Origin of the sequence: Streptomyces pyxinicus (assembly GCF_024753135.1) — a bacterium.
GTDB lineage: Bacteria > Actinomycetota > Actinomycetes > Streptomycetales > Streptomycetaceae > Streptomyces > Streptomyces pyxinicus.
Genome location: NZ_JANUGP010000011.1, coordinates 167,548 through 215,656, shown reverse-complemented (window position 1 = coordinate 215,656; position 48,109 = coordinate 167,548). Strand labels below are relative to the sequence as shown.

At 68.6% G+C, this 48,109-nt stretch carries 66 protein-coding genes (1 of these 66 cut by a window edge); 22 read left to right on the top strand and 44 right to left on the bottom strand.

All coding sequences use genetic code 11. From position 1 onward, the window contains the following. Window positions 1-304: 304 nt before the first annotated feature. From NX794_RS17595 to NX794_RS17580, 4 genes are all read left to right on the top strand, one after another. Window positions 305-745: an amino acid ABC transporter permease gene (locus NX794_RS17595; RefSeq protein WP_258779490.1), complete on the top strand. Its 441-nt coding sequence runs from the start codon at window positions 305-307 to the stop codon at window positions 743-745. 7 nt (window positions 746-752) lie between these two features. Next, complete coding sequence (locus tag NX794_RS17590; protein WP_258779489.1) at window positions 753-2,546, top strand: alpha/beta hydrolase family protein; 1,794 nt, start codon at window positions 753-755, stop codon at window positions 2,544-2,546. Beyond that, window positions 2,543-3,142 carry a hypothetical protein gene (locus NX794_RS17585; protein ID WP_258779488.1) on the top strand — a complete coding sequence of 200 codons (600 nt, stop codon included), beginning with the start codon at window positions 2,543-2,545 and terminating at the stop codon, window positions 3,140-3,142. Before NX794_RS17590 ends, NX794_RS17585 begins: the two co-directional genes overlap by 4 nt. Before the next feature lie 165 nt (window positions 3,143-3,307). Further along, the gene (locus NX794_RS17580) at window positions 3,308-3,763 is read left to right on the top strand and encodes a hypothetical protein (protein ID WP_258779487.1); all 456 of its coding nucleotides are present in this window, start codon (window positions 3,308-3,310) and stop codon (window positions 3,761-3,763) included. Between the two features lie 7 nt (window positions 3,764-3,770). Here NX794_RS17580 and glmS read toward each other — a convergent pair whose 3' ends face one another. Further along, complete coding sequence (gene glmS / locus NX794_RS17575) at window positions 3,771-5,618, bottom strand: glutamine--fructose-6-phosphate transaminase (isomerizing) (protein WP_258779486.1); 1,848 nt, start codon at window positions 5,616-5,618, stop codon at window positions 3,771-3,773. 175 nt (window positions 5,619-5,793) lie between these two features. On the opposite strand from glmS, the gene NX794_RS17570 reads away from it, so the two are divergent. The 3 genes from NX794_RS17570 to NX794_RS17560 all read left to right on the top strand — a co-directional run bounded on the left by NX794_RS17570 (window position 5,794) and on the right by NX794_RS17560 (window position 8,086). Next, window positions 5,794-6,033: a hypothetical protein gene (locus NX794_RS17570; protein ID WP_258779485.1), complete on the top strand. Its 240-nt coding sequence runs from the start codon at window positions 5,794-5,796 to the stop codon at window positions 6,031-6,033. 120 nt (window positions 6,034-6,153) lie between these two features. Continuing rightward, on the top strand, window positions 6,154-7,122 hold the full coding sequence (gene coaA / locus NX794_RS17565) for a type I pantothenate kinase (RefSeq protein ID WP_258779498.1): 969 nt from the start codon (window positions 6,154-6,156) through the stop codon (window positions 7,120-7,122). Window positions 7,123-7,162: 40 nt separating this feature from the next. Continuing rightward, the gene (locus tag NX794_RS17560) at window positions 7,163-8,086 is read left to right on the top strand and encodes a DUF389 domain-containing protein (protein ID WP_258779484.1); all 924 of its coding nucleotides are present in this window, start codon (window positions 7,163-7,165) and stop codon (window positions 8,084-8,086) included. A gap of 4 nt (window positions 8,087-8,090) precedes the next feature. Here NX794_RS17560 and glmM read toward each other — a convergent pair whose 3' ends face one another. From glmM to rplM, 3 genes are all read right to left on the bottom strand, one after another. Continuing rightward, entirely contained in the window at window positions 8,091-9,449 is a 1,359-nt protein-coding gene (gene glmM / locus NX794_RS17555) for a phosphoglucosamine mutase (RefSeq protein ID WP_258779483.1), read from the bottom strand. 179 nt (window positions 9,450-9,628) lie between these two features. Beyond that, on the bottom strand, window positions 9,629-10,141 hold the full coding sequence (gene rpsI, locus NX794_RS17550; RefSeq protein WP_020276276.1) for a 30S ribosomal protein S9: 513 nt from the start codon (window positions 10,139-10,141) through the stop codon (window positions 9,629-9,631). Window positions 10,142-10,183: 42 nt separating this feature from the next. Next, complete coding sequence (gene rplM / locus NX794_RS17545; RefSeq protein WP_258779482.1) at window positions 10,184-10,627, bottom strand: 50S ribosomal protein L13; 444 nt, start codon at window positions 10,625-10,627, stop codon at window positions 10,184-10,186. Window positions 10,628-10,892: 265 nt separating this feature from the next. Here rplM and NX794_RS17540 point away from each other — a divergent pair, with 265 nt between their 5' ends. Continuing rightward, window positions 10,893-11,771: a hypothetical protein gene (locus NX794_RS17540; protein WP_258779481.1), complete on the top strand. Its 879-nt coding sequence runs from the start codon at window positions 10,893-10,895 to the stop codon at window positions 11,769-11,771. Between the two features lies 1 nt (window position 11,772). Here the strand turns inward: NX794_RS17540 and truA are convergent, their stop codons facing one another. From truA to NX794_RS17365, 35 genes are all read right to left on the bottom strand, one after another. Continuing rightward, window positions 11,773-12,627: a tRNA pseudouridine(38-40) synthase TruA gene (truA, locus tag NX794_RS17535; protein ID WP_258779480.1), complete on the bottom strand. Its 855-nt coding sequence runs from the start codon at window positions 12,625-12,627 to the stop codon at window positions 11,773-11,775. A gap of 78 nt (window positions 12,628-12,705) precedes the next feature. Then, complete coding sequence (gene rplQ / locus NX794_RS17530; RefSeq protein WP_258779479.1) at window positions 12,706-13,200, bottom strand: 50S ribosomal protein L17; 495 nt, start codon at window positions 13,198-13,200, stop codon at window positions 12,706-12,708. 119 nt (window positions 13,201-13,319) lie between these two features. Next, window positions 13,320-14,342: a DNA-directed RNA polymerase subunit alpha gene (locus NX794_RS17525; RefSeq protein ID WP_067018978.1), complete on the bottom strand. Its 1,023-nt coding sequence runs from the start codon at window positions 14,340-14,342 to the stop codon at window positions 13,320-13,322. A 131-nt stretch (window positions 14,343-14,473) separates the two neighbouring features. After that, window positions 14,474-14,878, bottom strand: coding sequence for a 30S ribosomal protein S11 (gene rpsK, locus NX794_RS17520; RefSeq protein ID WP_003956432.1), 405 nt, complete (start codon window positions 14,876-14,878; stop codon window positions 14,474-14,476). Between the two features lie 65 nt (window positions 14,879-14,943). Further along, entirely contained in the window at window positions 14,944-15,324 is a 381-nt protein-coding gene (gene rpsM / locus NX794_RS17515; RefSeq protein WP_030811707.1) for a 30S ribosomal protein S13, read from the bottom strand. A gap of 189 nt (window positions 15,325-15,513) precedes the next feature. Next, on the bottom strand, window positions 15,514-15,627 hold the full coding sequence (gene rpmJ, locus NX794_RS17510; RefSeq protein ID WP_003998809.1) for a 50S ribosomal protein L36: 114 nt from the start codon (window positions 15,625-15,627) through the stop codon (window positions 15,514-15,516). A gap of 60 nt (window positions 15,628-15,687) precedes the next feature. Continuing rightward, entirely contained in the window at window positions 15,688-15,909 is a 222-nt protein-coding gene (gene infA, locus NX794_RS17505; RefSeq protein WP_003948620.1) for a translation initiation factor IF-1, read from the bottom strand. 162 nt (window positions 15,910-16,071) lie between these two features. After that, a complete protein-coding gene (gene map, locus NX794_RS17500) occupies window positions 16,072-16,908 on the bottom strand; it encodes a type I methionyl aminopeptidase (protein WP_258779478.1) in 837 nt (278 codons plus the stop codon). A gap of 98 nt (window positions 16,909-17,006) precedes the next feature. Next, window positions 17,007-17,672 (bottom strand): adenylate kinase, encoded by a 666-nt coding sequence (locus tag NX794_RS17495; protein ID WP_258779477.1) that lies wholly within the window; start codon window positions 17,670-17,672, stop codon window positions 17,007-17,009. After that, complete coding sequence (gene secY, locus NX794_RS17490) at window positions 17,672-18,985, bottom strand: preprotein translocase subunit SecY (RefSeq protein ID WP_258779476.1); 1,314 nt, start codon at window positions 18,983-18,985, stop codon at window positions 17,672-17,674. Before secY ends, NX794_RS17495 begins: the two co-directional genes overlap by 1 nt. A gap of 189 nt (window positions 18,986-19,174) precedes the next feature. Next, window positions 19,175-19,630, bottom strand: a complete 456-nt coding sequence (rplO, locus tag NX794_RS17485) for a 50S ribosomal protein L15 (protein ID WP_023547373.1) — start codon at window positions 19,628-19,630, stop codon at window positions 19,175-19,177. 2 nt (window positions 19,631-19,632) lie between these two features. Beyond that, window positions 19,633-19,815 (bottom strand): 50S ribosomal protein L30, encoded by a 183-nt coding sequence (gene rpmD, locus NX794_RS17480; RefSeq protein ID WP_003974250.1) that lies wholly within the window; start codon window positions 19,813-19,815, stop codon window positions 19,633-19,635. Window positions 19,816-19,817: 2 nt separating this feature from the next. Further along, the gene (rpsE, locus tag NX794_RS17475) at window positions 19,818-20,423 is read right to left on the bottom strand and encodes a 30S ribosomal protein S5 (protein WP_007494753.1); all 606 of its coding nucleotides are present in this window, start codon (window positions 20,421-20,423) and stop codon (window positions 19,818-19,820) included. 37 nt (window positions 20,424-20,460) lie between these two features. After that, window positions 20,461-20,844: a 50S ribosomal protein L18 gene (rplR, locus tag NX794_RS17470; RefSeq protein ID WP_258779475.1), complete on the bottom strand. Its 384-nt coding sequence runs from the start codon at window positions 20,842-20,844 to the stop codon at window positions 20,461-20,463. Between the two features lie 3 nt (window positions 20,845-20,847). Continuing rightward, window positions 20,848-21,387: a 50S ribosomal protein L6 gene (rplF, locus tag NX794_RS17465; protein WP_258779474.1), complete on the bottom strand. Its 540-nt coding sequence runs from the start codon at window positions 21,385-21,387 to the stop codon at window positions 20,848-20,850. 24 nt (window positions 21,388-21,411) lie between these two features. Then, window positions 21,412-21,810, bottom strand: a complete 399-nt coding sequence (rpsH, locus tag NX794_RS17460) for a 30S ribosomal protein S8 (RefSeq protein WP_007384075.1) — start codon at window positions 21,808-21,810, stop codon at window positions 21,412-21,414. 212 nt (window positions 21,811-22,022) lie between these two features. Next, entirely contained in the window at window positions 22,023-22,208 is a 186-nt protein-coding gene (locus NX794_RS17455) for a type Z 30S ribosomal protein S14 (protein WP_003948630.1), read from the bottom strand. A 5-nt stretch (window positions 22,209-22,213) separates the two neighbouring features. Continuing rightward, entirely contained in the window at window positions 22,214-22,771 is a 558-nt protein-coding gene (gene rplE / locus NX794_RS17450; RefSeq protein WP_258779473.1) for a 50S ribosomal protein L5, read from the bottom strand. Then, the gene (rplX, locus tag NX794_RS17445; protein WP_258779472.1) at window positions 22,771-23,094 is read right to left on the bottom strand and encodes a 50S ribosomal protein L24; all 324 of its coding nucleotides are present in this window, start codon (window positions 23,092-23,094) and stop codon (window positions 22,771-22,773) included. Before rplX ends, rplE begins: the two co-directional genes overlap by 1 nt. Window positions 23,095-23,096: 2 nt before the next feature. Then, window positions 23,097-23,465 carry a 50S ribosomal protein L14 gene (gene rplN, locus NX794_RS17440; protein WP_003998823.1) on the bottom strand — a complete coding sequence of 123 codons (369 nt, stop codon included), beginning with the start codon at window positions 23,463-23,465 and terminating at the stop codon, window positions 23,097-23,099. A 104-nt stretch (window positions 23,466-23,569) separates the two neighbouring features. Beyond that, a complete protein-coding gene (rpsQ, locus tag NX794_RS17435) occupies window positions 23,570-23,857 on the bottom strand; it encodes a 30S ribosomal protein S17 (protein ID WP_003992363.1) in 288 nt (95 codons plus the stop codon). Then, window positions 23,857-24,081, bottom strand: coding sequence for a 50S ribosomal protein L29 (rpmC, locus tag NX794_RS17430; RefSeq protein ID WP_003974259.1), 225 nt, complete (start codon window positions 24,079-24,081; stop codon window positions 23,857-23,859). The genes rpsQ and rpmC overlap by 1 nt, the downstream gene beginning before the upstream one ends. Further along, on the bottom strand, window positions 24,081-24,500 hold the full coding sequence (gene rplP, locus NX794_RS17425; RefSeq protein ID WP_258779471.1) for a 50S ribosomal protein L16: 420 nt from the start codon (window positions 24,498-24,500) through the stop codon (window positions 24,081-24,083). The genes rpmC and rplP overlap by 1 nt, the downstream gene beginning before the upstream one ends. A gap of 5 nt (window positions 24,501-24,505) precedes the next feature. Beyond that, on the bottom strand, window positions 24,506-25,327 hold the full coding sequence (gene rpsC, locus NX794_RS17420; protein ID WP_014674374.1) for a 30S ribosomal protein S3: 822 nt from the start codon (window positions 25,325-25,327) through the stop codon (window positions 24,506-24,508). Continuing rightward, a complete protein-coding gene (rplV, locus tag NX794_RS17415; protein ID WP_030619142.1) occupies window positions 25,327-25,674 on the bottom strand; it encodes a 50S ribosomal protein L22 in 348 nt (115 codons plus the stop codon). The genes rpsC and rplV overlap by 1 nt, the downstream gene beginning before the upstream one ends. Window positions 25,675-25,716: 42 nt before the next feature. Further along, the gene (gene rpsS, locus NX794_RS17410; RefSeq protein WP_003992359.1) at window positions 25,717-25,998 is read right to left on the bottom strand and encodes a 30S ribosomal protein S19; all 282 of its coding nucleotides are present in this window, start codon (window positions 25,996-25,998) and stop codon (window positions 25,717-25,719) included. Window positions 25,999-26,010: 12 nt separating this feature from the next. Next, window positions 26,011-26,847 carry a 50S ribosomal protein L2 gene (gene rplB / locus NX794_RS17405; RefSeq protein WP_258779470.1) on the bottom strand — a complete coding sequence of 279 codons (837 nt, stop codon included), beginning with the start codon at window positions 26,845-26,847 and terminating at the stop codon, window positions 26,011-26,013. 40 nt (window positions 26,848-26,887) lie between these two features. Then, on the bottom strand, window positions 26,888-27,307 hold the full coding sequence (gene rplW / locus NX794_RS17400; RefSeq protein ID WP_145886671.1) for a 50S ribosomal protein L23: 420 nt from the start codon (window positions 27,305-27,307) through the stop codon (window positions 26,888-26,890). After that, window positions 27,307-27,966, bottom strand: a complete 660-nt coding sequence (rplD, locus tag NX794_RS17395; RefSeq protein WP_258779469.1) for a 50S ribosomal protein L4 — start codon at window positions 27,964-27,966, stop codon at window positions 27,307-27,309. Before rplD ends, rplW begins: the two co-directional genes overlap by 1 nt. A gap of 8 nt (window positions 27,967-27,974) precedes the next feature. Beyond that, entirely contained in the window at window positions 27,975-28,619 is a 645-nt protein-coding gene (gene rplC, locus NX794_RS17390; RefSeq protein WP_005481233.1) for a 50S ribosomal protein L3, read from the bottom strand. Window positions 28,620-28,636: 17 nt separating this feature from the next. Further along, a complete protein-coding gene (rpsJ, locus tag NX794_RS17385; protein WP_003948644.1) occupies window positions 28,637-28,945 on the bottom strand; it encodes a 30S ribosomal protein S10 in 309 nt (102 codons plus the stop codon). A gap of 460 nt (window positions 28,946-29,405) precedes the next feature. Then, on the bottom strand, window positions 29,406-29,867 hold the full coding sequence (locus tag NX794_RS17380; protein WP_258779468.1) for a hypothetical protein: 462 nt from the start codon (window positions 29,865-29,867) through the stop codon (window positions 29,406-29,408). A 145-nt stretch (window positions 29,868-30,012) separates the two neighbouring features. Further along, a complete protein-coding gene (locus tag NX794_RS17375; protein ID WP_258779467.1) occupies window positions 30,013-30,633 on the bottom strand; it encodes a serine/arginine repetitive matrix protein 2 in 621 nt (206 codons plus the stop codon). After that, window positions 30,630-30,878 (bottom strand): DUF397 domain-containing protein, encoded by a 249-nt coding sequence (locus NX794_RS17370; RefSeq protein ID WP_258779466.1) that lies wholly within the window; start codon window positions 30,876-30,878, stop codon window positions 30,630-30,632. The genes NX794_RS17375 and NX794_RS17370 overlap by 4 nt, the downstream gene beginning before the upstream one ends. Then, window positions 30,875-31,720, bottom strand: a complete 846-nt coding sequence (locus tag NX794_RS17365; protein WP_258779465.1) for a helix-turn-helix domain-containing protein — start codon at window positions 31,718-31,720, stop codon at window positions 30,875-30,877. Before NX794_RS17365 ends, NX794_RS17370 begins: the two co-directional genes overlap by 4 nt. A 147-nt stretch (window positions 31,721-31,867) precedes the next feature. On the opposite strand from NX794_RS17365, the gene NX794_RS17360 reads away from it, so the two are divergent. From NX794_RS17360 to NX794_RS17340, 5 genes are all read left to right on the top strand, one after another. After that, entirely contained in the window at window positions 31,868-32,326 is a 459-nt protein-coding gene (locus tag NX794_RS17360; protein WP_258779464.1) for an ATP-binding protein, read from the top strand. A gap of 199 nt (window positions 32,327-32,525) precedes the next feature. Then, complete coding sequence (locus NX794_RS17355) at window positions 32,526-33,347, top strand: helix-turn-helix domain-containing protein (RefSeq protein ID WP_258779463.1); 822 nt, start codon at window positions 32,526-32,528, stop codon at window positions 33,345-33,347. 21 nt (window positions 33,348-33,368) lie between these two features. Beyond that, complete coding sequence (locus NX794_RS17350) at window positions 33,369-33,701, top strand: hypothetical protein (protein ID WP_258779462.1); 333 nt, start codon at window positions 33,369-33,371, stop codon at window positions 33,699-33,701. A gap of 84 nt (window positions 33,702-33,785) precedes the next feature. Next, window positions 33,786-34,376: a Uma2 family endonuclease gene (locus tag NX794_RS17345; RefSeq protein WP_258779461.1), complete on the top strand. Its 591-nt coding sequence runs from the start codon at window positions 33,786-33,788 to the stop codon at window positions 34,374-34,376. A 143-nt stretch (window positions 34,377-34,519) separates the two neighbouring features. Next, window positions 34,520-34,654, top strand: coding sequence for a hypothetical protein (locus tag NX794_RS17340; protein WP_258779460.1), 135 nt, complete (start codon window positions 34,520-34,522; stop codon window positions 34,652-34,654). Window positions 34,655-34,747: 93 nt separating this feature from the next. Here the strand turns inward: NX794_RS17340 and tuf are convergent, their stop codons facing one another. The 4 genes from tuf to rpsL form a co-directional block, all read right to left on the bottom strand. Next, complete coding sequence (tuf, locus tag NX794_RS17335; protein WP_258779459.1) at window positions 34,748-35,941, bottom strand: elongation factor Tu; 1,194 nt, start codon at window positions 35,939-35,941, stop codon at window positions 34,748-34,750. Between the two features lie 158 nt (window positions 35,942-36,099). Then, complete coding sequence (fusA, locus tag NX794_RS17330) at window positions 36,100-38,226, bottom strand: elongation factor G (RefSeq protein WP_258779458.1); 2,127 nt, start codon at window positions 38,224-38,226, stop codon at window positions 36,100-36,102. A 39-nt stretch (window positions 38,227-38,265) separates the two neighbouring features. Further along, window positions 38,266-38,736, bottom strand: a complete 471-nt coding sequence (gene rpsG / locus NX794_RS17325; RefSeq protein WP_005481264.1) for a 30S ribosomal protein S7 — start codon at window positions 38,734-38,736, stop codon at window positions 38,266-38,268. Between the two features lie 2 nt (window positions 38,737-38,738). After that, the gene (rpsL, locus tag NX794_RS17320) at window positions 38,739-39,110 is read right to left on the bottom strand and encodes a 30S ribosomal protein S12 (protein WP_003948652.1); all 372 of its coding nucleotides are present in this window, start codon (window positions 39,108-39,110) and stop codon (window positions 38,739-38,741) included. Window positions 39,111-39,572: 462 nt separating this feature from the next. Here rpsL and NX794_RS17315 point away from each other — a divergent pair, with 462 nt between their 5' ends. The 9 genes from NX794_RS17315 to NX794_RS17275 all read left to right on the top strand — a co-directional run bounded on the left by NX794_RS17315 (window position 39,573) and on the right by NX794_RS17275 (window position 47,693). Further along, window positions 39,573-40,073, top strand: a complete 501-nt coding sequence (locus tag NX794_RS17315; protein WP_258779457.1) for a flavin reductase family protein — start codon at window positions 39,573-39,575, stop codon at window positions 40,071-40,073. Continuing rightward, complete coding sequence (gene aroH, locus NX794_RS17310; RefSeq protein WP_258779456.1) at window positions 40,070-40,423, top strand: chorismate mutase; 354 nt, start codon at window positions 40,070-40,072, stop codon at window positions 40,421-40,423. The genes NX794_RS17315 and aroH overlap by 4 nt, the downstream gene beginning before the upstream one ends. A 127-nt stretch (window positions 40,424-40,550) precedes the next feature. Next, window positions 40,551-42,065 carry an FAD-binding oxidoreductase gene (locus NX794_RS17305; protein WP_258779455.1) on the top strand — a complete coding sequence of 505 codons (1,515 nt, stop codon included), beginning with the start codon at window positions 40,551-40,553 and terminating at the stop codon, window positions 42,063-42,065. A 26-nt stretch (window positions 42,066-42,091) separates the two neighbouring features. Next, window positions 42,092-43,321, top strand: a complete 1,230-nt coding sequence (locus NX794_RS17300) for an acyl-CoA dehydrogenase family protein (protein ID WP_258779454.1) — start codon at window positions 42,092-42,094, stop codon at window positions 43,319-43,321. 30 nt (window positions 43,322-43,351) lie between these two features. Beyond that, on the top strand, window positions 43,352-44,323 hold the full coding sequence (locus NX794_RS17295; protein ID WP_258779453.1) for a methionyl-tRNA formyltransferase: 972 nt from the start codon (window positions 43,352-43,354) through the stop codon (window positions 44,321-44,323). A gap of 49 nt (window positions 44,324-44,372) precedes the next feature. Further along, entirely contained in the window at window positions 44,373-44,876 is a 504-nt protein-coding gene (locus NX794_RS17290) for a quercetin 2,3-dioxygenase (protein WP_258779452.1), read from the top strand. 49 nt (window positions 44,877-44,925) lie between these two features. Next, window positions 44,926-45,678 carry an SDR family oxidoreductase gene (locus tag NX794_RS17285; protein ID WP_258779451.1) on the top strand — a complete coding sequence of 251 codons (753 nt, stop codon included), beginning with the start codon at window positions 44,926-44,928 and terminating at the stop codon, window positions 45,676-45,678. Window positions 45,679-45,779: 101 nt separating this feature from the next. Beyond that, complete coding sequence (locus tag NX794_RS17280) at window positions 45,780-46,388, top strand: TetR/AcrR family transcriptional regulator (RefSeq protein WP_258779450.1); 609 nt, start codon at window positions 45,780-45,782, stop codon at window positions 46,386-46,388. 120 nt (window positions 46,389-46,508) lie between these two features. Then, window positions 46,509-47,693, top strand: coding sequence for an MFS transporter (locus NX794_RS17275; RefSeq protein ID WP_258779449.1), 1,185 nt, complete (start codon window positions 46,509-46,511; stop codon window positions 47,691-47,693). Window positions 47,694-47,758: 65 nt separating this feature from the next. Here the strand turns inward: NX794_RS17275 and NX794_RS17270 are convergent, their stop codons facing one another. Then, a protein-coding gene (locus tag NX794_RS17270) for a DNA-directed RNA polymerase subunit beta' (protein WP_258779448.1) crosses the window boundary here: on the bottom strand, window positions 47,759-48,109 show its end. 3,549 nt of this gene lie beyond the right edge of the window; only the last 351 of its 3,900 coding nucleotides appear in the window; the start codon falls outside the window, past its right edge — the gene reads right to left on this strand; its stop codon occupies window positions 47,759-47,761.

The window sequence follows — 48,109 nt, the reverse complement described above, 5'->3', positions numbered from 1 at the left end:
TCACCCGAAGCCGCCCCGGAGCGAAGATCCCCCGGTTCGTTTCGGCACCGCGGATGTCAGGCCTTTCACCGTGCCCGCCCATCACTCCTGCGGTAAGGGCTCGCCGATCTTCGCCGCCGTGAGCATCAAGTCCGACAGAGCCATGAGATCGATCAGCCGGCGGCGAATGAGTACAGGTACTCAGCCACTCAGTCCCCGCACTCATGTGCTTGAGGGGCCGGTTAATTAGAGTGACGCACCGCGGCGACACAACACGTCACGACACACACCAGCGCCGCCGCGAGAAGGGGGAGGACCAGCACTGATGGCGTGGGACGAGTGGGAGCGGCTCAAGGCGAGTACGGCCCAGCGGATGCAGATCGACCACCTGGCCGATCCGGCGGACGGAGGATCGAGCAGTGCCCCAGGCGGGTCGGCTCCTGATCTGAAGGCGTCGAAGGGTCCGTGGACCAAGGCTTCCGGTGTGGCTCAGGACTTGCGGACGGTCACGAACGCGGGGCTGACGGAACTCAAGACGGCCCACGAGGGTGTCAAGGGCGGAACCGACGGCTTCACCTCCACCGCCGCGCTGAACGAGATCCTTCCCACCTGGGAGAAGCGGCTGACCTCGGTGCGCGACGAGTGCGACCGGCTGCACGGCGCGCTCGCCAAGTCCGGCCGGGACTTCGGCGAGATCGATCCCGCCGTCGCCGGCAAGGTCAGCGGCGTGCACGTCGGCGACAACAAGCCCGATTGGGCGCGGTGAGGCGAGCGTGCCCACATGGCAGCAGCTGCGCGACGCGAAGTTCACCGAGTACGAGCGAGCCGCCGACGGCTGGAGCACGGTCAGCAACCGGTCCGACGCCGCACGCACCCGGGCCGACCAGGAGATGGCCGGCCCGCTCCGCGCCACGCAGAAGGGTGAGGCGCAGACCTCGGCCGAGCGGGATCTGACACAGCTTGGCCGGAACTACCAGTACCTCCACAGCGAATGCGGTCTCGTCCGTACGGCCCTGAACGCTCTCGCCTCCGAACTGTCCGCGGCGCAGAAGAAGTTGAAGCAGGCCCTCGACGACGCGGCTGATCTCGAGTTCACGGTCAACGAGGACGGCTCGGTCGAGTATCCGAGGAGCGCCGACCTGCCTCTGGCTCCCCGTACCTCCTCCGGCACCGGAGTCGCCAAGTCGGGCGCCCCGGTGCCCTACCTGCCCGGCGCAGGCGAGGCGGACGGCGACCCCAACAAGGGCGAGGCCGAGGACATCGCCGAGCGCATCTCTCAGGCGGTGACCAGCGCCACGGAGACCGACAACCGGTACGCGAAGATACTGCGCGAACTGAAAGCGCCGGACGGCTTGGTCGTGACCGACGACATGCTCCTGGACGAGGCCCACGACATGGGCGATGTCCAGAAGACAGTAGGCACCTACCTCGGCAAGGACAGCATTCCGCATGGCAGGTCCCCAGTCGCCAACAGGACATGGTGGGACGGCCTCACGCAAGAGGAGCGCGAGGAGTACCAGACGCTGTATCCGGCAGAGATCGGTGCGCTCGACGGCATACCGAGCGTGGTCCGCGACTCGTCCAACCGGATCGTGCTGGACGAGTCGCGTGTCCAGGTGAAGAGCGAGCTCGACGCACTGGGTCCGGAGCCCTCCAAGACAGTCGTCACCGCAGGCGGAGTGATGCGTAATCCGGAGTGGACCGCTTGGCAGGCCATGGGGGGCGGGCGGCTCAAGGGACAGCTCGACGGTATGAAGGCCATCCAGGCCCGCTTGGACCAGACGGGCATCGACGGCTTGCCACCGGCTTACCTGCTGGGCTTCGACACCAAGGACAACGGTCACGCCATCGTGGCGAACGGCAACCCGGATACGGCGGACAACACGGCCGTCTATGTGCCGGGGACGAAGTCGAAGCTGGCGGGGGCCGAAGGGGACATCAGACGCATGACGCGGGTGTGGAAGGAGGCCAACAGCATGTCGGTCAGCCAGTCGACCTCAACGATCACGTGGATCGGATACGACGCCCCGCAGAGCATCACCCCCGAAGCCATGGAGAAGCACTGGGCCTATGAGGGCGCACCCAAGCTCAATAATTTCCTGGACGGTCTTCAGACAGTCCAGGGCGGCCCGGACGCCAGCCACACCACCGTCATCGGCCACAGTTACGGATCCACCACCGTGGGCGCCGCGTCCAAAGCCTCCGGGCACTTCGCCGCGGATGACATCGTCGTGGCGGGCAGCCCCGGCATGCTGGTCGGCGACGCGAGCGATCTGGACGTCGGCAAGAGCCATGTGTGGTCCGAGGCCGCGAGCGACGACTTGGTCCCGCTGGGCGGCAAAGTCGCGCACCTCGGTGGCTACAAGTGGGGCGTCCAGACTTTCCACGGGCTGCCGTACGATGCCGGTTACGTCCAGACGGTCCCCTCGGACGAGGCATTCGACGCCCACCGGATGCACGTCGACACCAGCGGTCACAGCGGTTACTGGGACGAAGACAAGGACAGCCTCAAGAACCAGGCAGCGGTAGTCGTCGGCCGCTATGACAAGGTCCAGGAGGACCATTGATTCCCTCCTCCCGTCGCCGCTCCTGGGGCAATCGGTTTGGCATCGCGGTCACCGTCACCATCCTCTCCCTCATCGGAACAGGTTGCTCGAACACCATGGATCACAAGGCAGACGCCGCGGCGGCGCACGAGACGACCCGCTCGAAGCCCACCGTCCTCGACGTGGACGAAGCTCGTGAGAAGGCGAAAGCCGTATCCAGCCAGATCTACGAGTTGATCAACATCCCCTCCGGCAAGGCCACTGAGCCGGGCCCGAGTATCTCCACCTGTGACCAGGACCCCGAGCACCTCTATCAGACCGTTCACCCGTGGTCGGTCTACGGCGTGCCCGAGAACGAGTTGAAGGCGGGCTTCCAGCGGCTGCGGAACGGTCTTCCCGGGAAAGGATGGAAGATCGTCCAGTACGGCCCGGACAAGAGCCGGGACAAGACCCTCCAACTCACCGCGGACTCCGAGACCGAGCCCTTCTCCGTGAACGCAGAACTCTGGGTATCGAGCCCGACAGCCGGTCACGAGAAGGAACCGAAGATCCTGATCAACATCGTCTCCGGCTGCTGGCGGGCTCCCAAGGGCACTGACCTCAAAAGCCAGTACTGATCACGGCCAGGGGCTCCGTCTGCCGGGCCGCGTTCACGCGATGCGGCGGCCTGCTCTCTTTGTTCCGATTCCGGCTCTCAGCCAGAACGCGGGGGCCCGCCCCGCCCCCGACAGGGGGGCTGTCCCCAGTGCGCGGGAGCCGGCGCGCTTCCTAGGGTGAGGGGCATGACCACACTGGACCCGCGGGACGCCGGCCTCGGACAGGACGCGGATCTCCGCAAGGACCTCGACGCCACCGTGCGGGCACGCCGGGAGCTGGGCGAGGAGTACGACTCCGCGCTCGTGGACTCCTTCCTGGAGAAGGTCGAGCAGCGGATCGACGGTGCGGTGGATCGGCGGGTGCGCCGGCAGCTCGCCGAGCAGCAGATGGCGGCGGCCCGCGACACCCGGCGGTCCAGGCCGGCCGACGCCGACACCTGGGCCGAGCGCCACGGCTTCGCCCTGATCACCCTGGTGCTGACGATCCCGCTGTCCGCGATCGCCGGCGCCTTCGCGGGGCTGCCCGGGGTCATCGCCGCCTGGGTCGGGATCGTCGGGGTCAACGCGGTCCAGGCGGCCCGCCTCGACCCCGGCCTGTTCACCGGCCGCCGCGCCGAGGGCCGTACGGAACAGGGCGACTGACCCGGCGTCACTCCACCGTGACGGACTTGGCGAGGTTGCGCGGCTGGTCCACCTCGTTGCCCCGGGCGGTGGCCAGCTCGCAGGCGAAGACCTGGAGCGGCACCGTGGCCACCAGCGGCTGGAGCAGCGTCGGCGTCGCCGGGATGCGGATGAGGTGGTCGGCGTACGGGACCACCGCCTCGTCGCCCTCCTCGGCGATGACGATGGTGCGGGCGCCCCGGGCCCGGATCTCCTGGATGTTGGAGACGATCTTGTCGTGCAGGACGGACCGGCCGCGCGGCGACGGCACGACCACGACGACCGGCAGGTCCTCCTCGATCAGCGCGATCGGCCCGTGCTTCAGCTCGCCCGCCGCGAAGCCCTCGGCGTGCATGTAGGCGAGTTCCTTGAGCTTCAGGGCGCCTTCGAGGGCGACCGGGTAGCCGACGTGCCGGCCCAGGAAGAGGACCGTGTCCTTGGCGGCGAGGGTGCGGGCGAGCGCACGTACCGGCTCCATGGTCTCCAGGACCCGGTCGACCTCCTCCGAGATCCGGGACAGGTCCCGGATGACGGCCTGGATCTCGTCCCCCCACTTGGTGCCGCGCACCTGGCCCAGATAGAGGGCGACGAGGTAGCAGGCCACCAGCTGGGTCAGGAACGCCTTGGTGGAGGCGACGGCGACCTCGGGCCCCGCGTGCGTGTAGAGCACCGCGTCCGACTCGCGCGGGATGGTGGAGCCGTTGGTGTTGCAGATCGCCAGCACCTTGGAGCCCTGCTCGCGGGCGTGCCGCAGCGCCATCAGGGTGTCCATGGTCTCGCCGGACTGGGAGATGGCGATGACCAGGGAGCGGCCGTCCAGGATCGGGTCCCGGTAGCGGAACTCGCTCGCCAGCTCCACCTCGCACGGCATCCGCGTCCAGTGCTCGATGGCGTACTTGGCGATCAGCCCCGCGTGGAAGGCCGTACCGCAGGCGACGATGACGACCTTGTCGACCTCGCGCAGCTCCTGCGGGCTGATGCGGACCTCGTCCAGCGTCAGCGAACCGGACGGGTCGATGCGTCCGAGGAGGGTGTCGGCGACCGCCTTGGGCTGCTCGGCGATCTCCTTGAGCATGAAGTAGTCGTAGCCGCCCTTCTCGGCGGCCGAGGCGTCCCAGTCCACGTGGTAGGAGCGGACCTCGGCGGGACGGCCGTCGAAGCCGGTCACCGTGACACCGTCCCGGCGCAGCTCCACCACCTGGTCCTGGCCCAGCTCGATCGCGGAGCGGGTGTGGGCGATGAACGCGGCGACGTCGGAGGCCAGGAACGCCTCGCCCTCGCCGACGCCGACCACCAGCGGCGAGTTCCGGCGGGCGCCGACGACCAGGTCCGGCGCGTCGGCGTGCACCGCGACCAGGGTGAACGCGCCCTCCAGCCGCCGACACACCAGCCGCATCGCCTCCGCCAGGTCACCGGTCGCCGAGAACTCCTCGGCCAGCAGATGCGCGACGACCTCGGTGTCCGTCTCGGAGGTCAGCTCGTGCCCCCGCTCGGCCAGCTCCGCCCGCAGCACCGCGAAGTTCTCGATGATGCCGTTGTGCACCACCGCGACCCGGCCCGCGTTGTCCAGGTGCGGATGGGCGTTGCCGTCCGTCGGACCGCCGTGCGTGGCCCAACGGGTGTGCCCGACCCCCGTCGAACCCGTCGGCAACGGCCCCTCGACCAGCGCCTTCTCCAGGTTGACCAGTTTCCCGGCCTTCTTCGCCGCGGCCAGCCCCCCGTCCGCGAGCACGGCGACCCCCGCCGAGTCGTACCCCCGGTACTCCAGCCGCTTCAGCCCGGCCATCACGACATCGAGCGCCGACTGCGACCCTACGTATCCCACGATTCCGCACATGAGCGGCAGCCTACGATCCGAACGCGACCGTAAACGGCCACAGCCTGCCCGAAACCGGAAATTCCCACCGGGGCACCAAGGGCAAGTCCGGCAAGGACATCGTTCGCGCGACAGACTGCAGCGTCACGAAGAGACAGAGCGTCGGGACGAAAGCACGATCCGAAAAGAGATCTCCGTGAAGATTGAGTTGACAGACGACCAGGCGCTCGTCCTGTCCGACTGGATGAGTCGTGTCATGCATCGGGCGGAATTCTCGGCGCTCGTCGATGACCGCGCCGTCTGGTCCGCCCTGTTCAAGATCAACGGAACGCTGGAAACACGAGTGTCATCGATCTTCGACTCCTCCTACTCCGACCAGTTGGCAGCAGCTCGCCAGCGGCTGATCAGTGAGCTTGGGGAATTCGGCGAACAGTGATGCGGCACGGTCAGCAGGCCACCGACCGGATGCCGGCGCCCGCCCACACGTGACGCACCCCACCCCACCGCCCCGTTCAAACTCCGTTAACAATGGACTGTGATCTCACCGGTCTCCTCGATGCCCCGGAGCGCCCACCGGCACAGGCCGGAGGCGACTCCCTTCGTCGACCTCACGCGTGCCGAGTGGAGTGCGCTGCGCGACAAGACGCCGCTGCCGCTCACCGCCGAGGAGGTGGAGAAGCTGCGCGGGCTCGGCGACGTCATCGACCTCGACGAGGTGCGGGACGTCTATCTCCCGCTGTCCCGGCTCCTCAACCTCTACGTCGGCGCCACGGACGGACTCAGAGGCGCGCTGAACACCTTCCTCGGCGAGCAGGGCTCCCAGTCCGGCACCCCCTTCGTCATAGGGGTCGCCGGGTCGGTGGCCGTCGGCAAGTCCACCGTCGCCCGGCTCCTGCGGGCCCTGCTGTCGCGCTGGCCCGAACACCCGCGCGTGGAGCTGGTCACCACGGACGGCTTCCTGCTGCCCACCCGGGAACTGGAGGCCCGCGGCCTGATGTCCCGCAAGGGCTTCCCCGAGTCCTACGACCGCCGCGCCCTCACCCGCTTCGTCGCCGACATCAAGGCCGGCAAGGCCGAGGTGACCGCGCCCGTCTACTCCCACCTGATCTACGACATCGTCCCCGACCAGCGGCTCACCGTCCGCCGCCCGGACATCCTGATCGTCGAGGGACTGAACGTCCTCCAGCCCGCCCTGCCCGGCGAGGACGGCCGCACCCGGGTCGGTCTCGCCGACTACTTCGACTTCAGCGTGTACGTCGACGCCGCCGGCGACGACATCGAGCGCTGGTACCTCAACCGCTTCCGCAAACTGCGCCGGACGGCCTTCCAGGACCCGGACTCGTACTTCCGCAAGTACACCCAGGTGTCCGAGGAGGAGGCCCTCGACTACGCCCGCACCCTGTGGCGGACCATCAACAGGCCCAACCTGGTCGAGAACATCGCCCCCACCCGGGGCCGCGCCACCCTGGTCGTCCGCAAGGGCCCAGACCACAAGGTGCAGCGGCTGCGGCTGCGCAAGCTGTGACGCGCACCGGGAAGAAGGGCTCATCTGTTAGACAGGCGCCATGCTGCATCTGCGCCTGATCACCCCGGCCGGGACGACGGACGAGGTGGTGCGCCTGATCGAGAGTACGGTCGGCACCGCCCACCTCGTCGTCCTTCCCGGCGCCGCCCGCGACCCCGCCGGGGACCTCGTCCTGTGCGACGTGGCGCGCGAGGCCGGCGACGGCCTGCTCACCGCGCTGCGCGCGTTGGGCCTGGACCGCACCGGCTCCATCGCGCTGGAGAACATCGACCTCTCCCTGTCCCGGCGCGCGGACCGGGCCGAGGAGGAGGCGCCCGGTGAGGGCGCGGACGCGGTGCTGTGGGAGGGGCTGACCGACGCGACCCACGAGGAGTCGACCCTGTCGGTCACCTACGTCGCCTTCATCACCCTGGCCACGATGATCGCGGCCTGCGGTGTCGTCCTGGACAACGCGATCCTGATCGTCGGCGCGATGGCGGTCGGCCCGGAGTTCGGTCCCTTGGCCGGTATCTGCACGGCCCTGGTGCGGCGGCACCCGCGGCTGGCGTGGCGGTCGGCGGTGGCGCTGCTGGTGGGCTTCGCGGTGGCGATGGCGCTGACCGCCGGCTTCAGCCTGTTCATGGACGCCGTAGGCCTGTTCAGCAAGGCCCGGCTGGAGGCCGACCGCCCCAACACCGGCTTCATCTACGCCCCGGACTGGTTCTCGTTCATCGTGGCGGTCCTCGCCGGCATCGCCGGCACCCTGTCCCTGACCTCCGCCAAGTCCGGTGCCCTGGTCGGCGTCGCGATCTCCGTGACGACGGTGCCGGCCGCCGCCAACGCGGCCGTGGCGCTCGTCTACGGCGACACCGACCAGACCGCGCGCTCCTCGGAGCAACTCCTGCTGAACCTGGCCGGCATCGTCATCGCCGGCACCCTCACGCTGCTCGCCCAGAAGTACTTCTGGCAGCGCCGGGCCGCATAGGGAACTAGCCCAGCGCCGACTTCACCGCGTCCGCCAGCCGGCCGGCCACGGAGCGGGCCTGCTCGATGTCGGCGGCCTCGACCATCACCCGCACAAGCGGCTCGGTGCCGGAGGGCCGCAGCAGCACCCGGCCGGTCTCGCCCAGCTCCCGCTCGGCCTCGCCGACCGCGGCGGCCAGGTCGGCGGAGGTGCGCACCCGGGACTTGTCGACGTCCGGCACGTTGATCAGCACCTGCGGCAACCGCTCCATCACGGAGGCCAGGTCCCGCAGCGTCCGGCCGGTCTCGGCGACCCGCGCCGCCAGCAGCAGCCCGGTCAGCGTGCCGTCACCGGTGGTCGCGTGGTCGAGGACGATGACGTGCCCGGACTGCTCGCCGCCCAGGGCGAAGCCGTGCTCCTTCATCTCCTCCAGCACGTACCGGTCGCCGACGGCGGTCTGCACGAGCCGGATGCCGGCCTTCTCCATCGCCAGTGTGAAGCCCAGGTTGGACATCACCGTGGCCACGACGGTGTCGGACCGCAGCGCTCCGTGCTCCCGCATCGCCAGCGCGAGCACCGAGAGGATCTGGTCGCCGTCGATCTCCTCGCCGGTGTGGTCCACGGCCAGGCAGCGGTCCGCGTCCCCGTCGTGCGCGATGCCGAAATGCGCGCCGTGCTCGACCACGGCGGCCGTCAGCTTCTCCAGGTGGGTCGAGCCGCACCCGTCGTTGATGTTGAGCCCGTCCGGCTCGGCGCCGATCGTGACGATCTCGGCGCCCGCCCGGGAGAACGCCTCCGGCGAGACCCCCGAGGCCGCGCCGTGCGCTTCGTCCAGGACGATCTTCAGCCCGTCCAGCCGGTTGGGCAGCACCGACAGCAGATGGCCGACGTACTGCTCGAAGCCCTCCTCGTACGACCGCACCCGGCCGACTCCGGCGCCCGTGGGCCGCTGCCAGGGCTCGCCGTGCCGGTGGGAGTCGTAGACGGCCTCGATCCGGTCCTCCAGCTCGTCGGCCAGTTTGTGGCCGCCCCGGGCGAAGAACTTGACGCCGTTGTCCGGCATGGCGTTGTGGCTGGCGGAGAGCATGACCCCCAGGTCGGCGCCGAGCGCGCCGGTGAGGTGGGCGACGGCGGGCGTCGGCAGCACCCCGACCCGCAGCACGTCCACGCCCGCGCTGGCGAGGCCCGCGACCACCGCGGCCTCCAGGAACTCCCCGGACGCCCGCGGGTCCCGCCCGACCACCGCGGTCGGCCGGTGGCCCGCGAAGGTGCCCGCCTCGGCCAGCACATGCGCCGCGGCCACGGAGAGGCCGAGGGCCAGCTCGGCCGTCAGATCCGCGTTGGCGACACCGCGCACGCCGTCCGTGCCGAAGAGTCGTCCCACTTGTCCTCCTGAGGAAGCGTCCTTGCTGCCCTGCATGGTGGCAGACGCCAGGTCATCCGATCACACCAGCCTTTGAGCGTCTTGTGTCGTTATACGCCCTTGGCCGGGATAAACGAACGCCCCGGTGGCACATGTGGCGTGCCGCCGGGGCGTTCGGAGTACGAGCAGGCAGCTGCTGTTTAGCGCTTGCTGTACTGCGGGGCCTTACGGGCCTTCTTCAGACCGGCCTTCTTGCGCTCGACCGCACGGTCGTCGCGCTTGAGGAAGCCGGCCTTCTTCAGCGGGCCGCGGTTGTTGTCGACGTCGGCCTCGTTCAGGGCGCGGGCGACACCGAGGCGCAGGGCACCGGCCTGGCCGGAGACACCGCCACCGGCGATGCGGGCGACCACGTCGTAACGGCCTTCCAGCTCAAGCACCTTGAAGGGCTCGTTGACTTCCTGCTGGTGCACCTTGTTCGGGAAGTAGTCCTCAAGGGTGCGGCCGTTGATCTTCCACTTGCCGGTGCCCGGGACGATCCGGACGCGGGCGATGGCGTTCTTGCGGCGGCCCAGGCCGGCGGCCGGCTGGGGCTCGCCGAAGCGGGAGGCCATGGACTCCGAGGTGTACTCACCCTCGACGGGGACCTCGGACTCGGTGGTGTAGCTGTCGATGTCAAGCTCTTCGAGCGGCTGCTCGGCAGTGGTCTCGGCCACGATTCTCCTCAGATTCTCTGCTGGTCTTGGGGGTGGCCGGAATTACTGCGCGACCTGGGTGATCTCGAACGGCACCGGCTGCTGGGCGCCGTGCGGGTGCTGGTCACCCTTGTAGACCTTCAGCTTCGAGAGCATCTGACGGCCCAGGGAGTTCTTGGGGAGCATGCCCTTGACGGCCTTTTCGACGGCCTTCTCGGGGTTCTTGTCCAGCAGCTCGTCGTAGCGGACGGAGCGCAGACCACCCGGGTAGCCGGAGTGGCGGTACGCCATCTTCTGGGTCCGCTTGTTGCCGGACAGGTGCACCTTGTCGGCGTTGATGATGATGACGAAGTCACCAGCGTCGACGTGCGGCGCGTAGATCGGCTTGTGCTTGCCGCGGAGAAGGGTCGCCGCGGTGGTGGCGAGACGGCCGAGGACAACGTCCTGGGCGTCGATGACGTGCCACTGGCGCGTCACATCGCCGGGCTTGGGGCTGTACGTACGCACGGTTCGTAGCCTTCGCTTCGAGTGAATGGTCCTGAACAGGTCACCGAAACGATCACGACAGCCTCGACCGCACCGCGGTGACGCAAACCGCGTGCTGATCGCTGGTCATCGGCCCGGTGGACCGGTGTAAGGGCCCGTCCCGTGAGAATGAGCAAGCCAATACACAACGAAGAAGCAGGTTACCTGGACGCCCCCGGAAGGGTCAAAACGAGGCAGGCCACCCGAGGGACCGCGCCCCCTTGCGCCCCCGTCTAAGATGCGCCCCATGAGTTACGGGCAGGGGGGACCCCAGTCTCAGTGGGATCCCTGGAAACCGAATTCCCAGCAGCCCTGGAACAGCGGCGACGACGGGACACCCGACTGGGCCGCGCTCGCGGAGGCCTCGGAGACGCGCACCAAGCGCCGCAAGGTGCTGTTCGTCGTCGGCGGCGCGCTGGCCGCGGTGGCGGTGGGCACCGCCGTCGCGCTCGCCGTCGTGTCCGCGAACGGCGACGACCAGGCCTCGGGCAGCCCCACCGGCGTGCCCGCCGGCGCCTCGCTGCCCGGCGGTTCGGGCAGTGCGGCGCCGTCCTTCGAACCCACCAGCGCCCCGCCGCCGCTGGACCCGAAGGACTTCATATCCAGTGCCGGGAAGGACACCGCGCCCCTCGGCGCCGGCACCCTCTTCCCCGGCACCCAGCTCACCGTGGGCGGCACGGTGTACAAGAAGGGGCCGACGGCCGACACCAAGAACTGCGCCACCGGCGCCGGCGGCACCCTGCCCAAGGCACTCACCGCCAACAACTGCACCCGTCTGATCCGCGCCACCTACATCAAGGGCGACATCGCTGTCACCGTCGGTGTGGCCCTGTTCGACACCGAGGCGCGGGCGACGAAGACCAAGGCCGGCACCGACGACCGCAGCATCGTCCGCTCGCTGTTCGGCAAGGGCGTCAAGCCGTTCTGCGACGGCGCCTTCTGCCGCTCGACCCGCAACGCCTACGGCCGCTACGCCTACTTCACGATCGCCGGCTTCACCGACGGCAAGAACGTCACCGACAAGGACACCAAGGTCTTCCGCGCCGGTGACGACCTGGCCGAGTTCACCTTCCGGCAGATCCACCGCCGCGGTGAGGCACAGGCCTCGGCGGCGGCGGACCGGTAGTTCAGCAGCACCCCGCCGACGGCAGCGAGCGCCGGTTGCGCGCCTCCTTGTTCCGCGCGGCCAGCAGCTCGTCGGCGGGGTACCCGACCTCCTCCAGCGTCAGCCCGTGCGGCCGTACGACGTGTACGGCGGAGTCGCGCACCCCGGCGGCCAGCACCTTCCCGGGCCACTCCGGGCCGCGGTGGCCGTCGCCGACGAACAGCAGCGCGCCGATCAGCGAGCGCACCATGTTGTGGCAGAACGCGTCGGCCCGCACCGTCGCCGTGACGACCCCGTCCGCGCCCCGCACCAGGCTCAGCTCCTGGAGCGTGCGGATGGTGGTCGCGCCCTCCCGCCTCTTGCAGTACGCGGCGAAGTCGTGCTCCCCCAGCAGCGCCCGCGCCGCCTCGTTCATGGCGTCCACGTCGAGCGGCCAGTCGTGCCAGAGCACATGGCCGCGCAGCAGCGGATCCACTCCCCCGGGGTTGTCGGTCACCCGGTACGCGTAGCGGCGCCAGATCGCCGAGAACCGGGCGTTGAAGCCCGCCGGCGCCTCGGCCAGCCGCCAGACGCGGACGTCCTTGGGCAGCCGCCCGGCGAGCCGCTTGAGCAGCTTCTCGCGGTGCTCGGCCCACAGCTCCCCCGGCAGGTCGACGTGCGCCACCTGACCGCGCGCGTGCACGCCGGCGTCGGTCCGTCCGGCCACGGTCAGTTCGGGGGTCTCCTTCGAGCGGGTCACCGTACGCAGCGCGTCCTCGATCTCGCCCTGCACGGTCCGCCGGCCGCCGGCCTGCTTGGCCCAGCCGTGGAAGTCGCTGCCGTCGTAGGAGAGGTCGAGGCGGATCCGCACGTGCCCGGGCTGTACTTCGTCACTCACACAGAAATCCTCTCAGCAACGGAGAAGCGGGCCCGCTCCCGAAAAGGAACGGACCCGCTTACCGCTTCAGGCAGAGCCTCAGGCGTCCTTCGACTCCTCGGCAGCGGCCTCCTCGGCCGGCGCCTCGGTGGTCTCGGCGGCCTTGGCCTCGTCGGCCTCCTTGACCGCGCGCTTGGTGGCGGCCTCGGCCTCACCCACGGCGTTCTGCTGCACGGTCAGCGCCTCGACCAGCTCGATGACGGCCATGGGCGCGTTGTCGCCACGGCGGTTACCGATCTTGGTGATGCGGGTGTAGCCACCGGGGCGGTTCTCGTAGCGCGGGCCGATCTCGGTGAAGAGCGTGTGGACGATGCTCTTGTCCGTGATCACCTGGAGCACCTGACGGCGGTTGTGAAGGTCGCCCTTCTTCGCCTTGGTGACCAGACGCTCGGCGTACGGGCGCAGGCGGCGGGCCTTCGCCTCGGTGGTGGTGATGCGGCCGTGCTCGAAGAGGCTCTTCGCCAGGTTGGCGAGGAGGAGCTTCTCGTGCGCGGCGCTGCCGCCCAGACGGGCACCCTTGGTGGGCTTCGGCATGATGATTCTCCTGTGTGTCTGCCCCGGCCGTGTCAGGTACCGGAGTCAGTATCCGAGCAGACGGTTGTCTGTCGAAGATCCGGGAGCCCTCGCGGACTCCCGGAGTGTGTGGCACCGAATCAGTACTGCTCGGTCTCCACGAAGCCCGCGTCCGCGTCGTCGTCGGCGCCGAAGGCGTCCGCGGCGGCGGTCGGGTCGAATCCGGGCGGGCTGTCCTTGAGGGCCAGGCCCATGCCGGCCAGCTTCGCCTTGACCTCATCGATGGACTTCGCACCGAAGTTGCGGATGTCCAGCAGGTCGGCCTCGGAGCGGGCGACCAGCTCACCCACGGAGTGGATGCCCTCGCGCTTGAGGCAGTTGTACGACCGAACGGTGAGCTCCAGCTCCTCGATCGGCAGCGCCAGGTCGGCGGCCAGGGCGGCGTCCGTCGGGGACGGGCCCATGTCGATGCCCTCGGCGTCGATGTTCAGCTCGCGGGCGAGACCGAACAGCTCGACCAGGGTCTTACCGGCGGAGGCCATGGCGTCGCGGGGACGCATCGCCTGCTTGGTCTCGACGTCGACGATCAGCTTGTCGAAGTCGGTGCGCTGCTCGACACGCGTGGCCTCGACCTTGTAGGTGACCTTGAGAACCGGCGAGTAGATGGAGTCGACCGGGATACGGCCGATCTCCTGGCCCACCTGCTTGTTCTGCACGGCGGAGACGTAGCCGCGACCGCGCTCGACGGTCAGCTCCATCTCCAGCTTGCCCTTGCCGTTCAGCGTGGCGAGGACCAGGTCGGGGTTGTGCACCTCGACACCGGCCGGGGGCGCGATGTCGGCGGCGGTGACCAGACCCGGGCCCTGCTTGCGCAGGTACATCACGACCGGCTCGTCGTGCTCCGAGGAGACGACCAGCTGCTTGATGTTGAGGATCAGGTCGGTGACGTCGTCCTTGACGCCCGGCACGGTGGTGAACTCGTGCAGGACGCCGTCGATGCGGATGCTGGTGACAGCGGCACCGGGGATCGACGACAGGAGGGTGCGGCGGAGGGAGTTGCCGAGGGTGTAACCGAAGCCCGGCTCCAGCGGCTCGATGACGAACCGGGAGCGGAACTCGTCGACGACCTCTTCGGTCAACGAGGGACGCTGAGCGATCAGCATGGTGATGTGATCCTTCAGTCAGGGGCGCCCGCTATTTGACGCCCGACTCTGTACTGCAAGGGTACGGGCGGTACGGCCTCAGCGAGGAAGCCGTACCGCCCGGAACCGCGAAACCGGCGGAGCGCTGCGCGTCAGACGCGGCGGCGCTTCGGCGGGCGGCAGCCGTTGTGCGGGGTCGGGGTGACGTCCTGGATGGAGCCGACCTCAAGACCCGTGGCCTGCAGGGAGCGGATCGCGGTCTCACGACCGGAGCCCGGGCCCTTGACGAACACGTCGACCTTGCGCATGCCGTGCTCCTGAGCGCGGCGAGCAGCCGACTCGGCGGCCATCTGCGCGGCGAACGGCGTGGACTTCCGGGAGCCCTTGAAGCCGACGTGGCCGGCGGAGGCCCAGGAGATCACGTTGCCCGACGGGTCCGTGATGGAGACGATCGTGTTGTTGAACGTGCTCTTGATGTGCGCGTGGCCGTGAGCGACGTTCTTCTTTTCCTTGCGGCGCACCTTCTTGGCAGCGCCCTGACGTCCCTTGGGGGGCATCTACTAACTCCTACGGGAGGTGGTCGGTCCTACAGCGAAGACCGTGGACAGGTGTCCGCTGCGGACTACTTCTTGCCCGGCTTCTTCTTGCCGGCGATGGCGCGACGCGGGCCCTTGCGGGTGCGGGCGTTGGTGCTGGTGCGCTGACCGCGGACGGGCAGACCGCGACGGTGACGGAGACCCTGGTAGCAGCCGATCTCGACCTTGCGGCGGATGTCGGCCTGGATCTCGCGACGGAGGTCACCCTCGGTCTTGATGTTGTTGTCGACGTACTCGCGGATCGCGACGAGCTGCTCTTCGCTCAGGTCGCGGACGCGGGTGTTCGGGTCGACGCCGGTCGCAGCCAGCGTCTCCTGCGAGAGGGTCCGGCCGATGCCGAACACGTAGGTGAGGGCGACCTCCACGCGCTTTTCGCGCGGGATGTCAACACCGGAAACGCGTGCCATTCAATGGCTCCAGTTGATCTTCGGAGGTCTTCCACAGGACCGGCTCCCGGCCGCCGTACCAGGTACGAACCGGGTCCCCGGCCTCCGAGCCGGGGGTGTCAAGCCGAGACGGCTTGGGTCCTGCGTATGAACATATTCAGCTTGCGTCGCGCGAATCTCTGCGATGGATGCAGAGGGATCGGTCGTGCGTCAGCCCTGGCGCTGCTTGTGGCGCGGGTTCTCGCAGATGACCATGACCCGACCGTGACGGCGGATCACCCTGCACTTGTCGCAGATCTTCTTGACGCTCGGCTTGACCTTCATGGGGTGAGGTTCTCCGGGTCAGTGCCATCGCACCGGGCGGGCCCGGGGCGCGGGCAAGATCTACTTGTATCGGTAGACGATCCGGCCACGCGTCAGGTCGTACGGAGACAGCTCCACCACGACCCGGTCGTCAGGGAGGATGCGGATGTAGTGCATACGCATCTTGCCGCTGATGTGTGCCAGAACCTGGTGGCCGTTCTGGAGCTCGACCTTGAACATCGCGTTCGGAAGAGACTCGACGACAGTGCCCTCGATCTCGATGGCACCTTGCTTCTTGGCCACGCTTCGCCCTTCGAATCGACTACCTTGATCGACTCACGGGCGTTCCCTGGATCCCCTTGCGGGGCGCATGCGGACATGCGGGTGCACGAGAGCCGACGAGTCAGTCTACGTCGCCACCCCAGGAAAGGCGAATCGAGAAAGTCTGCCCCACGAAGGTGATCCCTACGCCAGCGGATCGGGAGCGACCTGCACCCCGTACTCCGCCAGCTTCGCCCTGCCGCCGTCCACGGCCGTCAGGACCAGGGGGCCCTGCTCGGTCAGGGCGATGGAGTGCTCCCAGTGGGAGGACCAGGTGCCGTCGGTGGTGATGACGGTCCAGTCGTCCTGGAGGACCTTGGTGCGGGGGGTGCCGAGGGAGACCATCGGCTCGATCGCGAGGCAGAAGCCGGGGACCAGCTTGGGGCCCTTGCCGCGGCGCCGGTCGACGTAGTTCAGCAGGTGCGGGTCCATGTGCATCTCGGTGCCGATGCCGTGGCCGCCGTAGTCCTCGATGATCCCGTACTTGCCGCCGCCGGGCTTGGGCTGGCGGCGGATGTAGGTCTCGATGGCCCGGGAGATGTCGACGAGCCGGTTGCCCTGCTTCATCGCGGCGATGCCGGCCCACATGGACTCTTCCGTCACCCGGGACAGCTCGACCAGCTCGGGGGCGTGACCGGAGCCGACGAACGCGGTGTACGCGGCGTCGCCGTGCCAGCCCTCCACGATCGCGCCGCAGTCGATGGAGATGATGTCGCCGTCCTTGAGGACGACGTCGTCGGAGGGGATGCCGTGCACGACCACGTCGTTCACCGAGGTGCAGATCGTCGCCGGGAAGCCGCCGTAGCCGAGGAAGTTCGACTTGGCGCCGTGCTCGGCGAGCACCTTGCGGGCGACCTCGTCCAGGTCCTTCGTGGAGGCACCGGGCACGGCCGCCTCCCGGGTGGCCGCGTGGATGGCGGCTACGACCAGGCCCGCCGCACGCATCTTGGCGATCTGCTCGGGCGTCTTGATCTGCACCATGGGGGCCTGCGCTCTCCGTCACTCACGTCGGCTGGATTACCTACACAACAGTACGGCCGCGACGCCCGGGAGGACGCCGCGGCCGGAAGGACCGCGCTCTACTTGTTCTCGGCCTTCTCGCGCTGCAGCGCCTGGAGCGCCCGCTGCGTGATCTCGTCCACGGGACCCAGGGAGGAGATCGTCACGACCAGGCCCTGTGCCTTGTAGTAGTCGATGATCGGCTCGGTCTGCGTGTGGTAGACCTCCAGCCGGGTGCGCACGGTGTCCTCGGAGTCGTCGTCGCGCTGGTACAGCTCGCCGCCGCAGACGTCGCAGACACCCTCCGTCTTCGGCGGGCTGTACGTCACGTGGAAGACGTGGGAGGAGTCGTTACGGCAGATGCGCCGGCCGGCGATCCGCTTGACGACCTCGTCCTCGGGGACCTCCAGGTCCAGCACCGCGTCCAGGGTGATGCGCTCGGACTCCAGCAGCTGGTCCAGCGCCTCGGCCTGCGACACGTTGCGCGGGAAGCCGTCCAGCAGGAAGCCGTTCACCGCGTCGGGCTGCTCCATGCGGTCCTTGGCCATCGCGATGGTGACCTCGTCCGGCACCAGCTCGCCGCGGTCCATGTAGGACTTCGCCAGCTTGCCCAGCTCGGTCTGCTGGCTGATGTTGGCGCGGAACAGGTCTCCCGTGGAGATGTGCGGGACGGCCAGCTGCTCTGCCAGCCGGACAGCCTGCGTTCCCTTACCGGCACCCGGCGGCCCGACGAGGACGATACGCATCAGCGGAGGAACCCTTCGTAATTGCGCTGCTGGAGCTGGCTCTCGATCTGCTTCACCGTCTCAAGACCGACACCCACGATGATCAGGATGCTGGTACCACCGAACGGGAAGTTCTGGCTTGCCCCGAAGCCCACCAACGCCATTGTCGGTACGAGAGCGATCAGACCCAGATACAGCGAACCCGGCCAGGTGATCCGGTTGAGCACGTAGCTCAGGTACTCAGCGGTCGGTCGGCCAGCCCGGATGCCCGGGATGAAGCCACCATACTTCTTCATGTTGTCGGCGACTTCCTCGGGGTTGAAGGAGATCGCCACGTAGAAGAACGCGAAGAACACGATGAGCAAAAAGTACGCCGTGATGTAAATCGGGTGGTCGCCCTTGGTCAGGTTCTGCTCGACCCAGGTCTTCCAGCCCGAGTTGCCGCCCGCGAACTGCGCCACGAGTGCCGGGATGTAGAGCAGCGACGAGGCGAAGATGACCGGGATCACACCCGCCTGGTTCACCTTGAGCGGGATGTACGTGGACGTACCGCCGTAGGAGCGCCGGCCGATCATGCGCTTGGCGTACTGCACCGGGATGCGGCGCTGGGCCTGCTCGACGAAGACGACCAGCGCGACCATGACCAGACCGACCAGGATCACGGTGCCGAACTCGATCCAGCCGCCGGCCAGGCTGCCCTGCTTCTTGATGGCCCACAGCGAGGACGGGAAGGAGGCGGCGATCGAGATGAACATCAGGATCGACATGCCGTTGCCGATGCCGCGGTCGGTGATCAGCTCACCGAGCCACATCACGATGGCCGTACCGGCGGTCATGGTGATGACCATGGTGATGGTCGTGAAGATCGCCTGGTCCGGGACGATGCTCGACGCCGCCGAGCAGCTGCTGAACAGCGCGCCGCTGCGGGCGGTGGCCACCAGGCCAGTGCCCTGGAGGATGGCGAGCGCCACCGTGAGGTACCGGGTGTACTGCGTGATCTTCGCCGTGCCGGCCTGGCCCTCCTTCTTCAGGGCCTCCAGGCGCGGGATGACCACGGTCAGCAGCTGAAGGATGATGCTGGCCGTGATGTACGGCATGATGCCGAGCGCGAAGACCGTGATCTGCAGCAGCGCGCCGCCGCTGAACATGTTGACCAGCCCGAAGAGGCCCTGGTTACCGGAGGCCTCCTTGACGCACTGCTGGACGGCCTTGTAGTTGACCCCCGGGATCGGGACGTGGGTACCCACCCGGTACACCACGATGATGGCCAGCGTGAAGAGCAGCTTCTTGCGCAGGTCGGGCGTCCTGAACGCCCGGGCGAACGCGGTGAGCACGGTGCCTCCTGCGACCCCCGCGCAACTGCGTCAAGGGTGACGGTCTTGAGGTTCGACGAATACGAAAAAGAACAGTGCAGGCCACCTTACCGGCGACACTGCCTCCCTAGGAACGACCAACCGGGGATACCCCATTGTGAGGTATCCCCGGTGGGATCGTTTACGTCATCGACGCGTCGTCCGAAGGACTCAGACGAGCTCGGTGACCGTGCCGCCGGCGGCGGTGATCTTCTCCTTGGCGGAGCCGGAGACGGCGTCGACCGTCACCTGCAGCGCCACGGAGATCTCACCCTGGCCGAGGACCTTGACGAGGCTGTTCTTGCGAACGGCACCCTTGGCCACCAGACCCTCGACCGTGACCTCGCCACCCTCGGGGTAGAGCGCGGCCAGCTTGTCGAGGTTCACGACCTGGAACTCGGTCTTGAACGGGTTCTTGAAGCCCTTCAGCTTCGGGAGGCGCATGTGGAGGGGCATCTGCCCACCCTCGAAGCGCTCCGGAACCTGGTAACGAGCCTTGGTGCCCTTGGTACCACGACCGGCCGTCTTACCCTTCGACGCCTCACCACGACCCACACGGGTCTTGGCGGTCTTGGCGCCCGGGGCGGGACGGAGGTTGTGGATCTTGAGCGGGTTCTGCTCCGCCATGATCAGTCGACCTCCTCGACCGTCACGAGGTGGCGGACGGTGTGCACCATGCCGCGGAACTCGGGGCGGTCCTCCTTGACGACCTGCGTGTTGATGCCCTTGAGACCAAGGGAACGCAGGGTGTCACGGTGGTTCTGCTTGCTGCCGATGTAGGACTTCACCTGCGTGATCTTGAGCTGAGCCATGATCACGCACCCGCCCCGGCACGTGCGCGCAGCAGGGCCGCGGGAGCGACGTCCTCAAGCGGCAGACCGCGGCGGGCCGCGACCTCCTCGGGACGCTGCAGGCCCTTGAGGGCCGCCACGGTCGCGTGCACGATGTTGATCGCGTTGTCGGAGCCGAGCGACTTCGACAGGATGTCGTGGATACCGGCGCACTCGAGCACGGCGCGCACCGGACCACCGGCGATAACACCGGTACCCGGGGACGCGGGCTTGAGCAGCACGACGCCGGCAGCCTTCTCACCCTGGATCGGGTGCGGGATGGTGCCCTGGATACGGGGGACCTTGAAGAAGTGCTTCTTGGCCTCCTCCACACCCTTGGCGATGGCGGCCGGCACCTCCTTGGCCTTGCCGTAACCGACACCCACGGTGCCGTCACCGTCGCCCACCACGACCAGCGCGGTGAAGCTGAAGCGACGACCACCCTTCACAACCTTGGCGACTCGGTTGATCGCGACGACACGCTCGACGTACGCGGTCTTCTCGGCGGCAGCAGCGCCGCCGTCACGGCCCTTCCGGTCCCGCCGCTCGCCGCCACCGGCACCGCCACCGCGGCGCTGGGGTCCAGCCATTGGATTTACCTCTCTCTTTTCCGCTAGCTACGGCGGCTCAGAACCTGAGCCCGGCCTCGCGGGCGGCGTCCGCCAGGGCAGCGATGCGCCCGGCGTACTGGTTGCCACCACGGTCGAACACGACAGCCTCGACACCGGCGGCCTTGGCGCGCTCGGCGACCAGGGCGCCGACCTGCTTGGCCTGCGCGGACTTGTCGCCCTCGCCACCGCGGATCGAGCTGTCCAGCGTGGACGCCGAAGCCAGGGTGTGGCCCTTGAGGTCGTCGATCACCTGCGCCACGATGTGGCGGTTGGAGCGGGTCACGACCAGACGCGGACGCTCCGCCGTACCGGAGATGTTCTTGCGGATCCGGATGTGGCGGCGCTTGATCGCGGCGCGCTTGTAGGCGTCGCCCTTGAGGATCTTCTGTCCGTATGCCATGGCTTACTTACCCGCCTTTCCGACCTTGCGGCGGATGACTTCGCCCTCGTACTTGACGCCCTTGGCCTTGTACGGGTCGGGCTTGCGCAGCTTGCGGATGTTGGCCGCAACCTCGCCGACCTTCTGCTTGTCGATGCCCTCGACCGAGAACCGGGTGGGGGCCTCCACCTTGAAGGTGATGCCCTCGGGGGCCTCGACGGTGATCGGGTGGCTGTAGCCGAGCGCGAACTCAAGGTTCGAGCCCTTGGCGGTCACGCGGTAACCGACACCACTGATCTCGAGCTTCTTCACGTAACCCTGGGTCACGCCGGTGATCATGTTCGCCACCAGCGTGCGGGACAGGCCGTGGAGGGCCTTGTTCTGACGCTCGTCGTTGGGGCGCGTCACCTGCAGGGTGCCGTCCTCGCCCTTGACGACCTCGATCGGCGACGCGACGGTGTGGGTCAGCGAGCCCTTGGGGCCCTTGACCGCGACCGTGCGGCCGTCGATGGTGACGTCCACGCCGGCGGGAACCGCGATGGGGAGCTTGCCGATTCGCGACATAGCTGTTTCCTCCGTTCCCTTCTGCTACCAGACGTAGGCGAGGACTTCCCCACCCACGCCCTTCTTGCCGGCCTGCTTGTCGGTGAGGAGCCCGTGCGACGTGGAGATGATCGCCACGCCGAGGCCGCCCAGCACCTTCGGCAGGTTGGTGGACTTCGCGTACACCCGGAGACCGGGCTTGGAGATCCGCTTGATGCCCGCGATGGAGCGCTCACGGTTGGGGCCGAACTTCAGCTCCAGGACGAGGTTCTTGCCGACCTCGGCGTCCTCGACCTTCCAGCCCGTGATGAAGCCCTCCTGCTGGAGGATCTCCGCGATGTGAGACTTGATCTTCGATGCCGGCATCGTCACGGAGTCGTGGTACGCCGAGTTCGCGTTCCGCAGACGGGTCAGCATGTCTGCGATCGGATCAGTCATGGTCATGAATTGGCCTGTGGCCTTTCTCGCCGGGGTTTCCTATATGCGCCATCCCTCTCCCCGTACATGGACGGGACGGGTGCGGTGCGGGGACCTACGGCGTAGTAAGTCGATCCAGGGCGGCAGAGGCCCAACCCTCCTAGCCTAAGCCATGAGAGCGGGAGCCTCTGCCGACCCAGTTGCTTACCGAGAGGTCCAGTAATCCCTGAAAGGGGGGATTACCAGGAGCTCTTGGTCACGCCCGGCAGCTCGCCACGGTGAGCCATCTCACGAAGGCACACGCGGCACAGGCCGAACTTGCGGTAGACGGAGTGCGGACGGCCGCAGCGCTGGCAGCGGGTGTAGCCACGCACACCGAACTTGGGCTTGCGAGCAGCCTTAGCGATCAGAGCCTTCTTCGCCATCTCGCTCACGCCTCCTTGAACGGGAAGCCGAGGTGACGAAGGAGCGCGCGGCCCTCAGCGTCGTTGGTCGCCGTGGTGACCACGGTGATGTCCATACCCCGGACGCGGTCGATCTTGTCCTGGTCGATCTCGTGGAACATGACCTGCTCCGTGAGACCGAAGGTGTAGTTGCCACGGCCGTCGAACTGCTTGGGGGACAGGCCGCGGAAGTCGCGGATGCGCGGGAGCGCGAGCGACAGGGTGCGGTCCAGGAACTCCCACATGCGGTCGCCACGGAGCGTGACGTGGGCACCGATCGGCTGTCCCTCACGCAGCTTGAACTGCGCGATGGACTTGCGGGCCTTGGTGACGGCCGGCTTCTGACCGGTGATCGTGGTGAGGTCGCGGATGGCGCCCTCGATCAGCTTGGAGTCGCGGGCGGCGTCGCCCACACCCATGTTGACCACGATCTTGACGAGGCCGGGAACCTGCATGACGTTCGCGTACTTGAACTCGTCACGCAGCTTGCCCGCGATCTCCTCGCGGTACTTCTGCTTCAGACGCGGAGTGGTGGTGGTAGCCATCAGATGTCCTCACCCGTCCGCTTGGCAACGCGGATCTTGTTGCCCTCGTCGTCGAAGCGGTAACCGACGCGCGTGACGACCTTGTCGCCGTCCTTCTCCACGACCAGCTGGACGTTGGAGACGTGGATCGGGGCCTCGGTGGTCACGATGCCGCCGGCCTGGGAACCGCTGGCGGTCGGGCCGGCCTTGGTGTGCTTCTTGACCCGGTTGACACCCTCGACCAGGACGCGCTCCTCGCGCGGGTAAGCGGCAATGACCTTGCCCTGCTTGCCCTTGTCCTTGCCGGTGATGACCTGGACCAGGTCGCCCTTCTTGATCTTCATGCTTACAGCACCTCCGGCGCGAGCGAGATGATCTTCATGAACTTCTTCTCGCGCAGCTCACGGCCGACCGGGCCGAAGATACGGGTGCCGCGAGGGTCGCCGTCGTTCTTCAGAATGACGGCGGCGTTCTCGTCGAAGCGGATGTACGAGCCGTCCGGACGACGGCGCTCCTTGACGGTGCGAACGATGACCGCCTTGACGACGTCACCCTTCTTCACGTTGCCGCCGGGGATCGCGTCCTTGACGGTGGCGACGATGACGTCACCGATGCCCGCGTAGCGGCGACCGGAGCCACCGAGCACACGGATGCAAAGGATCTCCTTCGCACCAGTGTTGTCGGCGACACGCAGTCGCGACTCCTGCTGGATCACGTCTATCTCCTGTTTGTCTGCCGGTTCCCGGCAGGGGTCCTGTTACCGGACCCCTGCCGAGCCTGGCGGAACTGTCCTGCGAGGCAGCTGCCCCGCAGGAATTGCTACTTGGCCTTTTCGAGGATCTCGACGACGCGCCAGCGCTTCGTCGCGGACAGCGGCCGGGTCTCCATGAGGAGGACACGGTCGCCGACGCCCGCGGCGTTCTGCTCGTCGTGCGCCTTGAGCTTGTTGGTACGGCGGATGACCTTGCCGTACAGCGCGTGCTTGACGCGGTCCTCGACGGCGACGACGACGGTCTTGTCCATCTTGTCGCTGACGACGAGACCCTCACGGGTCTTGCGGAAGCCGCGGGCCTCTGCAGTCTGCTCAGTCACGTTGCTCTCACTCATCAGGCGCTCTCCACCGTCTCGATGCCCAGCTCGCGCTCACGCATCAGGGTGTAGATCCGCGCGATGTCCTTACGGACGGCCTTGAGCCGACCGTGGTTCTCGAGCTGGCCCGTCGCCGCCTGGAAGCGGAGGTTGAACAGCTCTTCCTTGGCCTCGCGGAGCTTCGCCAGAAGCTCCTCGTTGCCCAGCTCGCGCAGCTCGGACGCCTTGGTACCGGCCGACATCACGCTTCACCTGCCTCGCGCTTGACGATCCGGCACTTCATCGGCAGCTTGTGGGCCGCACGAGTCAGCGCCTCACGGGCGATCTTCTCGTTGGGGTACGACAGCTCGAACATGACGCGTCCGGGCTTGACGTTGGCGATCCACCACTCCGGCGAACCCTTACCGGAACCCATGCGGGTCTCGGCCGGCTTCTTGGTGAGGGGACGGTCCGGGTAGATGTTGATCCAGACCTTGCCGCCACGCTTGATGTGGCGGGTCATCGCGATACGGGCCGCCTCGATCTGGCGGTTCGTCACGTAGGCCGGGGTCAGCGCCTGGATACCGTACTCGCCGAACGCAACCTGCGTGCCACCCTTGGCCATGCCGTTGCGCTTCGGGTGGTGCTGCTTGCGGTGCTTGACCCTACGGGGGATCAGCATGACGGTCAGGCCTCCGTTCCGGTGCTCTCAGCCGGAGCGGCGGCGGGAGCCTCGGCCTTGGGGGCCTCGGCGCCGGCAGCCTGCTGCGGCTTGCGACCGCGCCGCTCGCCACCGCGGCCACCACGGGCCGGGCGGTCGGCACCGCCACGGGCCGGGCGGTTACCCGCACGGGCCGCAGCGTTCTCGGCGCGGACCTCGGCGATGTTCTTGACGTCGCCCTTGTAGATCCAGACCTTCACGCCGATGCGGCCGAAGGTCGTCTTGGCCTCGAAGAAGCCGTAGTCCACGTTCGCGCGGAGCGTGTGCAGGGGCACACGGCCCTCGCGGTAGAACTCCGAGCGGGACATCTCGGCGCCACCGAGGCGGCCGCCGCACTGGATCTTGATGCCCTTGGCGCCGGCCTTCATCGCCGACTGCATGCTCTTGCGCATGGCACGGCGGAAGGAGACGCGGGAGGAGAGCTGCTCGGCCACGGCCTGGGCAACCAGCTGAGCGTCGGTCTCGGGGTTCTTGACCTCGAGGATGTTCAGCTGGACCTGCTTGCCGGTGAGCTTCTCGAGGTCGCCGCGGATGCGGTCGGCCTCGGCGCCACGGCGGCCGATGACGATGCCCGGACGAGCGGTGTGGATGTCCACCCGCACGCGGTCACGGGTGCGCTCGATCTCCACCTTGGAGATGCCGGCGCGCTCCATGCCGGACGTCATCATCCGACGGATGGCGACGTCTTCCTTGACGTAGTCCTTGTACAGCTTGTCGGCGTACCAACGCGACTTGAAGTCGGTCGTGACACCGAGCCGGAACCCGTGCGGGTTTACCTTCTGGCCCATTACCGGGTTCCTTCCTTGCTGCTGACGACCACGGTGATGTGGCTGGTCCGCTTGCGGATCCGGTAGGCACGGCCCTGGGCGCGCGGACGGAACCGCTTCAGGGTCGGGCCCTCGTCGACGTAGGCCTCGGAGATGACGAGGCTGTCGGCGTCGGTGTGGTCGTAGTTGTGCGCGGCGTTGGCAATGGCGCTGTCGAGCACCTTGCCCACCGGCACGGAGGCGGCCTGCGGAGCGAATCGCAGGACGGCCTGGGCCTCCGTGGCGTCCATGCCACGGATGAGGTCCACCACGCGGCGGGCCTTCATGGGCGTGACGCGGATGTACCGCGCCTGGGCCCTGGCTTCCATGGTTGTCCTTCCAGTTACTTACGTGTCTGTTGCGATCCGCGCCTAGCGGCGCTTCGACTTCCGGTCGTCCTTGACGTGACCCCGGAAGGTACGCGTCGGCGAGAACTCGCCGAGCTTGTGACCGACCATCGACTCGGTGACGAACACCGGGATGTGGGTCTTGCCGTTGTGCACCGCGAGCGTGTGGCCCAGCATGGCCGGGACGATCATGGAGCGACGGGACCAGGTCTTGATGACGTTCTTGGTGCCGGCTTCGTTCTGGGCGTCCACCTTCTTGATCAGGTGGTCGTCGACGAAGGGCCCCTTCTTCAGGCTACGAGGCATCTCAACCCGTCCTTAGCGCTTCTTGTTCGTCTTGCGGCGGCGGACGATGTACTTGTTCGACGCCTTCTTGGGCGAACGAGTACGGCCTTCCTTCTTGCCCCACGGGGACACGGGGTGACGGCCACCGGAGGTCCGGCCCTCGCCACCACCGTGCGGGTGGTCGACCGGGTTCATGACGACACCACGGACGGTCGGGCGAACGCCCAGCCACCGCTTGCGGCCCGCCTTGCCCCAGTTGATGTTGCTCTGCTCGGCGTTGCCGACCTCGCCGATGGTGGCGCGGCAGCGCACGTCGACCAGGCGCACCTCACCGGAGGGCATGCGGAGGTGGGCCATGGAGCCCTCCTTCGCGAGCAGCTGCACCGAGGCACCGGCCGAGCGGGCGAACTTGGCGCCGCCGCCCGGACGCAGCTCGATGGCGTGCAGCGTCGTACCGACCGGGATGTTGCGCAGGGCGAGGTTGTTGCCCGGCTTGATGTCGGCCCCGGGACCGTTCTCGACGCGGTCGCCCTGCTGCAGGTTGCGCGGGGCGAGGATGTAGCGCTTCTCGCCGTCCGCGTAGTGCAGCAGCGCGATGCGCGCGGTGCGGTTGGGGTCGTACTCGATGTGCGCGACCTTCGCCGGCACGCCGTCCTTGTCGTGACGACGGAAGTCGATCACTCGGTAGGCGCGCTTGTGTCCGCCACCCTGGTGGCGAACGGTCACACGACCGGCGTTGTTACGGCCGCCCTTGCTGTGCAGCGGGCGGACCAGCGACTTCTCCGGCGTGGACCGCGTGACCTCGACGAAGTCGGCGACGCTGGCGCCACGACGGCCCGGCGTAGTCGGCTTGTACTTGCGGATTCCCATTTCTCAGTCCTCGTCCGATATCGGACGATCCGGACCGCCCTCAGGCGGTCGGACCGCCGAAGATGTCGATACGGTCGCCCTCGGCGAGGGTCACGATCGCGCGCTTGCTGCCGGCACGCTGACCGAAGCCGGTCTTCGTGCGCTTGCGCTTGCCCTGGCGGTTGATCGTGTTGACCCCGGTGACCTTGACCGAGAAGACCGCCTGGACGGCCTGCTTGATCTGGGTCTTGTTGGCGTTCGGGTCGACGATGAACGTGTACTTGTTCTCGTCGAGGAGCGCGTAGCTCTTCTCCGAGACGACCGGCTTCAGCAGGACGTCACGGGGGTCCGTGTACGACTTGCTCAGCGGGGTCTCGACGGTGTTCTTGCCCTCGGTGGCGTGGCGGCGTGCCTTGGCGACGCGCGCGGCCTTGGCGGCCTTGGCGGCCTTCGAGGCGATGCTCGGGTGACGCGTAGCCATCAGGCTTCGCTCCCTTCGGTGTCGTTGGCCGTGTTCGGGCCGGCGACGAAGGACTCGAAAGCGGCCTGGGTGAAGACCACGTCGTCCGAGACGAGAACGTCGTACGTGTTCAGCTGGCCCGGCTCCAGGATGTGGACCTGGGGCAGGTTGCGGGCGGACAGCCACGCGGCCTCGTCGGCGCGCTCGACGACCAGGAGCAGGTTCTTGCGCTCCGAGATCTTGCCGAACAGCGTCCGGGCGGCCTTGGTGCTGGCGGTCTCGCCCTCGACCACGCCGGAGACGACGTGGATGCGGTTGTGGCGCGCCCGGTCGGTGAGGGCGTGGCGCAGGGCCGCGGCCTTCATCTTCTTCGGGGTGCGCTGCGAGTAGTCACGCGGCTGCGGGCCGTGGACGACGCCACCGCCGGCGAACTGCGGGGCGCGGGTCGAGCCCTGACGGGCGCGGCCGGTGCCCTTCTGGCGATACGGCTTCTTGCCGCCACCACGGACTTCGCCGCGGGTCTTGGTCTTGTGCGTGCCCTGACGGGCAGCGGCCAGCTGCGCGACGACGACCTGGTGGATCAGCGGGATGCTGATCTTCTCCACGTCGAAGATCTCCGCGGGGAGCTCGACGGAACCGGCCTTGTCGCCCGCCGGCGAAAGGATGTCAACAGTGCTCATCGGTTACCTCAGGCCCCCTTGGCCGCGGTGCGGACCAGGACGAGGCCGCCGTTCGGACCGGGAACCGCGCCCTTGATGAGCAGCAGACCCTTCTCCGCGTCAACGGCGTGGACGGTCAGGTTCTGGGTGGTGACCCGCTCGTTGCCCATACGACCCGCCATGCGGAGGCCCTTGAACACACGGCCCGGGGTGGCGCAGCCACCGATGGAACCGGGGGAGCGGTGCTTGCGCTGGGTGCCGTGTCCGGCGCCGAGGCCCTTGAAGTTGTGACGCTTCATGACACCGGCGAAGCCCTTGCCCTTGCTCTTGCCGGTCACGTCCACCTTGACGCCCGCCTCGAAGACCTCAGCGGAGATCTCCTGGCCCAGCGTGTACTCGGAGGCGTCCGCGGTGCGGATCTCGACGAGGTGGCGGCGGGGGGTGACGTCGGCCTTGGCGAAGTGGCCCTTGAGGGGCTTGTTCACCTTGCGCGGGTCGATCTCGCCGAACGCGATCTGGACGGACTCGTAGCCGTCGACGTCGTTCGTGCGGACCTGGGTGACGACATTGGGGCCGGCCTTGACGACGGTGACCGGAACAACACGGTTGTTCTCGTCCCACACCTGCGTCATGCCGAGCTTCTCGCCCAGGATGCCCTTGATCTGCTTAGCCATTCTCAGATCACCAGCCCTCAGAGCTTGATCTCGATGTCGACACCGGCCGGGAGGTCGAGTCGCATCAGAGAGTCAACGGTCTTGGGGGTCGGGTCGAGGATGTCGATCAGGCGCTTGTGCGTGCGCATCTCGAAGTGCTCGCGCGAGTCCTTGTACTTGTGCGGCGACTTGATGACGCAGTACACGTTCTTCTCAGTGGGCAGCGGCACCGGGCCCGCGACCGACGCACCAGTGCGGGTCACCGTCTCGACGATCTTCTTCGCCGAGGAGTCGATGACCTCGTGGTCGTAGGCCTTGAGCCGGATGCGGATCTTCTGTCCCGCCATGGCTACTCAGTAGTCCTGTCTCTTCTAACGCTCCGGAACCCGGGGTTCCCTTTCGTCGACCTCCGACCCACGCGGTCGGGCGTGTCGCGCTCCCGCTGACACGGATGTCCCTTGTCCGAACATCCCTGACATCCCTGCGGGGGAATGCGACGGCCCTTCCGGAACCGCGGACCGGGGGCCTCGGGCCCACCGGGCGCCTGGCCGGTGCCGCACCACACTTCCCGGAAGATTCCCGTACGTCCGCCCCAGCGCTGCCTCAGTGGCAGTTAGGGCGACGAGTACTGTGGGACTCGCTTCCGGTCCCCCCGGCGGGAGGCGCGCAGCATCAACACTCGACCGAGCAACTCGGACAGTCTGCCATATGGGGCACCCGCCTGGCCAATCGAGCGGTAGAGATTACCCCGGGAGTGACGTAGGTCAAACCGGGGGTGGGCACGTGGCGCGGTCATCGAGAAGTCGCTCAGAAATGTTCCACCTCTTGGCCGGCCGGGACCTGGTAGCAGCCGGAGACGACATGGAGGCTCAGCTTCGGCGGGTCGTTCTCGGCCATCCGGACGATGTTGACGCCGGTCCGCTGCTGATCGTTTTCGGCGGTCAGATTGACGTTCCTGTTCTTGCTGGTGTCCGGGCCGTACGTGACGATCTTCCAGCCGTGCTCGGGCAGCTCGGCCCTGAGCCGTTCCATCGCCACGTCGAGATCCTTTGCCGACGCCGGGTAGAAGCTCCACCAGTGGAAGATCCGGAAGTGGGTCTTCGTGTCCTTGCCCGAGCACTCCGCGACGAACGGACGGCTGTCGGACGTCTTCCCTTTGACGCCGATCAGGTCGTAGATGCCGCTGGACAGCTTCTCCATCGCATCGGAGGCGGCACGCGAGGTACGCGTACCGGCGGACGGAGTGGCGTCGGAGTCCTTCTCAGTCACGCCGCACCCAGTGAGGGTGGCCATTGCGAGGGACAGGGCGAGCAGAACCGGCCTCCGCCGCAGCCCCCTACGTCCGCTGCGGAAATCGCACCCATGCGCAGACAGAGGGGACTCTGACCAGCGGGACGGGCAGCGGCTGTGCGGCCTAAGCCATCGGACCATGCTGAGACCCCATGGCGGGACCGGACGGCGGCGGGCCCCACGCCGGGTGCGGGGCCCAGCCGGCGGTGAGCCTGCGGCGGTGGCGGTTGCGGCGGACGGCCGTGACGACGCTGATGGCCACGGCACCGGCGACAGCGGCGAGGAAGCAGCCGATCGCCGCGAAGATGCCGCCGACCGTGGAGCCGACCTCCGGCTTCTCCCCGAGCGCGAACTCCGCCGGCCGCTCGGAGGTGCAGGTGATCGCGTAGTCACCGGTGCTGCCGGGCCTGACTTCGAAGACACGCTCCCAGGTGCGGGACCCCAGAGTGACGCGGAAGCCGCTGTCCGGCTGGGTCATCGACCCGTCACGCAACTCCGGAATCCGGCACTCGACGTGCCCTTGCCCGGACTGGGAGACGTAGATCGCCTTGGTCTCCCCCTGGACGAGGTGGAACGTCCGCGCGTCTCCTTCGGAGAAGCTCCGCTCGGTGTCGACGGAGTTCACCGCGTCCCGCACGGTCACCACGATGACGGTGACACCGGCCGCGCTGAGCAGGAGCGCGAGCAGCGCGGCCACGAGGTACCAGACGCGCCGGGGCCGCAGATCTTTCGCCGGTATGTTCACAGTGCCGCGTAGGACAGGAAGGCGGTCCAGGTGGTGGGGGTGACGGTGAGGCAGGGGCTGGCCGTGTCCTTGGAGTCGCGGATGTGGATGGTGGTGGGGGTGGGGGCGACTTCGAGGCAGTCGCCGGGTTCGCTGCTGTCGCTGTAGCTGCTCTTGAACCAGGCGAGGGCCGTCTCGACGCAGTCGCCGGGTTCGCTGCTGCTGCTGTAGCTGCTCTTGAACCAGCGAAGTTCCGCGGTGCTCATAGTCTCCCCAGCGCTTGCTCGATGAACTTCTGCGACGCCCTCGGCGTGAGAGCTTGCGCCCGGATCATGCCATAGCGCAGTTCGAGGATCCGAAGATCCTTGGGGTTCGAGACCGGGCGCCCGTTGAACGCGCCATCGGACCGTCCGATCGCCGTGCCGTCAGCGAACTTCAGCACTTCGACCAGACCCGACGCCCCGGCGTTCTCCTCTTGGCGAGTCGGCATGATCTGAAGAGTGACGTTCCTCAACTGCGCCACCTCCAGGAGGTGTTCGAGTTGTCGGCGCAGCACCATCTTCCCACCGTAGGGCCGTTCGAGTGTCACCTGTTCCTGGACGAAGCTGAGTGTCGGCGCGGGATCCCGGTCGAAGACGGCCTTTCGAGCCATGCGCGCGGCGGTCTCGCGCTCCATGACGTCTTCGCTGAGCGCGGGCTGCCTCATGCCGAACAGCGCTCGCGCGTACTCCGGCGTTTGGAGGAGACCATGGATGTTGTGGCTGCCGTAGAGCAGCATCTCCACCGCCCGCTCCTCCAGGTCCGCCAGATCGCGCACCTTCTTCGGGTAGCGGGCCCGCCGCATGTCCTCCATGAAGGCCCTCAGGTGACCCCGCGCCCTCAGTAAGGTGTCAGCCCTGTCGAGGAACTCCGGGCGAGGGATCCGGGCACCGCGCTCGATCTTGCGGATCATGTCCTCGCCGTAGCCCAGAGCCTCGGCCAGTTCGGCCACCGTCAGGCCGGCCGCCTCCCGGCACACGCGGAGCAACCGCGCCACCGCCTGGACCACCGGCTCGATCTCGTCGCCGGGCTCGACGTCCCAGCCCGCCTCGTCCACGCCTTCGCTCATGTCTCCTCCTCCGGTCGCGTCCGTACCCCTTGACAACGTCCGAGACAGCCGAGACAGCCGAGACAGCCGAGACAAACCGGGGACAGTGGCCGTACGTGCAGCTCCAGTTACTCCCCCACGGAAGCACGCTCCGCCACGCTCGGTGACATGAACGGCAACATCGACGACTACAGCGTCCGCCTGTCCCCCACCCCACGCGGCGCCCGGCTGGCCCGGCTGCTCACGGAACAGCAACTCCGGTCGTGGGGACTGCCCGTGGAGTCGGCGACGCAGATCGTGGCCGAGCTGGCGGCGAACGCGGCGACGCACGGCCGCGTGCCCGGACGCGACTTCCAGCTCCAGCTCTACGTCGTGGCGGACATGCTCCGCATCGAGGTGACGGACACGTACGGTGACCGCCTCCCGCACCTCAACGAGCCCTCGTTGGACGGCGAGTCGGGACGCGGACTGATCCTCGTGGAGGCGCTCGCCCACCGCTGGGGCGTGAGTCCGGGACGGCCGCCGCGCAAGACGGTGTGGGCCGAGGTCCGCGTCGGGCGACCGGAACCCGGTTTCCCGGGTGTCGGGGCCACGGGCGGTCTTCCCCGAGCAAAGAAACAAGGGTGAAAGGACCCTGCCAAGCCCCACCCCTCCCGCCCGTCGGAGCGGCCTCACCCTCGCGGGTGAATATGACGAAGTGGACTAGATTTTCGCCCTGTTGCCTGCCTTACGCTCAGCGCGACAGAGCCCGGACATGAGACGGCCCCCGCCGGGAGTAGCGATCCCAGTGCGAGGGCCTGACCACCAAGGAAGTCGACCCTTCCCGATGGACACACAGCACACTAGCGCGCCCACACGCTCCCGGTCCCGCATTGCGGGCAACAAGCACCCGAACCGGGGGCTGATCCACGACCACACCCGGCACACCGCCCGCTTCACGGTGATCGGCAACCACCTCGCCCAGCACCCGGAACTCTCGCTGCTGGCGATCGGCCTGGGCTGCCACATCCAGTCGTTACCGAAGGGCGCGCTGGTCGACATCAAGTCCCTCGCCGCGCGCTTCCCGGAGGGCACGACGCGTATCGCCGCGGCGCTGCGCGAGCTGGAGACGCACGGCTACCTGCGCCGCGAACGGGTCCGCGTCCCGGACGGCCGCATCGTGACCCGCACGGTGTCGTGCAACCAGCCCGGCGGGTCACCGGCTACGGCTCCCCGCGCGGCCAGGCCCGCACGGCGCGCCGCCCTGCCCGCCGTACCGAAGCCGACGCACCCCGCGCCCGCCCTGCTCCAGGCGGCCACGGACGTCCTCACCGGCCTGCGCCGGACGGACCCACGCCTGCTCCTCTCCGCCACGGACGCGGAGCACCTGGTGCCAGGGGTGGCGGCATGGCTGGAACGCGACGTGACACCGGGCGCCGTACGCCACGCCCTGACCACGGGACTCCCCCCGGACCCCCTGACCCGCCCGGCCGCCCTCCTGGCCCACCGCCTGACGAACCAGCTCCCACCGATCCCACCCTTCCGCACCCCCGCCTCTCCCCCAACGGTCCGCCACCCCCTACGAAACTGCGACGGCTGCGACCGCGCCTACCGGGGAGCCGACGCCGGGGGGCGCTGCGGGGACTGCCGCACGCCGGTCGACCGATGACGGCCAGGAAGACCACACAACATGCCCGCACGCCCCCACCCCAGCCGCCCCGAACCGACTCCGGACGCCTTGCGGGCCACCCTCGCCGTCGTCGCTCCCGAGCGCCTGGCAGAGATGCAGCGGACGAAGGACGAGGCGTTCGCCCTGGCCGTGGAGTGGCAGTCGCTCAGCCCCGTGCGGAGCTGGGTCCTGGCCTGGGCCCGGGACATCGAGATCGCCCGCCGCCCCGACCTCACCGACCGCCGCGCCCGTGCCGAGCAGGACCTTGAACACGAAGACCCGGCCATCGTCAGAGCAGCCCTGCGCGAGCTGAGCGCGGTGCTGGACGAGGCGATGAAGGCCGTACGCGCTTGAGCGTGCAGATCACCGACCCTGCGGAGGCCGCCTAGCATGAAAGCGACGATCCTTGCCCCTGGGCACAGAGGAGGAGCGAGCGCCATGACCATCGCACCGGACGACGCACACCAGGGCGCCTCTCACCTGTACCTGACCATGAGGGACGTCGTGCAGTCGATGGACGACGTCGTACCGGGGAAGTTCGAGATCACCAAGGAAGGGATCGTCCACGACATGATGTCGCCCGGGGGACCGCACGAGGTCACAGCCGCTCACATCAGCCGGCGCCTGGAGCGGGTGATGCCGGACGAGCTGCTGGCCCACACCGGCACGCCGGATGTCGAGGACGAGCCCGAGGGCATCATGCGCCACCCTGACGTCACGGTGATCGCCTGGACCGATCTCGACGTCGAGGGCTCCCTCGCTCCCCGTACGATCGTCGCCGCGATCGAGGTCGTGTCCCGCGCCAACCCGGAGAACGACTGGACGGGCAAGCTGCGCGACTACCCCCTGATCGGCATCCCGGTCTACGCGATCTTCGACCCCCGCACCGGCACCGGCGCCGTCTTCACGGACATCCACCCCACCCCCGACGGCCCCCGCTACGCCACCCGCAAGGACTTCGTCTACGGCGAGGACGTCACGATCGCCGACTGGACCATCTCGACGGAGGGCCTGCCGCTCTACCCGTAGAGTGCCGGAAATCGGGAGCCCGCCGCTCCGAGGACACTCCCCTGGCCCGGGTCCTCACCCCGCGCGGCACCCGACGCTGGAGCCGGGGTTCACCCGAGCCGTTCTGGATCGAGGCCGGCGCGGACGGCGGCCCGCTGTGCTCCGTGCGTCCGGACGGCCCGGATGCCCACGACGTCCACGCGTCCGACGGCAGCCCGCCGGCCCGCGTCACCCGCCGCCCCGACGCCTGGCTCGCCCACGCGCTGGCCGTACTCCACACCTGGCACCGCGAACGCTGACAGCCGACGCGAAAGAGGCCCGTACGACCGAAGTCGTACGGGCCTCTCGAAGGTCTGAGACCTTCAGGTCAGGTGACCTTCAAGCAAGCGGACTTACTTGACGATCTTGGTGACCTGGCCGGCGCCCACCGTGCGACCACCCTCACGGATGGCGAACTTCAGGCCCTCCTCCATGGCGATGGGCTGGATCAGCGCCACCGACATCTCGGTGTTGTCGCCCGGCATGACCATCTCGGTGCCCTCGGGGAGGGTCACGACGCCGGTCACGTCCGTGGTACGGAAGTAGAACTGCGGGCGGTAGTTGTTGAAGAACGGCGTGTGACGGCCACCCTCGTCCTTGGACAGGATGTACGCCTGAGCCTCGAACTCCGTGTGCGGGGTGACCGAGCCCGGCTTGATGATGACCTGGCCGCGCTCGACGTCCTCGCGCTTGATGCCGCGGAGCAGCAGGCCGACGTTCTCACCGGCCTGGCCCTCGTCGAGCAGCTTGCGGAACATCTCGATACCGGTGACCGTGGTGGTGGTCTTCTCGGTCTTGATGCCGATGATGTCGACGGTCTCGTTGACCTTGAGGATGCCGCGCTCGATACGACCGGTGACGACGGTGCCACGACCGGTGATCGTGAAGACGTCCTCGATCGGCATGAGGAACGGCTTGTCGACGTCGCGCTCCGGCTGCGGGATCGACTCGTCGACGGCCTTCATCAGGTTGAGGACGGAGTCCACCCACTCCTGCTCGCCCTCGAGGGCCTTGAGCGCGGAGACCTTGACGACCGGAACGTCGTCGCCGGGGAACTCGTACTCGGTGAGGAGCTCACGGACCTCGAGCTCGACGAGCTCCAGGATCTCCTCGTCGTCCACCATGTCGGCCTTGTTCAGGGCGACGACGATGTACGGGACGCCGACCTGGCGGGCCAGGAGCACGTGCTCCTTGGTCTGCGGCATCGGGCCGTCGGTGGCGGCGACCACCAGGATCGCGCCGTCCATCTGCGCGGCACCGGTGATCATGTTCTTGATGTAGTCCGCGTGACCCGGGCAGTCGACGTGGGCGTAGTGACGCGCCTCGGTCTGGTACTCGACGTGCGCGATGGAGATGGTGATACCGCGCTGGCGCTCCTCGGGCGCCTTGTCGATGTTGTCGAACGGGGTGGCCTCGTTCAGGTCCGGGTACGCGTCGTGCAGCACCTTGGTAATGGCGGCCGTGAGGGTCGTCTTACCGTGGTCGATGTGACCGATGGTGCCGATGTTGACGTGCGGCTTAGTCCGCTCGAACTTCGCCTTCGCCACTGGGGTCCTCCTGTGGAGTGGTTCTGTACGCCTTACTTCATCGGCGCCAGGTGATCTTTGCTGTAAAGGCCCGGAACCCGGGGGCATTCCGTCCGCGTTCGCGGGGGAATGCCCCTGGAGGCTCCGGAGTCAAGCCTACGGCGTGTGAACGCGGTGCGTTACTCGCCCTTGGCCTTCGCGATGATCTCCTCGGCGACGTTCCGCGGAACCTCGGCGTAGGAGTCGAACTGCATCGAGTAGCTTGCGCGACCCGACGTCTTGCTACGGAGGTCGCCGACGTAGCCGAACATCTCCGACAGGGGCACGAGGCCCTTCACGACGCGGGCACCAGCCCGCTCCTCCATGGCCTGGATCTGGCCACGGCGGGAGTTGATGTCACCGATGACCTCGCCCATGTAGTCCTCGGGCGTGGTGACCTCGACGGCCATCATCGGCTCGAGCAGCACGGGGCTGGCCTTGCGCGCGGCCTCCTTGAAGGCCTGCGAACCGGCGATCTTGAAGGCGAGCTCGGAGGAGTCGACCTCGTGGTAGCCACCGTCGTGGAGGATGACGCGGACGCCGGTCATCTCGTAGCCGGCCAGGATGCCGAACTGCATGGCCTCCTGCGCACCCGCGTCGACCGAAGGGATGTACTCCTTCGGGATGCGGCCACCGGTCACCTTGTTCACGAACTCGTACGAGGTGTCGCCACCCTCAAGCGGCTCGATGCCGATCTGCACCTTCGCGAACTGACCGGTACCACCGGTCTGCTTCTTGTGGGTGTAGTCGACGCGCTCGACGGCCTTGCGGATCGTCTCGCGGTAGGCCACCTGCGGCTTGCCGACGTTGGCCTCGACCTTGAACTCACGGCGCATACGGTCGACCAGCACCTCAAGGTGCAGCTCGCCCATACCACCGATGATGGTCTGGCCGGTCTCCTCGTCCGAGTGGACCTGGAACGACGGGTCCTCCTCGGCCAGGCGCTGGATCGCGACGCCGAGCTTCTCCTGGTCGCCCTTCGACTTGGGCTCGATGGCGACCTGGATGACCGGCGCCGGGAAGTCCATGGACTCCAGGATGACCGGGTTCTTGTCGTCGGACAGCGTCTCACCGGTGGTGGTCTGCTTCAGGCCCATGACGGCGACGATGTCGCCGGCGCCCACCGACTCGATCTCCTCACGCTTGTTGGCGTGCATGCGGTAGATCTTGCCGATGCGCTCCTTCTTGCCCTTGACGGAGTTCAGCACCGCGGTGCCGGACTCCAGGCGGCCCGAGTAGACCCGGACGAAGGTGAGCTTGCCGAGGTGCGGGTCGCTCATGATCTTGAACGCCAGCGCCGAGAGGGGCTCCTCGTCGGACGGCTTGCGCTTGACGACGACCTCGGGGTCCTTGACGTCGTGGCCCTCGATGGCCTCGATGTCGACCGGGGACGGCAGGTAGCGCACGACCGCGTCGAGCAGGGGCTGGACGCCCTTGTTCTTGAACGCGGTACCGCAGAACACCGGGGTCACGGTGGTGCCGGTGCCCTTGCCGGACGCGATGGTGATACGACGGATCGCGGCGTACAGCTGCTCCACGGAAGGCTCCTGGCCCTCCAGGTACAGCTCCATGATCTCTTCGTCGTTCTCGGCCACGGCCTCCAGCAGCTTGCCGCGGTACTCCTCGGCAGCCTCGGTGTGCGTGTCCGGGATGTCGACGGTGTCGTACATCTCGCCCTTGGTGGCCTCGGCGGACCAGACCAGGGCCTTCATCGTCACGAGGTCGATGACGCCCTTGAAGTCGGCCTCGGCACCGATCGGCAGCTGCATCACGATCGGCTGAGCGCCGAGGCGGTCAGAGATCATGTCGACGCAGCGGTGGAACTCGGCACCGGTCCGGTCGAGCTTGTTGACGAAGCAGATGCGCGGGACGCCGTAGCGGTCCGCCTGACGCCACACCGTCTCGGACTGGGGCTCGACACCGGCGACGCCGTCGAACACCGTCACGGCACCGTCGAGCACGCGCAGGGAGCGCTCCACCTCGACGGTGAAGTCGACGTGACCCGGGGTGTCGATGATGTTGATGGTGTGGTCGACGTCTTCGAGCGGCCAGTGACAGGTGGTGGCAGCAGAGGTGATCGTGATGCCACGCTCCTGCTCCTGCTCCATCCAGTCCATGGTGGCAGCGCCGTCGTGGACCTCACCGATCTTGTAGGACACACCGGTGTAGAACAGGATCCGCTCGGTGGTGGTCGTCTTGCCCGCGTCGATGTGGGCCATGATCCCGATGTTGCGGACCTTGGCCAGGTCAAGTGAAGTGGTAGCCATAAGGCTTCAGTCTTCTCTCGGTCTCGATGTGGGTAGCGACTACCAGCGGTAGTGCGCGAAGGCCTTGTTGGACTCGGCCATCTTGTGGGTGTCCTCGCGCTTCTTCACGGCCGCACCGAGGCCGTTCGAGGCGTCGAGAAGCTCGTTGAGGAGACGCTCGGTCATGGTCTTCTCGCGACGGGCGCGGGAGTAACCGACCAGCCAGCGCAGCGCCAGGGTGTTGGCGCGGCCGGGCTTGACCTCGATCGGCACCTGGTAGGTGGCGCCACCGACACGGCGGGACTTGACCTCAAGGGTCGGCTTGATGTTCTCCAGCGCGCGCTTCAGCGTGATGACCGGGTCGTTGCTGGTCTTCTCGCGCAGGCCCTCCATGGCGCCGTACACGATGCGCTCGGCGGTGGAGCGCTTGCCGTTCAGCAGCACCTTGTTGATCAGGGAGGTCACCAGAGGAGAGCCGTAGACCGGGTCGATGATGACCGGGCGCTTCGGGGCGGGGCCCTTACGAGGCATTCTTACTTCTCCTTCTTGGCGCCGTAGCGGCTGCGGGCCTGCTTGCGGTTCTTGACACCCTGGGTGTCAAGGGAACCGCGGATGATCTTGTAGCGAACACCGGGCAGGTCCTTCACACGGCCGCCGCGCACGAGCACGATGGAGTGCTCCTGCAGGTTGTGTCCCTCACCCGGAATGTAAGCGGTGACCTCGATCCCGCTGGTCAGACGCACACGCGCGACCTTACGCAGGGCCGAGTTCGGCTTCTTCGGGGTGGTCGTGAACACACGCGTGCAGACGCCACGACGCTGAGGGGAACCCTCAAGTGCGGGCGTCTTGTTCTTTTCGACCTTGTCCTGCCGGCCCTTGCGGACCAGCTGCTGGATCGTAGGCACTACTTCTCCGGTTTCTGTGTGCCGATGGGTACAGCTAACCTGGAACGTCGCCGACCCACGCGGTCGGGTGTGTCGAATCCGGCAGACCCTCGCCGCCAGGGGCGAGAAGGGCGCGGATCACGGTGGCCGATCACGGCTCACGATGCGGTCTGAAGGCACGCACCAGAGCCAGGGCACACCCCAGGCACAAGGTCTGAGCGTACCTACCTCATTCGCTGCGGTCAAAACAAATGGGCGGGGCCCGGCGACCTGCGGGGACCGGAGCGAGGCCGGAGCCCCCGCCACCCTCTCTGCCATGCGCCGACCCGGGTGTCAAGCACCCTGATCGCGCCACCTATTAGTTCTTGCGAACGACGTGCAGGTGTCTGATAAGTTCGCTGCTAATGGATCGGCCGGTACAAAAAACCGTGACCGTCGTCCAGCCCGCGCCACAAGCGCGTCCATACGGAAAGGACCTACCGAATGAGCCGGGGCTCGTTCCCTGCCGCACCTCCGGAGCCGGATCTGCGGTCCGTGATGCGGCTCTTCCCGACCGGCGTCGCCGTCCTGACCACCGGAGAGGGCGCCGATACCGTCGCCACGACGGTCAACTCCCTGACCTCCGTCACCCTCAGCCCGCCCACCCTCCTGGTGTCCCTGCTGAAGGCCTCCCGGGCACACCTGCTGGCCTCCACCACGGGCGGGTTCCGGCTGCACCTGCTGGCCGGCGAGCAGGAGCCGCTGGCCCGCCTCTTCGCCTCGCAGGCCAAGCCCACCGGCGACGCGCTCGCCTCCCACTTCGACCCCGCCGACCCCGCGGGCCCGGTCCTCACCGGCTCGCTCGCCACCCTGACCTGCACGGTGAGCGCCGTGTACCCCGAGGGCGACCACTGTCTGTTCCTCGGCCGGGTCACGGCGACGCGCGAAAGCGCCGGGAGCCGGGCGGCCCTGCTGTTCCACCACGGCCGTATGACCACGACATGAGCGGCACCGTCCGAGCCGTCCGGGGCGCGACCGGCGTCCGCGCCGACACCCGCCAGGACATCCGCACGGCGACCGAGGACCTGGTCCGCGAACTGCTGGGGCACAACGGCCTGGCGGCCGCCGACGTCGAGGCCCTCTTCTTCACCGTCACACCCGACCTCACCGCCGACATCCCGCCGCTCGTCCTCCAGGAGCGGGGCGTCCTGAACGTGCCGTGCCTGTGCTCCGCCGAACCCCGCTGGGACGGGGAGATGCCGCGGGTGATCCGGGTGATGGCCTTGGTCCACGCGGACCGGGACGCCTCCCTCGAACCCGTCTATCTGTCCGGAGCGGCCGCCACCCGGCCCTGACCGGTTCGCGCGCGGGACCGGGCCGGACGGCGCGCCACGCGCACCCGCCCGCCCTGGCTGTTCCGTCGGCGCCCGTCGGCGTTCCGCCACTGTTTCACCGCTTTTCACTGTTTTCAGGGGGAATTTCATGACCGAAACCGTGCTTGCGGCCTCCGCCGCAGCCGCCGATCCGGCATCCGGCCTCGCTTTGGACGACGCGCTCGCGGCCGTCCGGCGCGCGCTCGGTGACGACCCGGAGCGGATCGTGCGCGCACCCGAGCCCGGCGGGAACGTCTCGGACTTCGCCGGCCGCCTGCTGCCGGCCATGATCCGCCCGGCGCACGCCGGACAGGTGCCGGACGTGGTGCGGGCCTTCGCCCGGCCCGACGCCCCACCGCTGCACGCCGTGTCCACCGGCCGCAACTGGGGCCTCGGTTCCCGGGAGGCCGCGCACGACGGGGCGGTACGACTGGAGCTGGACGGCCTGGACCGCATCCGTGAACTGGACGTCGAGGCGGGTCACGCCGTCGTGGAGCCGGGCGTCACCCAGCTCCGGCTGACGTCGGAGCTGACCGGCGGTCCCCGGATGCTGAACGTCACGGCCTCCTCCGGGCACTCCAGCGTGCTCGGCAACGCCCTGGACCGCGGTGTCGGACTGCGCCGGCAGCGCACCGACGACCTGGTCGGCCTGGAGGTGGTCCTGCCGGACGGCGAGGTGATCCGGGTCGGCTGGTGGCCCGGCGCACGCTCGGCCGGCCTGCCCACGGCCGGACTGGCCCCGAACCCGTACGGCCTCGGCCCCTCCCTGCTGCACCTGTTCACCCAGTCGCCGTTCGGCATCGTCACCGCCGGTGTCGTCCGGCTGCTGCCCCGGCCCGAGGCCCAGCGGGTGCTGCGGCTGGCGTTCGACCGCGACCGGCTGGCCGCCGCCGTCGACGAACTGCGCCACTGGCACGTCCAGGGCCTGGTGCACGGGGTGCTCAAGATCTACGACACCACCTCCGCGACGACCTACGGCACGGCCGGCGGCCCCGGCGGATACCTCACCCACATCGCGCTCGGCGGTACGGCCGCCGTGGCGGACGCGATGACCGGCGAGGTGCGCCGGCGGGCGGACGCCTCCGGGCTGTTCACCTCCTTCGCCCGCTCGGACCAGGAGCCCCCGGCCGCCGACGACGTGGTCGCACGGGTGGTGGAGCACGGCTACGCGGGCAGCGTGGCGCACCACGAGGAGATGCTGCGCTCGGCCGTCGGCCGGGACGCGGAGCTGGTGGACGGCGAGGGAGGCGGCTGGATCTTCTTCCTGCCGCTGGTGCCCTTCACCGGCCGGGACGTGACCGCGGCACTGCGGCTGCTGGACCAGGTGCACGAGGAGACCGGGATACGCCCCGGGGCCACGGTCAACGCGCTGGACGCCGATGTGATCGACCTCGTCGTGTCCCTGCGCTTCCCCCGCGAGGGCACCGGCCCCCGGCAGGCACACGCCGCCCTGGACCGGCTCTACGAGCTGTTCGGCGCCGCCGGCTACCTGCCGTACCGACTGGACGTCGACCACGGCGACTGGGCCGGCCGGCTCACCGACCCCGGAGCCCTCGCCCTCACCCGACGGCTGCGGGACGCCGTCGATCCGCACCGGGTGATCGCCCCCGGCCGCTACGTCTGACCACCGCAGAAAGGCCCGACCAAGCCATGAGCACCACGACCACCGGCACAGCCGTGCCCGCAACCGCCGTGACCGAGACCGCCGTGACCGAGACCAGCGTGCCCCGGACCGCCGACGCGATCCTCGCCCGCGCCCGCGAGCTGCGGCCCCTCCTGCGCGAGAACTCCGCCCGGATCGAGGAGCACCGGCGGCTCCCCGAGGACATCGTCGCGCTGCTGCGCGGCGCCGGGGTGTTCCGCGCCGCCATGCCCCGGGACTGGGGCGGCCCGGAACTGACGTCCATGGAGCAGACCCGGCTGATCGAGACCATCGCCTACGGCGACGTGTCGGCGGCCTGGTGCTCGATGATCGGTATGGATTCCGGCATCTACTCCGGCTTCCTCGACCAGGACGTCGCCCGCCGCCTCTACCCCTCCCTCGACCTGGCCCAGTCCGGGTGGATCTACCCGCAGGGCCGGGCCGAGCGGGTCGAGGGCGGCTACCTGGTCTCGGGCCGCTGGCGGTTCGGCTCCGGCTCCACGCACTGCGATGTGCTCGCGGCCGGCTGCACGGTGCACGAGAACGGCGAGCCCGTCATCGACCCGGCGACCGGCAAGGGGCTGTGGCGCGTGATGCTGGCGCCCCCGCGGTCCTACGAGAGCATCGACACCTGGCACACCACGGGGCTGGCCGGATCGGGCTCGGTGGACTACGAGGTGCGGGACCTGTTCGTGCCACAGGAGCACTCGTTCTCCTTCGCCGAGCCGGTGCGCAAGGGCCCGCTGCACGACGCCCCCGACGCGATCCTGCGCAAGATGGCGGGCATTCCGCTCGGCCTGGGGCGGGCGGCCCTGGATCACGTCCGGGAACTCGCCGCCCAGCGGGTCGACCGGGAGACCGGCACGCCCTGGGCGCGGGATGTGCGGGTGCAGCAGACCGTCGCCGAGCTGGAGATGGAACTGACGGCTGCCCGGGCGGCCGTCTACACCACGCTGGAGCGGCAGTGGACGGCGCTGGAGCGCGGCGCGGAGCGCGGCGCCGACGAGCGGGTGGAGACCGCGCTCGCCCGCTACCACGCCTTCCGCACCGCTCGCCGGATCGTGCACCGCCTCTTCGACCTCGTCGGCGGGGCCTCCGTCTACCGGCGCAGTTCGCCGATGGACCGCTGGCTGCGGGATGCGAACACCATGTGCCAGCACGCCGTCGCCCAGGACTCGATCCTCCAGCTGACCGGCAACGTGCTGCTCGGTGGCCGGTCCTCCTCGCCCTTCTTCTAGACCGTTCCTCTCTCGGATCGGAGTCCCGCCATGACCGAATCCATACGCGTGGTGCTGTTCTCGGAGGTCAACTCCAAGCTCGGCGCCCCCTTCCTCGACATGCTGCACGGCCACCCGCTCGTCGAACTGGCGGCCGTGGTCACCAGCGCACCCGGCCGCACCTGCGGCTACTTCGACGCCGATGCCGACCAGGTGGACCTGGAGCAGCGGGCCACCGCTCTGGGCGTACCCGTGCTGCGCCCGCACGACGTCAACAGCCCCGAGGTCGTGGAGCGGGTGCGCCAACTCGCCCCCGACTACCTGATCGTGGGCAACTTCCAGCGCATCCTGAAGCCGCGACTGCTCGCGACGCCCAAGGTGACCTGCGTCAACTTCCATCCGAGCCCGCTGCCCCGGTACGCCGGCCTCGCGCCCTTCTACTGGATGGTGCGCAACGGCGAGACCGACGGTGCGGTCACCGCCATCGAGATGGCGCCGGGGCTGGACACCGGCGCCATCATCGCCCAGCACCGCACCCCGCTGACCGGCAGGGAGACGGCACTTGAGCTGCGTACCGTCCAGGAGCGGGCCAATGTGCTCATGCTGCTCGACCTGATACCGCAGCTCGTGGAGCGCAGCTTCCCGCGGGTCCCCCAGGACCCGGCCGGGCGTTCGTACTTCTCCCGGCCCGGCGAGGACGACTACCGCCTGGACTTCGCCTGTTCGACGCACGAGGTCTCCTGCCACGTCCGGGCCGGCTACCGGCACCCGGGGGCCTTCGCCGTGACCACGGCCGGTGAGCGCGTGCCGGTGCTGTCGGTCGACGCGGCGGTGCCGCAGGAGCTGCCGACTGCCGCCCCGGGCACCGTGCGCCGGGTCGGCGCCCGTCTCTTCGTGGCGTGCCGGGACGGCTGGCTCCGGCTGCTGACCGTCGAACGGGACGGCCAGGAGGTGCCCGCGCAGGCGCATCCGGCGCTGACGGACGGCCAGTCGCTCTCCGCCTCCGCGCTGCAGTCCACCTGAGATCCCGAGAACGCCCGAGAGCCCCAGATCCCGAGAAAGAGAGCATCCGATGTCGCTGCTGGAGCAGCAGAACACCGACAAGCCCCCCATCGTGCGCAAGGTGCTGCACGTCCCCGCCGGGCAGGGGCCGTCGGTGTGGCTGAACGGGGACGTCTACTCCGTCAAGGTCGGCCACGAGGAGTCGGCCGGCTCTCTGGCCGTGCTGGAGGCGTCGGTGCCGCCCGGCGGCGGCCCGCCACTGCACGACCACCGGCACGAGGACGAGGCGTTCTACCTCATCGAGGGCGAACTGGAGATCTACGCCGACGGCGAGACGTACCAGGTGCGGGCCGGGGACTTCGTGTTCGTGCCGCGCGGGACGGTGCACGGCTTCCGGAACACCGGTCTGCACCCGGCCAAGCAGCTGCTGCTGTTCACGCCCGGCGGCTTCGAGCGGTTCTTCCTGGAGGCCGGCAAGGAGGCGGTGCGGGGCGAGGACATCCCGGTGTTCGACCCGGCGGACAATCCCCGCGCCAAGGAGATCGCCGAGCAGTACGGCTCGTACCAGGCGTGAGCGCCGGCCGAGCAGGGACCGAACAGGGACGAGGAGACACGGAGAACCGATGAGCGAGCAGTTGAGCGGCAAGGTCGCCCTGGTCACCGGCGGAAGCCGGGGCATCGGGGCCGCCATCGCGCTGCGGCTGGCCGAGGACGGGGCCGACGTGGCCCTGACCTACCGGTCGGGCGCCGGGGCGGCGGCGGCCGTCGCGGACCGCATCCGCGAGAAGACGGGGCGCCGGGTGCTCGCCCTCCAGGCGGACGCCGAGGACGCCGAGGCCGTCGAGAGGGCGGTGGAGGAGACCGTCCGTGAGCTGGGACGGCTGGACGTCCTCGTCAACAACGCCGGGGTGTACGACCCGGACCTGCACGGGATCGAGCAGGTGCCGGTCGAGACGGTGGACCGCATTCTCGCGGTGAACACCCGGGCGCCGCTGCTCGCCGCCCGGGCGGCGGCGCGGCACCTGCCCGAGGGCGGCCGGATCGTCAACATCGGTTCCTGCCTGGGCGAGCGGGTGCCCTCGGCCGGTTTCGCGGCGTACGCGGCCAGCAAGGCGGCGATCACCGGGCTGACCAAGGGGCTGGCACGGGACCTCGGGCCGCGCGGCATCACCGTCAACGAGGTCGCGCCGGGTGCCACGGACACCGACATGAACCCGGCGGACGGTCCGAACGCCGCCCACCAGAAGGGTCAGTCGCCGCTCGGCCGGTACGGCCAGGCCGAGGAGATCGCCGCCGCGGTGGCCTACCTGGCCTCTCCCTCGGCCGGCTACACCAATGGCGCCCGGCTGGGCGTGGACGGCGGCAGCACGGTCTGACCGCCCCCCGTGACCGCGGGTCCGGTCCCGCACATCCCCCGCCGGGACCGGACCCGCGCCGCTTTTGAGTCGGTCATTCCATAACTGCTACCATGCCGGACATGGGCCGACCACGACAGTTCGACGAGGACAGGGCCGTAGAGGCGGCGTGCCGCGTCTTCTGGACCAAGGGCTACGAGGCCACGTCCACCCAGGACCTGTGCGAGGCCACCGGGCTCGGCCGCAGCAGCATCTACAACACCTTCAAGTCCAAGAACGACCTGTTCCGCCGGGCGCTGTCACACTACGTCGACACGATGACCGCCCGGCAGATCGAGGTGCTCGGCGAGGAGGGCCCCAGCGCGCTGGAGCGCCTGGAGTCCTTCCTGACCGTGATTCTGGACGGCGAGATGGAGAACCGGCGTGACGGCTACGGCTCCGGCTGCTTCACCGTCAACACCATCACCAGCCTGGCCGCCAACGACCCGCACATCGCCGCGATCCTGGAGAAGGACCTGCAGCGGCGGCTGTTCTCGCTGCGGACCGTCGTCGAACAGGGCAGGCGGGACGGATCGGTCACCTCGGACCGCCCGGCCGAGGGACTCGCCTGGTACCTGACCTCCGTGATCTCGGGAATGCGGGTGGCCGCGCAGTCCGGCGCGGACCGGCCGGTCCTGGACCAGGTCGCCCGCACGGGCCTGGACGCCCTGCGGGCCGGCGCGACCGTCTGAGCATTCCCGCCCCCGCTCTCCGGCGGACTCGGGGGCGACGCACGCGCCAATTTTGTACAGATCAGTCCAATAAACGCAACAGCACGACACCACCCACACACCGACCGAGGAGCCCCCTCCATGCCCAAGTCCGTCTATCTGATGGCCCTTGGCATCTTCGCCATGGTCACCAGCGAGTTCCTGGTCGGCGGCCTGATGCCGCAGATCGCCGATGATCTGCACGTCTCCATCCCCCAGGTCGGCTATCTGATCACGGCGTTCGCACTCGCCATGGCGGTCGGCGGCCCCTTCGCCACGGTCGCCGTCCTCAAGCTCCGGCCCAAGGCCGCGCTGCTCACCCTGTTCGTCGTGTTCCTGGTCGGCAACGTGCTGGCCGGGGTCGCCACCACCTACTGGCTGATGCTGGTGGCCCGCCTGATCACCGGCACCGCCTCCGCCGCCTTCTTCGGTGTGTCCCTCTCCGTCGTCGCCCAGATCACCACACCGGAGCTGCGCGGCCGGGCCACCGGAGTGGCCATGCAGGGCCTGATGGTCGGCACCCTGCTCGGACTGCCGCTGTCCACCCTGATCGGCGAGCGGTGGGGCTGGCGGGCCGGCTTCGTGGCCGTCGGCGTCATCACCGTGATCGCCGCCGTGGCGACCATGGCCGCCGTACCCCCGCTCGGCCACGCCGAGGACGCCGGGGACGTACGGGAGGAGCTGGCCGCCTTCCGCAGCGGCCGGCTGTGGTTCGTCCTCAGCACCTCCACGCTCATCATCGGCGCCACCTTCGCCGCCTTCTCGTACTTCACGCCCATCCTGACCGACGTCACCGGCTTCTCCCGGGGCATCGTGCCACTGCTGCTGCTGGCGTACGGCGCCGCCACCGTGATCGGCAACGCCGTGGTCGCCCGGTTCGCCGACACCCACACCATCCGGGTCCTGGCCCTCGGCGTCTCGCTCAACATCGTGTTCCTGGTCTGCTTCGCCCTGCTCGCCGACGTCAAGGCGCCGGCCCTGGCCGCCATGATGGGGATCGGCCTCGTCGGGGTCACCATGAACCCCGCGATGATCAGCCGGGTCCAGCGCACCGCCAACGCCCGCCCGCTGGTCAACACCGTGCACTCCTCGTGCATCACCCTGGGCGTGGTCATCGGCTCCTGGCTCGGCGGCCTCGGCATCGGCGGCTACGGTCTGCGCGCCCCCCTGTGGCTGGGCGCGGTCCTCGCCGTCGCCGCCCTGCTGACCCTGCTGCCCGACCTCGCCGCCCTGCGCCGGCCCGCCCCGGCACCGGCCCCGGACCGCGAGGTGCAACCCGCCCGCTGACGTCCCCCGCACACGCCGAAGGGCGGCCACCCCCGGTGGGGGTGGCCGCCCTTCGGACTGCCCGCCTACTGGTTGTACGGACCGTAGTCGTAGTCCTCCAGCGGAACGGCCTGGCCGGAGCCGGTGCCGAACGGCGAGTAGTCGATGTCGTCGTAGCCGACGGCCGAGTACATCGCGGCCTTGGCCTCCTCGGTCGGCTCCACCCGGATGTTGCGGTAGCGGGACAGGCCCGTACCGGCCGGGATGAGCTTACCGATGATGACGTTCTCCTTGAGGCCGATGAGGCTGTCGGACTTGGCGTTGATCGCCGCGTCCGTCAGGACTCGGGTCGTCTCCTGGAAGGAGGCGGCCGACAGCCAGGACTCCGTCGCCAGCGAGGCCTTGGTGATACCCATCAGCTGCGGACGACCGGAGGC

What these genes read in the sequence shown, in the direction of transcription:
- aroH (WP_258779456.1), top strand. Translation starts at nt 40,070, where the DNA reads ATGAGCGGCACCGTCCGAGCCGTCCGGGGCGCGACCGGCGTCCGCGCC.
- NX794_RS17305 (WP_258779455.1), top strand. Translation starts at nt 40,551, where the DNA reads ATGACCGAAACCGTGCTTGCGGCCTCCGCCGCAGCCGCCGATCCGGCA.
- NX794_RS17595 (WP_258779490.1), top strand. Translation starts at nt 305, where the DNA reads ATGGCGTGGGACGAGTGGGAGCGGCTCAAGGCGAGTACGGCCCAGCGG.
- NX794_RS17290 (WP_258779452.1), top strand. Translation starts at nt 44,373, where the DNA reads ATGTCGCTGCTGGAGCAGCAGAACACCGACAAGCCCCCCATCGTGCGC.
- rplO (WP_023547373.1), bottom strand. Translation starts at nt 19,630, where the DNA reads ATGGCGGAGCAGAACCCGCTCAAGATCCACAACCTCCGTCCCGCCCCG.
- rpmJ (WP_003998809.1), bottom strand. Translation starts at nt 15,627, where the DNA reads ATGAAGGTCAAGCCGAGCGTCAAGAAGATCTGCGACAAGTGCAGGGTG.
- rpsM (WP_030811707.1), bottom strand. Translation starts at nt 15,324, where the DNA reads ATGGCACGCGTTTCCGGTGTTGACATCCCGCGCGAAAAGCGCGTGGAG.
- rplR (WP_258779475.1), bottom strand. Translation starts at nt 20,844, where the DNA reads ATGGCATACGGACAGAAGATCCTCAAGGGCGACGCCTACAAGCGCGCC.
- NX794_RS17285 (WP_258779451.1), top strand. Translation starts at nt 44,926, where the DNA reads ATGAGCGAGCAGTTGAGCGGCAAGGTCGCCCTGGTCACCGGCGGAAGC.
- NX794_RS17495 (WP_258779477.1), bottom strand. Translation starts at nt 17,672, where the DNA reads ATGCGTATCGTCCTCGTCGGGCCGCCGGGTGCCGGTAAGGGAACGCAG.
- NX794_RS17280 (WP_258779450.1), top strand. Translation starts at nt 45,780, where the DNA reads ATGGGCCGACCACGACAGTTCGACGAGGACAGGGCCGTAGAGGCGGCG.
- rplD (WP_258779469.1), bottom strand. Translation starts at nt 27,966, where the DNA reads ATGAGCACTGTTGACATCCTTTCGCCGGCGGGCGACAAGGCCGGTTCC.
- rplF (WP_258779474.1), bottom strand. Translation starts at nt 21,387, where the DNA reads ATGTCGCGAATCGGCAAGCTCCCCATCGCGGTTCCCGCCGGCGTGGAC.
- rpsS (WP_003992359.1), bottom strand. Translation starts at nt 25,998, where the DNA reads ATGCCTCGTAGCCTGAAGAAGGGGCCCTTCGTCGACGACCACCTGATC.
- rpsQ (WP_003992363.1), bottom strand. Translation starts at nt 23,857, where the DNA reads ATGAGTGAGAGCAACGTGACTGAGCAGACTGCAGAGGCCCGCGGCTTC.
- NX794_RS17540 (WP_258779481.1), top strand. Translation starts at nt 10,893, where the DNA reads ATGAGTTACGGGCAGGGGGGACCCCAGTCTCAGTGGGATCCCTGGAAA.
- rpsE (WP_007494753.1), bottom strand. Translation starts at nt 20,423, where the DNA reads ATGGCTGGACCCCAGCGCCGCGGTGGCGGTGCCGGTGGCGGCGAGCGG.
- NX794_RS17525 (WP_067018978.1), bottom strand. Translation starts at nt 14,342, where the DNA reads ATGCTGATCGCTCAGCGTCCCTCGTTGACCGAAGAGGTCGTCGACGAG.
- NX794_RS17350 (WP_258779462.1), top strand. Translation starts at nt 33,369, where the DNA reads ATGCCCGCACGCCCCCACCCCAGCCGCCCCGAACCGACTCCGGACGCC.
- rplB (WP_258779470.1), bottom strand. Translation starts at nt 26,847, where the DNA reads ATGGGAATCCGCAAGTACAAGCCGACTACGCCGGGCCGTCGTGGCGCC.
- rplE (WP_258779473.1), bottom strand. Translation starts at nt 22,771, where the DNA reads ATGGCTACCACCACCACTCCGCGTCTGAAGCAGAAGTACCGCGAGGAG.
- rpsJ (WP_003948644.1), bottom strand. Translation starts at nt 28,945, where the DNA reads ATGGCGGGACAGAAGATCCGCATCCGGCTCAAGGCCTACGACCACGAG.
- NX794_RS17365 (WP_258779465.1), bottom strand. Translation starts at nt 31,720, where the DNA reads ATGAGCGAAGGCGTGGACGAGGCGGGCTGGGACGTCGAGCCCGGCGAC.
- NX794_RS17315 (WP_258779457.1), top strand. Translation starts at nt 39,573, where the DNA reads ATGAGCCGGGGCTCGTTCCCTGCCGCACCTCCGGAGCCGGATCTGCGG.
- glmS (WP_258779486.1), bottom strand. Translation starts at nt 5,618, where the DNA reads ATGTGCGGAATCGTGGGATACGTAGGGTCGCAGTCGGCGCTCGATGTC.
- rplC (WP_005481233.1), bottom strand. Translation starts at nt 28,619, where the DNA reads ATGGCTAAGCAGATCAAGGGCATCCTGGGCGAGAAGCTCGGCATGACG.
- coaA (WP_258779498.1), top strand. Translation starts at nt 6,154, where the DNA reads ATGCCCCGGAGCGCCCACCGGCACAGGCCGGAGGCGACTCCCTTCGTC.
- rpmD (WP_003974250.1), bottom strand. Translation starts at nt 19,815, where the DNA reads ATGGCTCAGCTCAAGATCACGCAGGTGAAGTCCTACATCGGCAGCAAG.
- NX794_RS17455 (WP_003948630.1), bottom strand. Translation starts at nt 22,208, where the DNA reads ATGGCGAAGAAGGCTCTGATCGCTAAGGCTGCTCGCAAGCCCAAGTTC.
- fusA (WP_258779458.1), bottom strand. Translation starts at nt 38,226, where the DNA reads ATGGCTACCACTTCACTTGACCTGGCCAAGGTCCGCAACATCGGGATC.
- rplX (WP_258779472.1), bottom strand. Translation starts at nt 23,094, where the DNA reads ATGAAGATCAAGAAGGGCGACCTGGTCCAGGTCATCACCGGCAAGGAC.
- NX794_RS17300 (WP_258779454.1), top strand. Translation starts at nt 42,092, where the DNA reads ATGAGCACCACGACCACCGGCACAGCCGTGCCCGCAACCGCCGTGACC.
- rplP (WP_258779471.1), bottom strand. Translation starts at nt 24,500, where the DNA reads ATGCTGATCCCCCGTAGGGTCAAGCACCGCAAGCAGCACCACCCGAAG.
- rpsH (WP_007384075.1), bottom strand. Translation starts at nt 21,810, where the DNA reads ATGACCATGACTGATCCGATCGCAGACATGCTGACCCGTCTGCGGAAC.
- NX794_RS17560 (WP_258779484.1), top strand. Translation starts at nt 7,163, where the DNA reads ATGCTGCATCTGCGCCTGATCACCCCGGCCGGGACGACGGACGAGGTG.
- rplQ (WP_258779479.1), bottom strand. Translation starts at nt 13,200, where the DNA reads ATGCCGAAGCCCACCAAGGGTGCCCGTCTGGGCGGCAGCGCCGCGCAC.
- rpsK (WP_003956432.1), bottom strand. Translation starts at nt 14,878, where the DNA reads ATGCCCCCCAAGGGACGTCAGGGCGCTGCCAAGAAGGTGCGCCGCAAG.
- map (WP_258779478.1), bottom strand. Translation starts at nt 16,908, where the DNA reads ATGGTGCAGATCAAGACGCCCGAGCAGATCGCCAAGATGCGTGCGGCG.
- NX794_RS17295 (WP_258779453.1), top strand. Translation starts at nt 43,352, where the DNA reads ATGACCGAATCCATACGCGTGGTGCTGTTCTCGGAGGTCAACTCCAAG.
- rplV (WP_030619142.1), bottom strand. Translation starts at nt 25,674, where the DNA reads ATGGAAGCCAGGGCCCAGGCGCGGTACATCCGCGTCACGCCCATGAAG.
- NX794_RS17360 (WP_258779464.1), top strand. Translation starts at nt 31,868, where the DNA reads ATGAACGGCAACATCGACGACTACAGCGTCCGCCTGTCCCCCACCCCA.
- NX794_RS17580 (WP_258779487.1), top strand. Translation starts at nt 3,308, where the DNA reads ATGACCACACTGGACCCGCGGGACGCCGGCCTCGGACAGGACGCGGAT.
- NX794_RS17370 (WP_258779466.1), bottom strand. Translation starts at nt 30,878, where the DNA reads ATGAGCACCGCGGAACTTCGCTGGTTCAAGAGCAGCTACAGCAGCAGC.
- NX794_RS17355 (WP_258779463.1), top strand. Translation starts at nt 32,526, where the DNA reads ATGGACACACAGCACACTAGCGCGCCCACACGCTCCCGGTCCCGCATT.
- NX794_RS17345 (WP_258779461.1), top strand. Translation starts at nt 33,786, where the DNA reads ATGACCATCGCACCGGACGACGCACACCAGGGCGCCTCTCACCTGTAC.
- NX794_RS17275 (WP_258779449.1), top strand. Translation starts at nt 46,509, where the DNA reads ATGCCCAAGTCCGTCTATCTGATGGCCCTTGGCATCTTCGCCATGGTC.
- rpsC (WP_014674374.1), bottom strand. Translation starts at nt 25,327, where the DNA reads ATGGGCCAGAAGGTAAACCCGCACGGGTTCCGGCTCGGTGTCACGACC.
- rpmC (WP_003974259.1), bottom strand. Translation starts at nt 24,081, where the DNA reads ATGTCGGCCGGTACCAAGGCGTCCGAGCTGCGCGAGCTGGGCAACGAG.
- rpsG (WP_005481264.1), bottom strand. Translation starts at nt 38,736, where the DNA reads ATGCCTCGTAAGGGCCCCGCCCCGAAGCGCCCGGTCATCATCGACCCG.
- rplW (WP_145886671.1), bottom strand. Translation starts at nt 27,307, where the DNA reads ATGGCTACGCGTCACCCGAGCATCGCCTCGAAGGCCGCCAAGGCCGCC.